The organism is Nostoc sp., from assembly GCF_036917375.1.
In the GTDB taxonomy this organism is placed as follows: Bacteria; Cyanobacteriota; Cyanobacteriia; order Cyanobacteriales; family Nostocaceae; genus Nostoc.
This window is the reverse complement of the sequence record NZ_JBALDN010000024.1, coordinates 57,672-104,598: the sequence shown is the minus strand read 5'-3', so window position 1 is coordinate 104,598 and position 46,927 is coordinate 57,672. Positions and strand designations below refer to the sequence as shown.

Genomic DNA, 46,927 nt, shown 5'->3' with positions numbered 1-46,927 from the left:
CCAATAAGAAATCTTTGAGATGCACCACACGCTCATTTTCATTCTTGGACAATGCTTAATTTACACGACTTTCAGCCTTAACTGAACCGTATTGAGTTATAACCAACAAAACCCATTTGGGGAACATGAGGGTGAATGAGATGGCGGTAAAGATGGATAGTGCCTTCCTCATCAAATACGTGTCTGTGGTACTTCTCTTCTAAAAAGGGGATATCCTGAAGAAACCCTGTGCCAAAGACAACCACATCTGCCTGTATTTGCTCTCTGTTATCCAATTCGACACCACTAGCAAAAAACTTATTGATTTTTGTCTTCACAGCACGAATTTTGCCTGCGCGTACATGTTCAAAAAAGTCTTTAGGGATCAAGCCGATACTACAACCAATCAATTTGTTCATCGGTTGTTTAGGCACCATCCCACAAGCATCAAGGGGAAACTGTAAGCGTAGGATAGTCTCATTTAGCCGCCAGAATGCCCACACCAGTGGCTTACCAAAACTATGCAGCCACTTTTCCCATCCTTGAAGTTTATGATAGGGCATCCAAGTTTCTGCAAACCGAGTCAGGAAAATATACTTGATGTTGAACAAACCGAGAAAGAAATTGGGAATTTTCCACAGCGCTTGACGGAACACAAGGGTACATTCCTTGGCCTTGCTAGCTGCGAGATTCGCTAAATCGGTGGCTGACTTGCCAAAACCGACAACAACCACTCGTTTGCCCTCAATTACAGAGTCGTCATTAAAGTTGTTAGTATGTATTACCTGACCACCGGCGGCAATAAACTCTTCCATTCCCGGCAAGTTAGGAATGTAGGGAATATCATAAGTGCCATTGCACACAATCACAAAGTCGAACTCGTAATTTTGTTTTCCGATCTCCTTACCATTTTCTTGAAAGCTAACACTAACCATCCATCTAGGAGTATTTCCTGATTTGCGCTCCACTTTAGTTACTTTTGCACCGAACTGAATTTTTTCTGTTACACCAAAGTGTTGGGCATAGGATTCAAGGTAAGCGCATACTTGCTCTCCGGAAGGCCATTCTGGATAAGAGGCAGGCATAGGATAGTCTGAGAAAGCATAGGTGTCTCTGGGATTTTGGATCGACAGTCCTGGGTAAGCCCTCGACCTTTCCCACACACCGCCAAGTCCCTGCTGCTTCTCGAACAATGTAACTTCATAACCTTCTTCAAGAAATGTCTTGGCTGAGACTAATCCGCTCACTCCTGCCCCAATCACGCATATTTGTTTCGCTGTCATCTTGGGTTATCCTCAATTATTATCGGACTTACGGAAAAGTAAACGGAGTTAGGGCAATTGATGAATTGCCCCAAGAAGAAAATCACAGTTGTGACTATTGTTTGCGTAAGTCCTATATTAAATTGGCACAGGAATTTGATATGCGCTATCGTTAACTGATGAATTCGGAAAATGATTGTCGCTGAGGTATTCTGACTGTTCTTGAGACTTGATTACATAAGTTAAGTATTCATATTGAGAAGGCAGATTTTTGCTCAGGTAATTGGCTTTTTCCTTAATTGCCTGAAATTTAGCTAGCGCCTTCTCGTCGTCAAGATGCTCCAGCAGAGGTAAACTGCCTTCAGGCTTATGATTGAGTCCAAGTAACATTACCGAATAAGAGTATGTCTCGAAGCCATGAAAATATGGATTGATATTCTTTTTATTTGGTAATCTCCTTCTCCACAACTTTAACTTTTCTTGCAGTTCGGCAGGAACTTTAATTTCTTGCTTAGTTGCTTGCCAAAACTTTGTATCTGCTCGATCGCTGGCAAAGTAATGGAGTACCAAAAAGTCCCGAACGCCATCTAGACAGTTAGCGATCGCTCTATTATAGTTGCGGATCAACTCTTCATTGAACGACTTCCCTGGAAAGTGATTGACTAGCTCTTCGATTCCATGCTGAATAAAAAATATGCCAGTAGATTCTAATGGTTCAACAAAGCCACTGGAAAGCCCTATTGCTACACAGTTTTTCACCCATGAGTTTCTGTTACGTCCAATCCTCATCTGGATATGAGAGGCTTTGCAATTATCAGCAACATTTCCTAGATGCTGGCGAAATTCTCGTTCTGCTTCCTCCGCGGAGATGAAGGCGCTGGAATAAACATACCCTGTACCATCTCTGCCATACAAAGGTATATTCCAGACCCAACCTGATGAGAGAGCAGTTGCAGTTGTGTAAGGGTTGATGCCATTTTTCTGAATATCGCTTGGTATCTGTATAGCGATCGCGCGATCGCACAGTAGCGACTCTGAATAAGAAATGAATGGCTCACCAAGAGCTTTGTTAATCAAAAGACCACGGAAACCAGTACAATCAACGAAAAGGTCTCCACTAATAATGCCATGCTCTTTGGTATTGAGACTATCTATGCTTCCATCCTCAGTTAAATTTACATCTACCACATCATCAACAATTTGTTTCACGCCCCTCTGTATTGAATAATCTTTCAAGAATCTAGCAATTAGATTTGCATCAAAATGGTAGGCGTAAGGATATTGCCCTTCAGCATCAGCAAGTGTTATGAGATTTTTTTCAGAAAAATGTTTCTCTGAGAATAAATGTTCAACTCTGTCATCAAAGATTTTACCGTTAAGATATCTCGGCGACCTTTGACGATCGCACAGCGTCGGTGCCATGAAGCAGGAATAATCAAATGGCTCATTGGAACTCTTAAGTTTTAACCACCATTCAGAGATACTGAATCCATCAATAAAATCAAATCTTTCAAAAGGATGGTAAAAGTGTCTTCTATCTGAATTCCAATCAACAAATTTAATCCCCATCTTATAAGTAGCATTGCATTTTGGCATCCATTCATACTCTTGTAATCCCAGAAAATCAAAAAATGACTTGATGCTACTAAAAGTTGCTTCGCCAACTCCAATTTTTGTAATATTAGAAGACTCTACCAAAGTAATCTGAATATTTTTTTTCAAGGCTTTGCTCAAATAAGCTGCGGTCATCCAACCTGCTGAACCACCACCGACAATTACAACATTTTGTACATGCTGTGACATAGTAAAATTTCTCCTTCCGGCTTTAATTAGGTATTAATTGTCTATTACAAAAAGCTGGTTCGTTAATTTATACAGCTTTTAATAGTTGTTCAACTTTATGGCTTTTGGCATATACTAAAAGACCATTTGTAAATTGGGTAAAAACTGTAAATAAGTTTTCAACTAGTTCAAAAGCTTCTTGTTGGGCTGCTTCTGATAGTTGAATATCTTGTAACAATTGATCTATTCCAGATGAACCTGTGATGTGACCAGTTTCAACATCCAAATGGAAATCTGCAAAATATCGGCATGGCTTTTGGGTAATTGCTTTAAGTTCTTTGCCAATCTCTGCTGCTACAGAAAACATTATATTGCCTGTTGCTTCGGTAACTTCAATGACTATTATTTTTTGAATAGGAGTAGCTTGCAAAGTATATCGATAAAGTTGATAGCTCAACCAGCGAGCATTCTGAGTTTCTTCACTCCAAAGAAATTTCAATGCATCACTAAATTGCAAGGTTTTGTCAAATTCTAGATTCTTCAAATCTTCCAGAAACCACAGCCAATGATGGTCATCTTCATAAGTATGCTTATTAATTAATCTCTGAATTGGATCGTTTGTTGGTTCTACTCGCAAAAAATGCTTATTCAGTTCTCCAAAATTCATAATAAAATGAGCAGCACATGGTGCCCAAGCTAACCTTTGTCTGGGATTTATACTTTTATCTCGCATAAAATAAAACAAGGGCACTTGAGCAAATTCTTGCTTCTTTTGTTCAATCAATGCTAGTACTTGTTGCATTTTTAATTGTGCCGATTTTCAATGTTTAATATTCAAGCAGAAGCAACTTCGCGACTTTTTTTTGGGAAGGATAATCTGCTCAAGCTTCGGTTGTTCAATTTCCAAAATTCTTTTGATAGTCATCAGCTCAAAACCCACTATTTGAATAGCAAATAATGTCTAATTTGTGATATTGCAATACGGTTTAGTTAAGAGTGTGTAGATAATTGGTCTTTGAAGACACGATAAATCCCGCCTCTACATCAGGGTTTTAGGTGTATTGTGTTATATCGTATTGAGGCTAGCGCTAAATTGTAACCAGCTAATTTACTGTTGTTGTTTTAACTTTAACTTCAACATATCTATGTGATAAATGTAGCTTTTACTTAAGTACGCTTGTTAAGAAATGGTCTTATGTGAGCGTTTCCTGCGTTCATAAAAACCAAATCGGCTAGTTAAGCGTTCTACCCTAGCTAAAATTTGAGTATATACTTGGAAAAATTTTTCGACTTGTTATAGTTAAAATAGTATCAATAATTACTTTTCATCCTTAAGTATTTATATAGACTTAGCAGTACGCCCAAATTCTTCTGGCGCATATTGCAGGTGAACTTGGGCACCAGGCCAAGAAAATTTACTAGGAGTCACAGAACGGACTAAGTAATAGAGGGTATAAACTCCTGGTTTGAAGTGGTCGGCGTAGGCGATCGCTCCTTTCAATTCTTTGCACTTAAATTACAATGCGTAGGCGCAGCCCGCCGCAGGTATCGCCATACATTATTCTGTATAGAATTGGAAAGATTTTTAGATTTGTTGTAGCCAAAGATGGCAAAATAGTTATTTACCATCCTCCAGTATTAATGTAGACTCAGCAGTGCGCCCAAATTCTTCTGGCGCATATTGCAAGTGAACTTCAGCACCAGGCCAAGAAAATGTACCAGGAGTAACAGAACGGACTAAGTAATGGAGGCTATAAACTCCTGGCTCCAGGTGGTCGGCATAGGCGATAATGCGATCGCGGTACACATTCTTAAAACCAAGTTCCCAGCTATCGGCTTTTGCTTGTAATGCAGATGTAGCAGTTTGAAAACTCGCATCCACCGCCTCAAAACCTGATGGTAAAGGATCTTTTATCACCAGATGATCCACAGAACGATCGGCGATGATTTCTAAACCAATATCAAACACCTGTCCAGAGGCTAAAGTCAAGGGTTTATCAAAAGCATAAAGACCTGTTTTTTGCAAAACTTTCTCTTTATTTACTTGACTAATTTCTCGTGTTATGCGTAGTCCGTTAAATCTACCTGGTTGATTTCCTTGCAAGCGATAATTGTAAGCAACCAGATAGTGCAAAGTGCCATTACCTGATTTTTGCAGCGTTAAATCATTACGCCCACGAGGTAATTTATTCATGGGCACATTTAGCTGTAAGCTGGGATTTTGGTAGCCATTAAAGCGATTTTCTCCTAACTTATTACCAGCTAATTCCACTGTGGCAACAAAATTAGGTGGTGTGGGTTGCAGTTGACTATAATCTACCAAAGCTGTTAAAGCTTGAGCATTATTATAGTTGGTTTGCCACGTACCATCCCGTCGCAATGCCAGAAGACTTTGGAATAATTTATCTATAACTTCGGGTTTACTGTGTTTGGCAATAAATAAGCGTAAAGCTTGCACTTGCGTCGTAGTAGATGAACTCATCCATCCCCAACTAGTTGGTAAACTCACAACTGCTGTGCGACCAGTTTCATAAATATTCTGTTGCAGCTTATTCGCTAATTGTTGAGATTCATCTTGCCATTCTGGGAATTGAGATAAGTATCGCGCTAGTTTAATTTGAGTTGCTACATCAAAGCTATTGCGCTGTTCATAAATATCTGCGAGGAAAGTATTGCGTTTGTCTCCCAATTCTGCTAAAGAGATTAAAGCATTAAGTTGCAGTTGCCTTTTACAAATTAGTTGTTTGCAAAAGTCGTATTCTCCGGGGTTTGCTAGAACTTTTTGTAAATAAGCTTTCAGACGAGACACTATTGCAGAATCGACTAAATTAGGGAACACCTGACTAGCTTTAGCCAAAGATTCACCCGTATAGGAAGAAACCCAAGGGTCGGATTTTTCTTGTCCGGGGAAAGCAGCAAAACCACCATCAGCTATTTGGAGTTTTTGTAATTTTTCAATTGCTTGACTCGCTTGTTGGCTAGGATTAAATTCTGCAAATGTCTGACCATATTTTTGGGCAATAGTTTGCAAATTAGCAGCAATTATTAATTGACTCGCCGCCGGTTCTGTAAATGGTAAATCATCATCTTCTACAGCCTGTTTTGCTGGTGCTTTAATTTCTGGAATCAAAGTACTCGCCAACTGAATATCTAAACCTCCCGCATCAGGGAAGGTATTTTTATCAACATTTAGGGGAATCTTCACCTGTTTTTCAGTGACACCAGATTCAACGACTTGTTCTGTAATTTCAATTGGCTTAATTTCCAAAGGTACTTCAAAAGCATCTGCGGCTGTACCATTTAGCTGAGTCGTAAAGCGAACTTTACCAGTTCCTACACTATCCGCCAGCATGGGGAAGCGATAAGCGTGAGTTGCAGATTCAGCTTTGGTTTGCAAAGAAGTAGCTGTGGGGTTTTTGTCAGCAAACTTCACCGTACCGCTAAGTTCGCCATTAATTGAGAGATTTCCTGTATTCCCAGTGTTGTTAGTTACAGATAAACCAGCGAGAATGCGATCGCCTGGACGGGCAAACTGTGGCAAGATGGCATTAGTTAGCAGTGGTTTGGTGCTGATAAACGTCGCCTCCCCATTCCCGAAACGCAGATTTCCATCAGTGGCGACAGCCATCACTCGCCATGTAGTTAAGTCATCCGGGAGTTTAAAAGTTATCTGTGCGTTCCCATTTGCATCGGTAAGGACAGAACCGTTGTAGTAAGCTAAAGCTTTAAAATCGGTGCGGGTGCGAGTATTGGCTGCACCAGTTGAGAAACCACCGCCATAACCCCAACCTTTGGGTTTAGCTACATCTTGTGTTTGTAATATGACATCTGGGCGATTATCGCTAAAGCGCGTAGATATTGCCTGTTCTGCATAAACTGTATCTACCAAATCTGGCGGACGATAACCAGAAAGTTGTAACACCGCCTCGTTTACCACCATGACTGTAAACTGTCCTTTGGTGGGGTTTCCTTGATTGTCCTTCAGTTCTAGTTGTACCGTTTCTTCTGCGCCAGGTTCTAATGATGCTTGCACTGGCTTAACTTGCAGTTTTAAATATTTATCTTCTAAATTCACTTTAAAAGGTGCAAAACCAATCTTCACCAAGTTATCTAAACTTCCCGCTTCCACTTGATTGATGGGTTTACCTTGTCTTACTAATACAGCTTCAATGGCTGCATTTGGCAGCATTTCTGGTGTAACTTGAAACTGAATTTGTGGTGCGCCTCCCTGAACTTTGACAATCTCCTGATAAAGAGGTTTATCTTTAATCACAGCAAAGTATAATTCTGCATCTGGATAGGGAGATTGAATTAATACAGTAGCAGTTTCACCAGGTTTAAACTCTTTTTTATCTAATTTAACTTCTAAGACATCATCTTCCTTAGAACCCCAAAATACCGGATTTTCTCCAGTTGCCCAAATTTGTAAATCGGTGGCACTTAACTCGCTTTTAGCATCGCTAAAATTAACTCTAATCCGATATGAAGCGGATTCCGGTGCTGTTAAATTTACCGATTGCGGATTACTTGCAGATGTAATTTCTGCTTGTCCTACTGTTTTATATTCAACTTGATTTTTTGGAGTTCGGCTACCTTCTACCAATTGGGTAACGCTGCTATATTTAATTTGTTGTAATTCCAAACGCACTTGTTGACCTGTGATTGGTTTTCCTGTAGGGTCAGTAACAATTACTTCAACAGGAAAAGCTTTACCAGCATCAGCAATGAAATTACTTTTTAACCCGATGAGGCGATTACTCGGTAAAGCTGTAAAAGTTTTAGAATTCGCTACAGACAGATTAGAAACATCTGCAACTTGAACATCTACTTGGTAAGTCATCGGATATGGTAAATCATTAGCCACATTGACAGTTTGACTACTTTTACCATTAACATCTAGCTGGGCATTAGTTTGCAATACATCAGTAGATATAGTAGGGGTTTCCTCCGGCCATAACCATTGCCTACCAAAAGTAAATCCTTCCCAACCTTTAGGAACAAAATCAGTCTGCTGGCGAGTGATAAAATATTTTGCTTCTCCACCTTCTACAGGCGCGCCAAACAAATAATTGCTTGTAGCATTAATATTAACTTTCTCATCAATGAGAGCAAATTCTTTATCTAAGTTAAGGTCGACTTTAAAGTTTGGTGGCTTAAACTCAGCTACCCGAAATTCTCCAGAAATTTCTTGTCCATTTTTACCTTTCGCCTGGACTGTATAGTAGCCTAAGCGCTGAGTAGTTTTGATTGGCAGTTCCAGAGAAAAACTGCCAAATTCATTTGTAGTTTGCGTACCTAAGCTGGTTTTTTGCCCATCGGGATTTACCAAAGTTAATTGGTAAGCAGCATTTTTATCTTGCTGAATTACACCATTTTGTAAATAGTCTGCAAAACCAGTCAACCAAGCCTTTTCACCTGGTTGATATAACTGTCTATCCGAAAAAAGTATCCCGCGTGATTCTGGCTTTTTATCTTGCCAACCCGCATCAATACCGTAGCCATAAACACCGCTATATTCTTCAGTTCTAGCGAATGCCCAATCTTGATTTTCACGGGCAATTACTAATAACTGTGGTGATTTACTAGAGCTTTCATTGCCAGAATAACATTTTTGCAATCCTTCACCAACAATTCTAAAAATTCCATTTTCATCAGTTTTACCTGTTGCACAAGGTACTGGTTCTGGACGAGATTTTGCTTGTAATTTTGATTGATAAATTTCAACAGCAGCCGCTTGAACTGGCGAACCATCTGTAAGATGATTGACACGAATTAACCCTGACTCAGGAAACCACTGAGTAAATACGCCCAAATTTGTCAATTCAACCATGCCATAAGTCGTAGGTTCGCGCCACAGTTCCTTGCCATTCTCCTGATATTTATTCGTGCGGGCTTGGACTCCATAAGCTAACATCCCCGTAGTAGAATTTATTTTTTCCCGCAGAGGAACAGCAATATCAACTGATTGATTTTTCTTACCCGATACTTTAAAGCTTTGCCAATCAGAAGGTTGTGGCAATAAATCACTACTATTATTAAAATAAACTAAATCTGTCGGTTGAACTACTCGATAAGCGGCTTTATATTTAGATTCTGGCAGATTTCCGGTACTAATATTTAGCTGTAAATCTTTACTTGTAGGGAAAATATTTAAATCTGATGGCACCCAAATATCACCAGCTAAATCTCCAGTATCATATTTAAGGGTGACAGGTTTACCCAAAGTTTGCCCAAACTTATCTTTGATATTTTCGCCAATAGTAATTGTATAAGTCTTGGCAGGTTCTAGCGCATAAGGATTAATTCCAACAATTTTATCTTCATCATTAACTTCCAAAATTCTCGAAATTTCTTTTGGTGCTGGATTAATAGTAATGTTTTCTTTAGCTGAATCTGCTAATAAAACGTTATTAAATTCTAGTTGCGGACTGCCTTTAACAAATCGTCCAAATGTTCCACCTGAATCTGGCTGTCCGTAATAGTTAATTTTCTGAAATGCTAAAGGCGAATAAGTTGCTAACTTACTAGCAAATTCCTTCTCTGTCGCTAGATTGCCATAAGCAGGACGTATTCCTGGAGAAAATACTAAGCGATAACTGGTTGCTTTTTCCAGATTTTGCTGTGGGATGAGATTATAAATCCAATTGCGTGCTGAAGGGTCAAATTTTTCTAAAGGATCTTCTTCATTTTTTAATGGTTTTTCTTCTTTGTTTAATTCAACTTTAAAACCTATACCTTTCTTTTGACCTTCGGGAATTAGCTGTAAATGTTCTTGTACAGAAGCTAAATCCAATTCTACATTAGAAGTAAACTGTAACTTCTGTTGTAAATCAATTGGTTCGATATCAGCCTTCTCGATAGGATTGACACCGGGTAAATTAGTTAACTTAATGGATTCAGTGTTGAAAGTCCAAGGTAAATCTTTGTCTAGGCGATGATTTTTTAAATCGGCTAAACCTGCTTTAAGAGTAACTTGAAACCGTGTCGCTATTGGTAATGCTTTATCAGCTTGGAATCCCACCATACGCGGTGTTAAAAAGCGAAATTGACCGGGTAAAGGCGGCCAAAGTAAAAATTTTTGTAATATTTTTTGCTGTTCTGGACTATCAAGACTTTCAACTGGGATTAAAGCTTCTTTAAAACGGATGCGGATTTGATTGAGGGGTTTTGCATCTCCAATGGGACTTATTTGTTCAATCCATTCTGGTAATTTTGGTGGTGTAAGTGAGGAAACTGCTGGTAGTTGTTCTTTACTTGAGTTGATACCAAAAAAATTACACCCTGCCATCCCTAATATAAATGTAAAGAGAAGGAGAAACTGTATTGTTCTCTTCCGGCTTGAAGGACGCCTAATTTTTTTTAAGGAACTGCCAATAACCTTAAGAATGCGATAGGTTATTTTATGCTGGAAACGCAATAAAACTCTGATAATCATTTTTCTAGTAATTAAAAATAAAAAATTTACGCACTATAGCAAATAAAAACTTGCATTACCTGATGGAGTCGGAAATGCCAAGATTAATAAAGGACGTAAGATAACTAGCTAGTTACTTTTACACAAGCTGCGGATGTAACGTATGTTTATTTACATAGATAACTAATCTAGTGTTATTGTTCCAAAAATGACTACAATTCTTAACTATAAAGAAGTATTTAAATTTCGCAAACATTAATTTACATCTGCTGAGTTAGTAAAAATTAATTATTAAGGATTTGAAATATTTACTGATGTAGATGTAATCGCTGCGTCAAGATTAAGGTGGATTTTCTTGGACAGGGGATTCCCTGATGAAACTAATTTTACGATCGCTACTCAAACTTAAGCACACTAGTAAAGTTATCCTGGCTGTGCTGTTAATCTGTCTGGTGGTACGCTTACTCCCTTATTTTGCGCCCATTCGGGCCGCAGATATTGCCCAAAATCAGTTGGCAATGCAATTTAGCGATCGCAATGGTTTACCATTAGGAACATTGCTCACCCGCGACCAAGAACATACATCAGTAGTACCACTCAATCAGGTTTCGCCCCATTTTATCCATGCAATTTTAGCCGCCGAAGATGGCAGCTTTTACCATCATGGGGCGTTGGATATGAAAGCCGTTATCCGCGCCAGCAAAGAAGCCATCCACGCCAAAAGAATTGTTTCTGGTGCTTCCACAATTACTATGCAGTTAGCGCGAATGTTAGATCCAGTGCCGCGCAGCTTCTCTGGTAAACTAAGTGAGATTTGGCTATCTTGGCGGTTAGCAGCAGGGATGAACAAAGATGAAATTCTGGCTGCATATATCAATCGGCTACCAATGGGCGGGAATATATATGGTGTGGAAGCAGCCGCGCAGACTTATTTTTCCATCCCAGCTAGTGAGTTGAATCTTGCTCAAGCTAGTTTGTTGGCTGCTATTCCCAATAATCCCACATACTTTAATCCTTACGAACATTGGGAACGGCTGAAGCAGCGACAAAAATACATTCTTAATCGAATGGTACAGGAAAAGTATATTAGTGGTGCGATGGCTGCGCCAACGTCTGCGACGAACGCAACTCGAACACATACTGAAAAAGTTGTGTTTCAGTCTCGCCAAGGAGGAATTATCGCTGCACCACACTTTTTATTTTGGTTAGCCAATCAGTTTGATAAGACGAAAACAGAACAAAATTCCCCCATGCGCACGACTATAAATCGCCCTTTGCAGCAGTTTGTCGAAGCACAGGTACAGCAGGTAATTTCTTCCTTAGCCGCTAACAATGTCCATGATGCAGCCGCATTGGTGATTGATAACCACACTGGGGAAGTTTTGGCTTATGTCGGTTCACCTGATTATTTTAATGAAGCCAAACTGGGACGCAATGATGGAGTGCAAGCACTACGTCAACCAGGTTCTACCCTTAAGCCTTTTGTCTATGAATTAGCTTTAGAAAAAGGTTTAATTCGCCCAAATACTATTTTGGCGGATGTACCCGCCCATTATGCCATTCCCGGCGCGAAACTTTACAGCCCCACAGATTACACCGAAAGATTTCTTGGCCCGGTGCGGGTGCGAATCGCTTTAGCAAATTCTTTAAATGTGCCTGCAATAAAGGTGTTAGAAAAAGTTGGTGTGGAAACTTTTTTAGAACGACTGCATCAACTGGGATTTGAACACCTCAATCAAACTCCAGAACATTATGGTTTAGGTTTGACTCTAGGTAGTGGCGAAGTCAGTCTTTGGGAATTAGCCCGTGCTTACCTGACCATAGCACGACAAGGAGATGCTACCCCTCTAGTAAGTACATTTTCCAATTCCCCAATCCAAAATCGTTCGACTGAGCGTTCGCGTAGCGTCTCGGAGAGAAGTCTAAGTTCCAAATCTCAAATCCAAAATCCGACAATTTGGCAATTAATCACCAACATACTCAGTGACAGCTATGCTCGTGCAACAGCATTTGGTGTAGACTCGGTGTTAAATTTACCCTTTCCTGTTGCTGTTAAAACTGGCACTTCTTCCAATTTTCGTGATACTTGGACTGTTGGCTTCACTACAGATTACACCGTCGCTACTTGGGTAGGCAATTTCAACGGCGAACCGATGCGACAAGTTTCAGGTGTGACGGGCGCAGCACCTTTATGGAATCGAATTATGTTACATCTGCACGAACATCAAGAACCAGCAGCTTTTTCATCTCCACAAGGTTTAGTGCAATTACCTGTTTGTGCAATTTCTGGGTTACGACCCACACCAGATTGTACCTCAGTGGTGCAGGAATATTTCTATCCTGAAGATAAAAGTAATTACGAACGCGAGCATCAATTCAATTTGCCACCAGAGTATGATGAATGGTTAGCAAAACAACAGCAATCAAATTTTACTTCTGCCAATTTAAGAATTTTATCTCCACATCATGGTGATTTATTTTTAGTTTATCCTGGTGAAGAAACGCAGCAAAAACTCGAATTTAAGCTAGCGGGAAATAAATCTGCACCAGTGGAGTGGTGGTTAAATGGTGAAAAGTTAGATACAAACTCAGCTAATTCTTTATTTTGGAATTTACGTCCTGGTAAGTGGACTTTGGAAGCGAGAAGCGGGGAAATGAACGACAAAGTAAGCTTTCAGGTGGAGTTAGCTAATATTAAACCTACGCGTCGAGGATTTTCTATTAGTAATAATTGAAATAGCAATGATGGCTCTCTGTCAATGGGGAGCTATTGAACGTGTCTGTTTTATAGGAATCTCAATGACAAACTCTGTACCCTTACCAGGTACAGAAATACACTTAATTTTTCCTTGATGTTTTTCCACTATAATCTCGTAACTAATAGATAATCCTAAGCCAGTACCTTTACCTATAGGTTTAGTAGTAAAGAAAGGGTCAAATAATCTAGTTTGATCTTCTTCAGTTATTCCTAAACCATTATCTTTTATACTAATAATTACGCATTCTTCGTTTTTAACTTGAGTATGGATAATAATAATAGAATTAAGCTGTCTTTCAATATCTCCTTTTAAACACTCTACTTCCCGTTGATGTAAAGCATCAATAGCGTTACTAAGGATATTCATAAATACCTGATTTAACCCTCCTGCATAACATTCAACAAGAGGCAAATTTCCATAATCTTTAATAATTGCAATTTCCTGCTGTTTATGATTTTCTTTGAAACGATACTGTAAAATTAATAAGGTGCTATTAATTCCTTCATGAATATCAACAAATTTCATTTCTGCCTCATCAAGGCGTGAGAAGTTACGCAAAGTTAGTACAATTTCACGAATACGTTCAGTACCAACTGCCATTGATGATAAGATTTTCGGCATATCATCAACAATAAACTCTAAATCTATCTCATTAATTAGAGTAGTTATTTCTGATTTATTACTAGAACAGTGTTGCTGATACAGTTTAATTAAAGTTAGTAATTGCTGACTATATTCTTTAATATGTATCAGATTACCATAAATAAAATTAACTGGATTATTGATTTCATGAGCAACACCAGCAACTAGCTGACCTAATGAAGACATTTTTTCAGTTTGAATAAGTTGTACCTGAGTGTGTTGCAATTCTTGCAGTGTATTCTGTAGCTGAATATTTTTATGTTTTAATTTTGCCGTTCTCTCCGTAACTTGCATTTCCAATTGACAATTAGTCTCTTCTAAAGCGGCTTGAGCAATTCTTTTAGCTTTTAAATATTGCTGTAATAAATGCAATACTAAAAGCCATGCCGGAATCAGCATCGCTAAACTTATAATAGACTCCGAAATTGCCCATAGAATTCTTTGATAATATTCATCAACCTTCTGCTGTAATTCCAGTGAAATATTAGACTTTCTTTTCATCACCCCATCAGCATAAATTTGCTTCTGAGTTTCATATTCGCGGCTGAAAAGTATTTGTTGGGCTGTCTCTTTTAGATTTTTATTAACTAAATCAAAAGATTGATATTCCATTGCGACTAGGCGCTGATTAGCAGCATCAATTTTCTTAGCGTCCTCATTTTTATATGTTTTAGGAGCTAGTTTAATCGATTCTTGAATAGCAATATCAAGTTTAGGTTCAAATTGGCGATATCGTTGTTCCCAAATAGTGTTTCCTGTAGCAGCATTCATGCGGGCTGACATAGTTAGTACTTCATCCAAATAAGCGATCTCATCACTTAATCTTTGGAGCTTAAATTCATTTTTAGTAATACTGTTGAAGTTATAATATGCTTGCAAGTTGAGCCAAACTTGAGGAATGAATAAGAGCAGAGTAAGCAGTACTGTTACAGTAATTAGTTGAGAGGAAGCAAATCTCAGTTTATAAGGTAGATGCATTGTAATACTCTTTTTTTAGATATATTTTAATTAATTTTTGTCGTCATTGATACTTTTGCATAAGTCTAGAGTCATCAATATTGATACCAAAAAAATTTCTCAAAAATCCTATAGTTTCATTTTGGTAAATTTCAAAGTCAATTTCATTTATTTGTTTTATTTTAACCTTTCTGCCATAAATAAACCCTGATTTAAAACTCACAAAGTCTAGCTTGGAAAAATTATAAGGAACTGGATATATAAATTTAGCAAAGAATTGATAGATGAACAAATGTAGCTGATTGGTCTTTAAGTCATTACCCATTGTAAATCCTATGACAAAAGCTTCATCTTGAGAAGAAATCCCTCTATCTAAAAGTATGTGAATATAATCATGATGGAGCAGACTAATTTTTCCAGGTAATGCCATTATGCTATTAGGATTCTCCAGTAACCAAATGACAAAAGGCATTTTCGGCTCACCATGTAACCTAAATACTAATGAATGTGCTTTTTTTAGATTCATTTGAGCGATATCTATTTTAAAATCTTTATCTAAATCAAAAGCCATTTTTTGTATATTTATAATCAAACAACTAGCTTATTAATATTTGTTTTTCTTCTAATTTGTCTATAATTCTCAACAAAATTATTTTGATTTTTATAATTAAGTATATAAAAAACAATTTTACATAAAATTCCAGTATTATCACTGAAGCTTGTGCTAAGAGCAAAAGCATCTAAATGAAGAATCATCGATTGAGATAAATTGCTGTAACTCTGCTGTGAAAAAAGATGTTGCTGCAATAGCTCGATCGCACTTTGTTGATGGACTATTTCTCACAGTCTTGAATTCGATGAATGCCTTGCTCGATACAAGTAACCTCTTGCAAAAAGCACTTTTGCAAGAGGGGGAAAAGGGTAAAGGGACAATACAGAACCTTTTCCCCTTCCCCTTTGCCCTTTTCCCGACTTATGCAAGAAGTCTAAGTAACGAATTAGATACCGGAAAGTGTCAAACTAAATATAAAGTTTATAGAAAAATTCCAAACTCAAACCATGACTCAACAACCAACTGATTTAGATAATAAAGCTGTATTTGAGCAGTTGTGGGAGATTACAAAGGAACTCCGCCAAAAATTAGAGGCTCGTTTTCAGTTACATCCAGACCCTTCTGTAGAAAATTTACAGCAATACAGCAGTCTTGATGGCAATATGAAGGGTTCGCTAACCGCTTTTTCTGGGGAAGAAATTGACTGGCTAGTGCATTCGTGGTTAGGAAACCCGGAAAAATCAAACTTTGGGACAATGCGTCTCACTACTTGGTTGAAGTCCCATATTCAGGTTCCTCATTTGGCTTTTGAGTTTGGTACACTTCCAAATGGAAATATTTTATTTTATATAGATTACATTGCCCGAACTGAGCTTTTAACCGATTTGGCATATCTCGATCGCTACTATGAGCCAGTTAATGAAACATTCTTAAAGTTACAGGAAGATTCGCGGCTCAAGGTATTTACTAGCAAAAGTGCCTATATTCGCCTATTTCAATCGCCCGTTAGTCTTTGCTACACAGGCGTACCTACTTTTGAAACTCTCGAACTAACTCGCACACTTGCACACGAAACACTCGATCGCTGGTTAACTTGGGTAGATGCAGCCGAACCTGTGCCAGAAGATGCACGCACGGCTTTGGCTGCTCGTGATTTAGCGCTCCGCCGTATCAGTGCTGAACGCGATCCAGGTAATAAATTTGCCGCGCAGATATTCGGCTCGGAATTAACAGATAGACTTGTGCGATCGCTCTGGGGTGGCGATCGCATTCTCTAAATTAGTCATTTGTCATTGGTCATTTGTCCTTAGTCCCATACCCTATGCCCACTAATCTCGAATCATTCCGCGCTTTGGCACTGCAAGTTACCTGTCATGCAGTCAACCAAACCAGCGATCGCCACGAAGCGCGATCGCTCATGCAAAACTCCATCAACCGCCTAGCTCAACAAATTGCTGCCAGTATCGCTTTCATTGGCTTTGATTGTCGTTTAATTGTACTGCCAGAATATTTCCTGACTGGTTTCCCAATGGGAGATACTCTAGCAGGATGGGCAGAAAAAGCCTGTATAGAAATGGCTGGTGCTGAGTATGAGGCGCTGGGTAAAATTGCCCAAAAGCATAAAATCTTTTTAGCAGGTAACGCCTACGAAGTTGATCCCAACTTTCCCGGATTGTACTTCCAAACCTGCTTTATTCTTGACCCCTCTGGCTCAATTGTTTTACGATATCGGCGGCTTAATTCCTTATTTGCTCCTACACCCCATGATGTTTGGGATAAATATCTTGACTGCTATGGCTTAGAAGGAGTTTTCCCCGTAGCCAAAACGGAGATCGGTAATTTGGCGGCTTTAGCATCAGAAGAAATTTTGTATCCAGAAGTAGCGCGGTGCTTGGCGATGCGAGGAGCAGAGATTTTTGTCCATTCCACTTCGGAAGTATATAACAAAAACCTCACGCCCAAAGATGCGGCAAAAATCACTCGTGCCGTCGAAAATCTGGCTTATGTAGTTTCAACTAATACCGCAGGCATCGCTAATATTGCTATCCCCATTGCTTCAGCTGATGGTGGCTCTAAAATCATTGACCATCGCGGAATCGTATTAGCAGAAACAGGTGCAGGCGAGAGCATGGCAGCATTTGCAGAGATTGATTTAGCAGCATTACGCCGCGATCGCCGCCGACCGGGGTTAAATAATTTACTTTCCCGCCAGCGATTTGAACTATACGCCGAAAGTTATCGCCAATCACACTTTTACCCCGCTAATACTATGCTGGAAACAGAAGTAGACCGCAAACATTTCCTGCAAACACAGCAAGCCACCATTGAGCGTTTAACCCAATTGGGCATAATTTGAATTTGGGAATGCGGCAGAAGAATTTTAGATTTTGGATTTTGAATTTTGGATTGAAGAAAAAAATCTAAAATCTAAAATCCAAAATTGAATAATTCTCAACTCCTGCCCCCTGCGTCCTGCGTCCTGCATCCTGCCTCCCGTCTCCTCATGACAAAAACAATAGAAGTCCGCAATCCCCGAACTGGCAAATTTGACTACGTAATTATCCCGCCGCCTCCAAGGCTGGTGGTACAGCAATGTAAGCGCACGCGTCGGGCACAAGTTCGCTGGCAAGAGTTGGGCTTAGAGGGGAGAATTGAAGCCTTACAGCAGTGGAAACAGGCGATATTATCTCAACGCGATCGCCTTACAGAAGCTTTGGTAAATGATACAGGAAGATTGTCAACCTCGGTATTAGAAATAGACTCATTCCTCTCTAGCATCGATCGTTGGTGTCGGCTAGCACCGGAATTACTGCAAGAATCGTCAAAAAATACAGCCATTCCGTTTATTGCTTTACAACAAACATCCGTTCCTTATCCTCTAGTCGGGGTAATTAGTCCGTGGAATTTTCCGCTGTTACTGTCTACCATTGATACCATCCCGGCATTATTGGCGGGTTGTGCTGTGATTGTCAAACCCAGTGAAATCGCTCCCCGCTTCGTAGCACCACTCAAAATAGCACTCAACGCCGTTCCCGAATTGCGCGATGTCTTAACTTTTGTGGAAGGAGCAGGCGAAACTGGATCTGTTTTGATTGAAAATGTAGATTTAGTATGCTTTACAGGCAGTGTAGCCACGGGGAGAAAAGTTGCACAGGCGGCTGCAAAACAGTTTATTCCAGCTTTTTTGGAATTAGGAGGAAAAGATCCTGCGATCGTTTTAGAATCAGCCAATTTAGAATTAGCAACCTCAGCAATATTGTGGGGTTCCGTCGTCAACACCGGACAGTCATGCCTCTCAATTGAGCGAATTTACGTTGCAGACTCTATATTTGAAAAGTTTTATCATCAACTAGTAGCCAAAGCACATCGCCTTGAGCTAGCCTACCCCACAGTCGAAAGTGGAGAAATTGGCCCCATCATCGCCGAAAAACAAGCAGCCATTATTAGCGATCATCTCCTAGATGCAGTGGAAAAAGGAGCAGTAATTCACTGCGGTGGTGTAATAGAGGATTTAGGTGGGGGTTGGTGGTGTCGTCCCACAGTGCTTACCCAAGTTAATCATTCCATGAAAGTCATGACCGAAGAGACTTTTGGCCCCATTATGCCAATAATGCCTTTTTCCACAATTGAGGAAGCGGTGTCTTTAGCCAATGATTCAATTTATGGATTAAGTGCTGCTGTATTTGCCTCGGAAACAGAAGCCTTAGAAGTTGCCCATCAAATAGATGCAGGTGCTATTAGTATCAACGATGCTGGACTCACCGCCATCATGCACGAAGGAGAGAAAAACGCCTTTAAATTCTCTGGTTTGGGAGGTTCACGTATGGGTGCGGCGGCGCTGAAACGGTTCATGCGAAAAAAAGCTATTTTGATCAAAACTAACGCTACTAATGACCCTTGGTGGTTTAATAATGAAGTTTGAAGGAGGCAAAAGGCAGGATAGCGCAGCCTAAAGCCTTCTCTACGAGAGGCTGCGCCAACGCTTAGAGCGAGTGCGCGTACTCTTACAGAGAAGCAATACTCAAAGTTAAAAACAAGTGCCATAGTGAAGAAAATAGCTGTAATTCTTGTGTGGTAAGGTATGAGATAGACTTAGAGTCGTACTTGGAGTTTATACGAGATGATTAGTGTGTGAGCATATATTGAGCATTAATAATTAGTAATAATCTATACCTATATTAATAATTATTACTTAAAATATTATATTTGAGCATTAAATGAGCATTTATTTAAGTTTATAAGCTAGGAGTCTTGTAAAATCATGGTTTCAAATATTCGAGAAGGAATGCCCGTGCTTGTCCGTCATGAAGGAGATTGGGTAGGAACTTATACAGTAATTGATACAACAGGAAAAATCCTCGACAAGTATGAATCTCACTTAACTTGTCAATTTCCAGAAAATGGTCCTCATCCCTACTACCAAATCAATCGCTACAAATGGTCTGATGGTAAACGAGAAGAATATGAATTTCCAGGAATCTATAAAGATAATAAACTTTGGTTTGACACCGATCGCATAGACGGAAAAGCCTGGGAAGCCGATGATTCGATTGTTATTTTGTGGTTTAGTTATAAGACAAACCCAGAAATGAGCTTATATGAAATGATTTACATTAGTCCTGACAATAACAATCGTGCCCGTACTTGGCATTGGTTTAAAAACAATCAAATCTTTCAACGCACTCTAATTCAAGAAGAACGGGTAAGATAGTAATTTCTCCCCCTCAAAGAAAAATCTCATTATTCTCCAGTCCGCGCAGGCGGACTTTGTTTGTGTAGCCACGGCTTCCAGTCGTTAAGCTTTCATCTCCAATCTCAACTTAGTAAGGTACACGCATGGCCAAAGGTGACAAAATAAACTTTTCTACACCTAGCGGGTTTCCAGAATTTCTTCCTAGCGAAAAGCGTCTAGAACTATATTTGTTAGATATCATCCGTAAAGTTTTTGAAAGCTATGGATTTACGCCCATTGAAACACCTGCTGTAGAACGTTTAGAAGTACTGCAAGCTAAGGGGAATCAAGGCGATAATATCATTTATGGAATTAATCCTATATTGCCACCAAATCGACAAGCCGAGAGAGATAGATCGGGCGAAACTGGTTCGGAAGCAAGAGCTTTAAAGTTCGATCAAACAGTTCCTTTAGCGGCGTATATTGCCCGTCACCTGAATGAATTAACCTTTCCCTTTGCTCGTTATCAAACCGATGTAGTTTTTCGTGGAGAACGGGCGAAAGATGGGCGTTTTCGTCAGTTCCGCCAATGCGATATTGATGTAGTTGCGCGTCGCGAACTCAGCTTGCTCTATGATGCTCAGATGCCTGCAATTATCACTGAGATATTTGAAGCAATTAATATTGGTGATTTTCTGATTCGCATCAATAACCGAAAAGTTCTTACTGGTTTCTTTAAATCATTGGGAATTGCCGAAAATCAAATAAAATCTTGTATTGGTATTGTTGACACTCTAGAAAAGATTGGTGAAAGTAAAGTCAAACAAGATTTAGAGAAAGAAGGGATTGCAGCCGAACAATCACAAAAAATTATTGAGTTTATTAAAATTGACGGCTCCGTTGATGAAGTCTTAGATAAGCTCAAGCATCTCGCCCAAAATCTGCCAGAAACCGAGCAATTGAGTTTAGGAGTTACCGAATTAGAAACGGTAATTGCTGGAGTGCGTAATCTCGGAGTTGCCGAAAACCGTTTCTGTATTGATTTATCCATTGCCCGTGGTCTTGATTACTATACTGGTACAGTTTACGAAACAACTCTATTAGGACATGAAGCTTTAGGTAGTATTTGTTCTGGCGGGAGATATGAAGAATTAGTCGGGGTATTTTTGGGCGAAAAAATGCCTGGTGTAGGTATTTCTATCGGCTTAACTCGTTTAATTAGTCGTTTATTAAAAGCTGGTATTCTAAATACCTTAGCTGCTACACCAGCCCAAGTGATGGTAGTGAATATGCAAGAAGATTTAATGCCTACTTATTTAAAAGTTTCTCAACATCTGCGTCAGGCGGGAATTAATGTCATAACTAACTTTGAGAAGCGTCCCTTGGGTAAACAATTTCAATTAGCAGACAAACAAGGAATTCAATTCTGTGTAATTATTGGTTCTGAAGAAGCAGCAGCGCAAAAATCCTCGCTGAAAGATTTGAAAACAGGCGAGCAAGTAGAAGTGCTATTAGAAAATTTAGCTGAGGAAATTAAAAAAAGGCTTACCTAAAATTTGACTTATAAAGTCGCGATTGTCTATTGCAATCTGCCTTATACACCCTACTTATTTGGAAATCCTTTATGAGTTTGTCGGATGTCCCTAATCTCTGGGTTCCTTTAGTACTTTTAGGTTTAATTGTTATAGCTGCTGTATTTTTCAGCCGCAGCAACTGATATTTAAACAATTACAGAAACTAAGTACATCTCAACATAAAAGGGGTTCGTAAATATCGAGGTTTGCTGTTGTCACACCCGATACAATCCATTTGCCCCCAGGTGCGGTAGTACGCCTACCTGGAAGTTGGCAAGATTATCAAACACTTAATGAACAACTAGGCGTAGGCGTAGCCCGTCGTAGACATCGCTCCTCTCCTCGTATCAAATATAGAGATGGAGAAATTCTCTTGATGGCACCGCTACCAGAACATGAGCGAAAAGTAAGTGTAATTGCAGATGTAGTCAAAGTTTTGCTCGATCATCTGGGACGAGAATACGAGGCATTTACCCCAATCACAATGGAACTACCACAGGAAAGTGGTATAGAACCAGACTAGTGTTTTTATATTGAAAACTGGGAAGCAATTGCAGGTAAAGATCGGATCAATTGGGGTGTCGATTCATCATCCGATTTGGTAGTGGAGATAGACATTACTAGCTACACCGATGTAAATGACTACCTAATTTATCGAGTACCAGAAGTTTGGGCGTTCAGGAAGAACCAGCTTGTAATTTACAGGTTGCAAGGCGATCGCTACACTGTTGAAACCAGTAGCCGTTATTTCCATAACATCAATGTGTCAGAAATAGTTAAAGAGTGTTTGAAAATTGCCTACGAGCGTAATACTAGCGCTGCTATTCGGGAATTACGGCGGAAATTGGCAAGTGAGAATTAAAGATTTTGATTTTGCGATGCCCTCTCTACGAGACGCTTTACGAACGGTGGGTTACGCCAACACAGAGAATCTTCATCAATGGCAACTACTTTGTACGATAAAGTACAGAGGATTGCGACTGAGTTTCAAGTAAATAGAAAAGGAATGCGTATATGGGAAAAGGGAGATTAGAAGCATTCAGCGATGGGGTGATTGCCATCATTATCACCATCATGGTGCTGGAAATCAAAGTACCGCATGGGTTGGATTTAGCTGCGCTACGCCCACTAATCCCAGTATTTCTGAGCTATGTGTTGAGTTTTATTTATATCGGCATCTACTGGAACAATCATCATCACCTACTACAAGCAGTCCGACACGTTAATGGGCGTATCCTTTGGGCGAATCTGCATCTGCTGTTTTGGTTGTCGCTAATCCCCTTTGTCACTGGTTGGATGGGCGAGAATCACTTTGCTCCCATACCAGTTGCCCTTTATGGTACGGTGTTGTTGTTGAATGCGATCGCTTACTTCATTCTGACTCGCACCCTGATTTCTTATCACGGCAAGGATTCAACTTTAGCGATCGCAGTTGGTGAAGACTTCAAAGGAAAAGTATCAGTAGTTGTCTATGCTGTGGCAATTCCACTTGCCTTTGTGAACTCATGGTTTGCCTGTGCATTGTATGTTTTAGTCGCAATCATGTGGCTGATTCCCGATCGTCGGATTGAGAAGACTCTCACTTCCTAAGCGAATTACAAATTACCTACAAGTGCAATAGCTAAACACAAAAAATATCAAAACGGCAAAACCAGTCGCGGCATAAAACACACTACTAATTCCGCCAAAATCAAAGGCATAACCCATCAACAAAGAAGCTCCAGAGTTATCTATAAAATGTGGTGCATCTCAAAGAGTTATCCCACAGTCCCACAAAATACAAAGTACTGAGATATTCAAAGCAATAGAGACAGCTATCATAATAAAAGCTATAAAACAGGCAATGCTTCCTTTAGAAAGTTGTGGATAATTACCGATCAAAATAGTCAGAATATAAGCTAATCTTGAAGCTTTCAGCATTCTCACCCTTATTGTAATAAATAAAAATATGTTATTTAAACGTTTGTAGTGTCATTTCTAATTAATTATGCCTACCCAGTCAGTTTTGGGTGTGGAAAAAAATTACAAATCAGTCATGAAGCTTCCGCGTTCCTTAACTGCTGTTGAAACTTTTGGCTTTGGTTTGTCTGGCTTACTTTCATGGTTTACCTCTGCACCATTCATAACTTCTGGGCTAGGAATGCAAGCCTTATTTGTGTGGATACCAGCAACCATTATAGGTGTAATGCTGTGCTTTCAGGTGCAAGCGTTAGGCAGGCAATGGCCGGATGTGTCAGGAGGAACACCTAATTACACCAGCAGACTGCTGAAAAATTTTCCGTTTTTAGGACGCTACGCAGCACTAGGATATTTTGTTGGTTGGGTTTCATTTCCCATCAACGGCGTCATTCTTACAGAATTGATCGAAGTTCAGCTGGAACCTTGGGGCATTCATTGTCCAGAGATGGTGATGAAAATTGGTTTCACATTACTTCTATTCAGTATTGCGTTTAGTGGTACGCGCGCTTTAGCGATTCTACATTTATGTTTCATTATTCCAGCAGTAGGATTAGTGCTTCTGTTTTCTGTTCAAGGCATAGGCTGGTTAGCGTTTTCGCCACAAAGTCCTGGTTTATTTCCTGGTAGTTTGCCTAGTTTTTCGGCTATTGAATGGCCAAAGTGGTTTTTCTTTGCTGTTTATGCTGTTTATAGTGTTGAAACAGGTGCGGCGTTTGTAGCGGATAGTCAAAAACCCGATCAAACTTTACGTTTATTATCAGTAGCTGGTTATTCGATTGCTATCATCTCTCTGTGTGGCTCTTGGGTGCTGATACGTTTAGCTAGTAACCCAGAGTTAGAAGGCGATTTGTTTAAGACTTTTGTCGCAGCTTCACCTTTTTGGGGCCAGGCAGCTTCATTAATTGTAACGTTATTGATTTGCTCTAGTTGCCTTCTTGGTGCTGCTATCGGGGTAGCGAATACTCCTCGTATTTTGTACCAACTAGCTTTAGACGGGTATATGTCTCCAGTTTTTACAGTTGTTTCTCGTCAAGGGGTATTGCAACCTAGTTTAATATTTGCTTTTATATTCAGTTTGTTTTATTTACTTTCGGACGATCTTAATAATTTAGTGATAACTATCACTATTAGCTATTTGTTATGTATTATCACATTCCACTTTGGGCTATGGTTGAACCGCGGACAGCCAGGAATACGATGGCCTTGGTTATCCTTGGGCTTTTGTTTTGTGGAGCTAGTAGCTTTATTAGTTGGTGGTTTAGCCTGGAGATGGCAAAATTTAGCTGCTGGGCTACTGTTACCTATGATAGTTTTGGTAGCTGATGCGGCTATCAGGCGAATTCCTTTTGCACCTTTCGATCTGAGATGGTGGGTGCAACGCCGACAGTCCTACAGTACCCAGATTAAAGATTTTGTAGGGTTTCAAGTAGGAATTTTAGTGGCATTAATTTGTAGTACTGCTACTATTACCTGGCTAGTTAAGGAGCAGTTGGAAAAACTTCCTAATGGTGCAGATAATAATCTTTTTTTCACTCTGCTGATGGTAATTTCATTTATGGCAGTAGCGATCGCTTGCTGGACTACTTTACCACAAATTGCATCGATTGCTGAAGCCCGCGAAGTGGCTGAAAGTCGCTTCATTACTGCCTTAGATACTGTGCTAGATACAGTTTTAGTGCTGGATGAAAATGGCGTAATTACTCAAGCTAACTCGGCTGCTGAAACATTGTTAGGGATAGATGTTAATCAGCTGCTTGAGCGTTATCTTGATGATTTTTTTCCGGAATTAGGTGATATACCTGCTTATTGGCAAAGCAGAAGTGAGCAAATCTTACAAAAATCCCCACAAGATAAGCAAATCATTGAAACAACAATTTCACACAAAATCAATCACCAGCGTCAAGAATATATTGTTTTCTTACGGGATATTAGCGATCGCAAGCAAGTAGAAGAAGCATTACGTTATTCTGAAGCAACTTTGCGCCAGCAAGCAGCGGAACTGGAAGAAACTTTACAAGATTTACAGCATACCCAAGGACAGCTAATTCAAACTGAGAAAATGTCTAGTTTAGGTCAACTTGTTGCTGGTGTGGCACACGAAATCAATAATCCCGTTAACTTTATCCACGGGAACCTCACTCACATTGATAACTATACTCAGGATCTAATTAGTTTAATCGAGCTTTATCAAGATGTTTATCCAAATCCAGTACCAGAGATTCAAAATTTGATTGCAGAAATTGAACTTGATTATCTGATAGAAGATATGCCCAAAATCTTTTCTTCTATGAAAGTCGGTACTGAGCGCATCCGTGAAATTGTCCTGACCTTACGCAACTTCTCTCGGCTGGACGAAGCGGAGATGAAACCTGTCAACATTCATGAGGGAATAGATAGCACACTGTTAATTTTGCATAATCGTTTAAAAACAAAACCAGAACATCCTGCGATTGAGATTTACAAAGAGTATGGAGAATTACCAGCCGTAGAATGTTATGCCGGACAATTGAACCAAGTATTTATGAACATTCTTAGTAATGCTATTGATGCGTTAGACAAGTACAACGAAGAAAGAACAGTAGCAGAAATCAAAAACTACCCTAGTATGATTATCATTTGTACTAAAGTAGTAAATTCTGATTGGATAGCTATCTCTATTCAAGATAACGGCCCTGGAATGAGCGAAAGTGTTAAACAGAAGTTATTCGATCCTTTCTTCACTACAAAACCCGTGGGACAAGGCACGGGTTTGGGATTATCTATCAGCTACCAAATTGTAGTGGATAAACACGGTGGCAAGATAGAGTGTATTTCTGAGCCGGGACAAGGGGCAAAGTTTTGCATTCAAATCCCGATAAAACAGGCGTATGTCGCCAATATTAGGTAACACTAGCACTCTTTAATCTAGTTTGCTAAGATAATAACTCTTTTTTACTAGCAATAGAGAAAATCTGAAATCCTTGATTGAAACAACTTTATTTCATTGTTAATTAATGAAATTTATTTTCAATCAGAAGTCCAAAATTCTCATGCAATCAAACTCCCAAAAATCATAACTATTTTTTCTTGCCACGCTCCAAGAGGAATAATCTAAACCTTATACACCACCCATTGAAGCTTCTTGTATTCTACAGGTGAGAACTTCTCTTTGAAGCTGAACAATCCACTTGTTTCCGAGCCACCTAAATTTAAATAGCGGTATCCTGCTTTTTGGAGGAGGCGACAGCATTCCACAATCAAGTACTCTGAAAGGTTAGGAAATTCCTGATGCAGGGTGATACTAGCATAAAGACCCACTGTATCATCACTTATAGGCTCCATCGCAAAGAAAGCCGCAGCCTTACCGCCAATCCGAATCAACCGTGAGAAGTACATTTTGCCGTTGTTGCCCAGTGGGGGGTAATGAATAATGTTGTCATAGTCTGAGGTCTGCGAGATGTGCAACTGCTTGATATCCAAATAGTCAAAGAATTTATTGACGATATCATGTGCCTCAGCAGCATTCTCTTCGCCCAGAAACTCAGAAGTGGTTTGATCTCCAAACTTAGAGCAGAAGTAGCGATAGTTGGTCTTGAGACCACTGCGTTGATGCACCTTTAGCTTTTCCAAAACAGCATTGACATCGAGGATTTGTTCAGCAAAGGTATCATCTTCTTCCATAGCTTGGGCGTGCCAAGGATAATCCTCGATTGGTGAAAAGCCAATGTCCAGAAGGCGATCGCGTTCTTGCATCGTTAACTTTTTCACAAACACAGGAACACCACTTAGCTCTAATAAATGCCGACATAGACGCAGTAAGCTTTCTGCATCAAATTCTCCCATCGGGTTGACAACATGGAAGTGCCAGTTGCCTCCAAGTGAGAAGCGGTTCCCAATACCAATACCAGCTAGCATCCGACCATCAAAATACTTCAGTCCAAGGCGATCGGGCCCAAGTCCATTGGCTGCTTGGCAGACATAATAAAAACTGTTACCGTAAGTCTGCGTTTTGTCTACTAGACGAAAATCTCGAAAAAGCTGGCGATCTTTAGCGCTAATGTAGCTAACTCGACCACCAAATCGTTTGATTGTCCGTTCAGCAAGCAGATTCTTTACTTCTAGTGTGTTGTTTTCTGTGCTTGGAATCTCTGCTTGTTCCCACATACAGAGAAACTGTTTGCGCTGTGCATCAGCAAAGGCAAAATCTTGCACTACTAATATTTGAGCCGGAGAACCCCAAAGAATTGTGGCAACCTTATCGCCGTAGACACAAATAGTAGTGGGGTTAAAGAAATGCTCTGGAATCCAACGATGTTGGGATTTGGAGTCTTTAAGGGTGAAAGCATCACCAAACCGAGTAAGCACCCGCGTTTCAATCCCTCGATCTACTAGTTGACGCCAACGGGAAACAATGTCCTCTGGATCGGACTCCATAAAACGACGCTCATCGACACCACTAAAGTAAACTTCACCTCCTGTATTACCAAGGGTTTGGTGAATATCATCAAGCACAGTCTGTACAACATTATTCCCTTCAAAGGTAGACATTACAGAAGGCTGATTTCGTAGTTTTGCCTGGATAGGTAACACTCCGGTCATAGGTAAAGTTTTCCTTTTTTTAGTTAGTACGTTTCTTGAGTGAATAAATCACCCAACATGGATGCTCCAGTTCACTCACCCAGGTAAAGGGTTCGTTCCCTTGAGCGAGAGGTCGTTGCGCTTGAATGACCTCAAACCCCGCCTGCGCAAACGCAATTCGGTAGTCTCGATCCGTCCAGTAGTAGTCATATAAGACTATCTCTGTTCCCCGAATCGAGACTCGAACTCTTTCTCCTGACTGAAGGCTATAATTCTCTGGAAAATCATTTTGAAACGATAGCCAATCATGGGAGTAATATTCCTCTGAACAAGTCACAACAATGGCCATACCATCATTTTTTAGCAGGCGATCGCATTCCCTAAGTGTTTCTAGCATCTGAGGAATGGAGGAATATTCGAGCAGGACAAAACTTTGAAAAATCAGATTGAAGTAAGCATCTGCAAAAGGCAACGGCAATGCATCAATCAAATAGTATGTTCCGGTTGGATCGAATTGACGAGCTTGGGCTAACATTTCGGCATTGATATCAACACCGATCGCATCCCATCCCAAGGACTTGAGAAACCGAGTCGATCGCCCTGCTCCACACCCAAAATCTAAAGCTAGTAAACCGCAAGCAGGATTTTGAATACGTTGAGGAATATTGGCGAACGCAAGATAATATGTCCCTTCAATTCCTAAGTTGGAATACTGTTCTGAAAATCTTTGGTATGCATGGGTCTGCTCGTGTGCAATTTTAATAACAGACACGAAAATATCTCCAAAATATTTGAAGGTTAGTAAAAGCTAGAAATCTTAAATTTACATTAAGGATAAGTGATTTGTGTAGTTTTTAAGATAACAGACTATAATACAAAAAAGTATTACGAAAAGTTAACTATTATTTATAGTAACTAAAGTTTGATTAAAAATTATTAAGATATGAGTTATTACTACACTTAAATATTAAATAATTAGTGAGCTTTTTGAGATTTTTGAGACTAATATCGTGTCCGGTTAATTATATAAACAGGATTTACGCAAAATATCTCTCACACCCTGATTTTTCCGTGTTCTCTGTGCCTCTGCGGTTCGTTATTTCGTAACTCGTGCGTAAGTCCTAATAAAGATAAGAATGCGAAGTATCTCTTGAGATACTTCGCGTTTATGTGCTAAAAAAACAGCTTAATTACAGCAGTTTGCAAGTTAATGAACTACAGTTTTTAAAGTCAAGAACCAGATATAAAGCAAATTAGGCTGCAACTTTTTCCTCAAATGGTTTAAAGGTTTTTTTGCTAGCACCGCAAATCGGACATTCCCAGTCTTCAGGAATTTCTTCAAAAGGTGTACCAGGTGCAATTCCCGAATCAGGATCGCCAGCAACGGGATCGTAAATCATGCTGCATTGTTTACAAATCCATTTACGAGTTTTAGGTTCTTCACCAGCAACTCTAGTTGCTGCTTGTCCTCCATTTAATACTTCTAAGGCTTCAGCGTAGCGATCGGCGTGGTAATTTTCGATGAATTTTAACAAGCCAAAACGGTGAGCAGCTTCTCGAAATGTGTTGGCATGATCGTTAGATTCTTGAACTTGTTTGAGAAATTCTTCAGCTGCGGGATTGTCGCGATCGCGTTGGGCATCTGCGGCAAACTCTGGATACATTGTGGTATATTCATAAGTCTCGCCTTCAATTGCCAAAGATAAACAGCGAGATACAATTTCCCGCTTTTGTTCATCAGTTAAAGCAGCTGCATCTTCTACCACAAGTTCTGGATGTAGTAACTTAAAATGTGCAAAAGCGTGTTCAGTTTCTTGATCTGCTGTTTCTTTAAAAAGTTTCGCCAAGTCTGTAAACCCAAGTTGACGCGCCACCTCAGCGAAAAACAGATACTTACGATTTGCCATCGATTCACCACCGAAGGCAGCTTCTAAGTTTTGAAGTGTAGTAAAGTTGGACAAATCCATAATTTTTTAATGTCTAATAAGTGATATTTAGTGCAAAAGCACAGACTCTGCAACCGGATAATCAGCCATTATTTGTATAAGTTATAAATGCTTTATACAAACTTTGTCGTTCCATATTTAGCAATCCGTTTTAATCGGAAGCTAGCACGGCTGTGTTCTCCTACTTGGACAATTATAAAACCGAAAAATTGTGCAACTGACAAATTATATTTTTGATTCAGAGGAGAGCTTTTCCTCACGCGATTCCACCGTTGACACGAATATTTTGCCCAGTGATCCACCTAGCTTCGTCGCTAGCAAGAAACGCTACTACATCGGCGATTTCTTGCACATCTCCCAGTTTGCCAAAAGCAGCCATTTGGGCTAAACGATCTATCTGTTCTTGCGTTTTGCCTTCTCGGAATAATTCTGTATCGGTGGGGCCAGGAGAAATAACATTAACTGCGATCGCTTTTGCACCTAATTCTTTAGCTAGTACCCGCGTGATTTGTTCAACAGCACCCTTGGTTCCTACATAAGCACTATAAGTTGGCAGCATCATTGCCGTAGTTGATGAGGAAAAGTTGATAATCCGTCCTCCTTCTGACATGTGTTGCGTGGCTTGTTGGCAAGTAAAATAAGTGCCTTTGACATTAATGGCAAAAATCGCGTCGAAATCTTCTTCTGTTACCTCAGTAATTGGTTTATAGAAGGCAATTCCGGCATTATTGACCAAAATATCGACTTTCCCAAAACGTTCAAGTGTTTGTTCAAATAACCTTTTGATGTCGGGTACTTTGCTAATATCAGCTTGGATAGCGATCGCTTCTACTCCCAACTTTTCAATTTGTGCAACAACTTCTTGTGCTTTGCCTGCATTCCCCGCATAGTTGACGACAATAGATGCGCCGTTACCAGCTAACTTGAGTGCGATCGCTCGTCCAATTCCCCGCGATGCACCAGTGATAATTGCAACCTTCCCTGTCAAAGATGCCATAGATTAATCGAGTTTAATTTTGGTTAACTAAAGTGATTATCTATTGTTAAAGGTACTGTGCCAAGGTTAAATTTAGCGATCGCTGCTAAAACTCCCGACTTCATTCCAGCCAAAATCCCGCCAGTGAATTCAAGTAACTCTCAGGCGGGAGAAATGAAAATACTTTGCATCTTGACGGCATTTTCACAGCAGATTAAGATTTGCTACGGCTTGGCGAATATTGTTGAATATGTTGAGCTAAATCGAATTTCTGAGTATTCATTGAGCTAAACACAATGCCTATGGTAGTAAACTACGCCCTACCGAACTTGACAGAATTTAAGTGCTGATGACACAGGTATTGTCTTGACCATAGTCTACAAACATCTTTTATAAATTGTCTGTCTTCGCTAACCAAAAGCTCATCTGGTTTATCATATCTGCGTAGATTAAATTATTTTAAGAAGGGATTTTCTGAACCTATCTCGGATTAATTCTCAATTGGACATGTTGGCTCAGATAAGAGTGTTCCATTAAATGTATAAGTAGTGCCGTTGGCATTGATACCATTACCACTTATCCTCCGATCTGGAACCAAGTCTCCTCTTACTTGACCGCTAAGTGCGATACTTTCTTCTGAACTTGGATTTGTCACTGCTTGCCAATTTCTCTGATCCCGACCTAGATTTGTACGGCTATAAGTAGCATCTCTTATACCAAAGGGAAGGCTGCTACCATTACCAAAGCGAAGGCTGCTACCATTGGCGTTAAATTCCAAACAAGCAGTAAAATTTTCTCCCTGACTCGATTTAAAATTGACATTGTAGCTTTTGCCCTCCACTCCAGCTTGTACTGGCGCAGCCAACAACATTATTTGTCCAAGTAAACAAGTTAAAACTAAACCAAACTTAGATTGGATGATTTTCACTGACATAATTGTTTGCCTCTGTTATGTAATCAAGTAATTGCTTACTTTTACTCATTGGTGACAGGTTAAGGTCATTAACCTGTCACCAATAAGTAGTGGTGATTAAATTTAGTCAAAATCGAGGTTACAAACGGAAATTTCCAGCCTGTGATGCTTTCGCATAGCGTTTCATAGACAAGACTAGCTACGCCTACGCATATTTAAAAACATCGTTCATCCTTGCCATAAAATTTAGTATAAAGCTTAATGAGATACTCAATAGCATAGATAATTGACAGCGTAATCACTATTGACAAAACTAGTTATATCTTAAAATTTCATCAATGCTTTCTTTATGAGGAGAAAAAATGGAAGTGAGTTCAGAGTGGATTGCATAGATAGACATCTAAAGACCACTTTACAAGTTCTCCAACAAAGAACGATCGCTATAGTAACGCTCTTGGGTGAAGATTGGTAGGAGACAAGATTGAGACTTCTCTCCTGCTCCTCCTTTCTACTTTCCTTAATTAAAATTCTGGAACGATCGCCACACCATCCCTGAGATTGAGCAACCCTGAAATAATAACTTTATCTTCTGGCTGTAATCCTTCAATAACTTGGTAATTATTATCTTTGATCTCGCCTAGCTTTACTCGCCTTTGCCGAGCTACTTGTTGGGATACACCTTGGGGAGATATCTCTGTTTCAACTACATAAACAAAAGTGTCTCCACCTATACGAGTCATTGCTGTTGTGGGAATTAAAACTCCGGGGCGCTGATTCCAGAACACTCTAGTCCTGACCAATTGATCTGCACGTAGCTGGCCGTTTTTGTTGTCAAAAAGTGCTTTAATCAATATCGTTTGTGTTTCATTGCTGGCATTAGGTGCAATAAAAAATATCCTACTTCTACCAAGCTTTTGACCTTGTGTGTTCATCACCTCTACTGGCATACCCTTACGCAATTGGGGCCCTTGTTGTAGTGGTACAGAGATATTCACTTCTAAAGGCCGATTTTGCGTGATATTAACCAATGGTGTAGAAGTATTAACTAAATCACCGACTTTCACAGGGATGTTGCCAACTGTGCCACTAAAAGGAGCGGTAATTTTGTCAGACTGGGGCTGTTGTGTTTGAGTATTTACATTAGATTGCTGCAAGGATTTTTCAGCCTGCAAGATGGTGGCTCGTTGTGCTTGAATTCTGGAATCAATTGCATCGAGACTAGTCTTAGCATTGGCGAGCCGATTAGCAAACTGATTGCTAGTCTGTCGAGACACGGCTCCTTGTTCAGCTAGGCTGACAAACTTATCGTAGTTCTGCTGGTACAATTGCAGATTCGCAACGTAGGATGGTCGTTCTGCTTCTAAAGATTTGAGCGTGGCGCGGGCATTTGCCAGTTGCATTAAAAATACTTGAGGCACAGGATTATTCCTAGCGATCGCTGCCTGTGGTGTAGGATCTACTTGGAGAATTACCGCTCCTTGGACAACTGGATCTCCCGATTTAACAAGTATCTGGGTAACTTGACCCTGAATCCTCGGCTGGAGCGTGACTGAGCGGAGGGATTTTAGACTAGCAATAAAATCTGAACTTTCCTCAATTATGCCGCTTTGTACTGTTGATATTTTGACTCTTACCCCTTGAGGTTGAGCGTTAGCATTTGAAGGTGCTGAATTTTGTGGAGTAAGTAAACGCCATAGAGTTGCTCCGCTTCCTAATAATAGGAGTCCGGCTAAACTTAACCAAAGCCACCGCCGTTTTCCAGAAGGTGGCTCAAATGACGTTTCTGGAGCTTTTTCTCCAAAATCAGTTTGAGGCTCAGGGGATGTCATGGCTTGTGAGGAACTTAAGGAACAAATTAACTCGAATTCAATCAAAATTTCATCTGTCGTTCTTGAAATTACTGATTTAGCATGAGGTTTTGCGGCAAATTATGTGTTACTCCATCCCAATATACAGTTTTGATGATTCTGTCTAAATCTACCGAAAGGTGAATCCGCTCCTTCAATTTCTGACTTCAACTGTATCCTTCAAAAAGTTAGGGATAATTTTATCGGAATCACTTTTATCTACGGCAGATTTCAAGTTCGGGAGGTACGCAAGTTAAGTCTGTTACCCAAGTATCAAGCGTATTTTACTCCTGAACTCTACTGTAAGTATAAATCAATACTAACGGTTCGCATGTTTCAGACATTGAAATACAAACTAGCTAGCACAATCAGCTCGCTGCGTTGAACTCATATTGTATTAAGTAGTAATAATAACTGTTAAATATTGATGCAAAATCGGGTAATTTCTTGAATTTGCTTCGGAAAGTTTCAGATTATGTTTTCAACCATTAATAAATTTCAGGAGCAAATCTAGGTGTTAACTTCAACCTTACTCGCTGCTGCAACCACACCTCTGCAATGGAGTCCTACAGTTGGACTGATTATGATTATTGCTAATATCATTGCCATTGCCTTTGGCAAATCTACCATCAAGTATCCCAACGCAGAACCAAAACTACCCTCAGCCAATTTCTTTGGTAATTTTGGTGTACCAGCCCTTTTAGCAACTACTGCTTTTGGTCATATCTTAGGAGTGGGAGCTATTTTAGGGTTACATAACCTGGGAAGAATCTAAGTTCTTACCCAAGTTAGCCTTTATTTGATGATTCTTTTGTCTCCAGCTTTGAGCCAGAGAGTTCTAACTCTCTGGCTCTTTTATATGAGACACTAAGTAATATCAGTATCTCAATAGCATGACAGATATAACAGATATATCAAAAAGAATTGCCAGCAAAGGCGATAATCCGCTAAGTTTGTCACCTGTCAACTTGCAGTCACAAGAAGACGTAGAACTTGAGCGAAAACTGCGAGAACTCAAGTTTAAACAAGAACTAAGAAAAGATTGGATTTTATTTATTGTCAGGGATGTAGTAATTTTTCCTGCCGCTATCCTTTTTATTTTTGCTGTCAGTGGTTATTCCCTATTTATTCAGATTCATAGGTGATATATAGCAGTTTTCATTTGCATGAAGTACAAAGTTACGGGTTTTGAGGCAGGAGGCAGGAGGCAGGGGGCAGGGGGCAGGAGGTAGAAACTCTTTCCTGCATTTTGTACCTCACTTACTTGCAATCTGCTGTATCTGGCTAGAATTTTTAATCGACCACAGAGGCGCAGGGTACACAGAGAAAAGAGAGATGATAAGTAGGTAGACATAATTAAATACAATAAAAATAAAATAAACTCTTAGTTTGTAGTGAGTGATTTTTCGCTCAGAGCAAGGATTATCAAGATTAAAGTCCTGACTACAAACTTTAATTTATTTATGCCTAAATACTTAGACACAAATAGTTTGGAATTGTTGTAAATTATTTCTCTTATCTCTGTGTTTATTTCACTCTGCGTTCTCTGCGGTTATTTAAAAAATCTTACATCAGTAAACTCGCGTAACTAATTTTACAGACGACGAAGCCAACTCGCTACAAGTAGACTCATCTTTATATCCACACAAATTCTGCTGGATATCAGGATTACCGTAATTGGTGAATCTGTAAAAAAGTAAGTATCTGATGGAAATAATCTAAAAATATGGGGCTTTTAATATTTGCTGTTGCTTTAGTTGCCATTGTTGCTGTAATTATCATTAATGCTTACAACGATTTAGTTAAGTATCGCAACCGTTACAAAAATGCTTATTCTCAAATCGATGTTCAATTACAGCGCCGTTATGATTTAATTCCCAACTTGGTGGAAACAGCCAAAGGGTATATGAAACATGAGCGAGAAACCTTAGAAGCAGTTATTGCCGCCCGAAATTCTGCAATTAATGCTAGCAGTCGCGCCGCGCAAAATCCTGGAGATCCCCAAGTGATGCAACAGTTGGGCAATGCTGAAGGGGCGCTGACGGGTGCGTTAAGTCGGTTGATGGTACTTTCAGAATCTTATCCAGAATTGAAAGCCGATCGCGCCATGACTCAGGTAATGGAAGAATTATCTTCCACTGAAAACCGGATTGCTTTTGCTCGTCAGGCTTTTAATGACGCGGTGACACTTTACAACACCAAGAGCGAATCTTTTCCCAGCAACCTTGTGGCAAATACATTTAACTTTACTGTTGCAGAATTGCTCCCCGAAGCTACTCCAGAAATCAGAAATGCTCCACGCGTATCTTTTTAGGTGTCTATGAATTTCTTTGAACATCAGGATCGGGCACGCCAAAATACGCAACAATTAATCGGGTTATTTTCCCTATCGATCGCAGTCATGATTATGGCAATTTATCTTGCCAGTTTATTTCTGTTTCGCATGGCTCCTCGTGTTTGGTGGCATCCAGGGTTATTTCTCTACGTAGCTGGGATTACAATAATTGCGATCGCAATCGGAAGTCTGTATAAAATTGCCTGTCTCCGTCAAGGCGGAAGCGTCATTGCCCAAGAGTTAGGAGGAAGACTTCTGCTAGCAGAAATAGCCGACGAACAAGGGCGACAACTATTAAATATTGTCGAGGAAATGGCGATCGCTTCTGGTATTTCCGTTCCCCAAGTTTATCTCCTCGATAGAGAAACCAGCATTAATGCCTTTGCTGCCGGATTTACGCCCAATGATGCTGTCATTGGAGTTACCCGTGGAACCTTGGAAAGCTTGAGCCGGGATGAGCTACAAGGAGTCATCGGCCACGAATTCAGTCATATTCTCAATGGAGATATGCGGCTGAATTTGCGTTTAGTGGGACTACTGCATGGGATTTTATTCATTTATTTAACCGGGGAATTGCTCTGGCGCCTTCGCGGTAGCTTCCGTTTAGGAAAGGAAGACAAGGGTTTACCTATCTGGGCGTTTGGTTTGGCACTGATGGCCATTGGCGGTATCGGATTACTTTGCGGACGCTTGATTAAAGCCGCAGTCTCTCGCCAACGCGAATTTCTCGCCGATGCTTCAGCTGTACAGTTCACTCGTAACCCCAACGGACTTACCGGAGTCTTTCAAAAACTCCAACAGATGGATTCACGCTTGATTTCGCCACGTGCAGAAGCCTCTAGCCACATGTTTTTTGGCAATGCCCTCAACCCCTCTTTCTGGGAAGATATTTTTTCTACCCACCCACCTTTAGCAGAACGTATCCGCCGCGTTGGGGGTTTGAACGTCAACAATTTAGCAGCAATGCCATCTCGCAATCAAATGCGTTCCCCTTCCCAAGAATCCCTAACAATGGGCTTTGCTGGTGGTGGCAACACCACACCAGAAAAGGTTGTAAACCAAGTCGGAAGCGTTACACCAGAGCATTTTGCCCATGCTCAAGCGCTGTTATCGCAGTTACCAGAATCCTTGCGTTTGGGTGCGCGGGAGCAACAAAGTGCAATGGCGATCGCTTTTGCGTTAGCGTTAGATACGGAAAATCTCCAAATTCAAGAACGTCAAATTGCTTGGTTACGCGAGGTGCAGCCTGCTGAGTTGGTAGACAAAACCTTGGAACTAAGTAGCGAAATTAGTCAGTTAGATTCCAGAATTCGCTTGCCGCTTGTGGATTTGGCAGTGCCTATATTGCGCCAAAATGCCAAAGAATGCCAAAGGCTATGCAAATGCGTCCACGGTTTAGTTGTAGCCACGGGAAGTTTATCGCTGTGGCATTTTGTATTGCAGTTAATACTGTGGCATCGTCTGCAACCTAGTATAAATCCCACATCTACTACAACCGTAGAATTCACCTCCATCGAACAGATTTGGCCAGATAGTCTATTAATATTGTCCGTAATTGCTCGTGTCGGACATTCCCAACCTGATGCGTCTACTGAAGACATCGCCTATGCTTTTCGTTCTGGAGTTTTTCGACTTCCCAAAGCCGGAGAGCAAGAAAAACCAGAAATGCCATTAAGTTGTAATTTTACCGAACTAAAGAAAAGTATTGAGCGCCTGCGTCTTGCCACTCCCAAACTCAAACAAGCTATTGTTGATGCTTGCGCTCACACGGTACTATTAGATAACAAAGTTACTCCTTCAGAAGCAGATTTACTCAGAGCGATCGCCATGACGCTAGAGTGTCCCATCCCACCATTTTTAAATCCTCAGCCTAGTCTTTCAAAACAAAAACAACCTTCTCCAAAACGAACTTAATGTAAGTTTATTTGGATAATTTGTTTCTTGGAAGTCTGTAATCAAGTTGCAAATCCCATCATTATGAATTATTAATCATACAGCCCAGTAATTCTCGCCTTCAGGTAAAGTCAGGATTTCAACTCCATCTTCAGTTACAGCTAAGGTATGCTCACATTGAGCAGAAAGCTTGCGATCGCGCGTTACCGCAGTCCATTTATCGCTGAGAACTTCGACTTCGTAAGTGCCTTCATTAATCATTGGCTCAATGGTAAAAACCATCCCTGGTCTGAGGCGCTTGCCCTTACCGCGTGTGCCATAGTGGGGAACATCCGGCGCAGTATGGAAAATATTACTGATGCCGTGGCCAACGAAATCTCGCACTACCGAAAAGCCTTGTCCTTCAGCATACTCTTGAATGGCTGCACCAATATCGCCAATGCGAGCCCCAGGTTTAACTTCAGCAATACCTAGACGCAAACACTCTTCTGTCACCTCTACCAGCTTCCTCGTTTTTGGGGAAGGAGAACCAACAAAAAATGTCTTGGATGTATCGCCGTGATAACCTTCAACAATCGGCGTCACATCAATATTAATGATGTCACCTTCTTTCAGGATTTGCTTGGCGTTGGGAATGCCGTGACAAATTACCTCATTTACACTAGTGCAAATCGATTTAGGATAACCCTTATAGCCAAGGGGTGCGCTTTTTGCTCCATGCGCTTGCGTCCAACGTTCGGCTTCATCATTTAGTTCGAGAGTGCTAACCCCTGGTTTCACAAAGGGTTCTAGATGCTGGAGAAGTTTAGCTGCTAAACGCCCAGCTTGACGCATTTTCTCTATTTCTCGTTGGGATAAAATAACAATTAGTTCAGTTTTCATTAACTTTTATCTAAAGTATCTTTCATAAACATAGTTAACCCTGTCTGTGCAGCTCTTTGTGCGGTATCAGCAACCTTTAAGGTATACAAGCTCTCCTCTGGAGTAACGTACAAAGGAGTCCCGTTAAAAAGATGGTCTAACACCATATTCGTGTCTTTGGCGAATAAACCCCGGCGAGGGCCAACCTCTATAGGTGTTGTTTCCCCTGGCTGGACGAATATTCCGGTGTCGCCATCAAAAATTAAACCACCTTTTTCACCGTGAACTTCAAACTTGCGTTCTGATTGCCAAATACTTTCGCCTTTGCCATACACTACTTGGGCTAAAAGTCCACTGTTAAAGGACAGTTCACTAGTGCAGAAACAGGTTTGGTAGTATTCCGGTTCTATTTCCCAATATCGCTGGTGACAGTTAACAGTAAATACTGTACCAAATAAATCGATGAGGCGATGTAGGCGAGACAAGGCACCAATTAAGGGAAAGCCGAACAACTCGTGGTTATAAGTCCATTTGCGGGGTGCAGGATTTTGAGGATTGATGGTGCTGTAGCGAACATAAAACACCTCACCAATTTTGTCTAAGTTTTGCTTCAAAGCTTGATGCAAACCACCCAAAAGTTCCAAATGTTCAACGTGCAGGAGTTTTTGTTGTGTTTTGGCTAAGGCAATCAGTTCCTCGGCTTCAAATACATCTAACGAAAGAGGATACTCTACAATTACATGTTTGCCGTTGGTAAGTGCTGCACGAGCGATCGCACCATGATCTCGATTAATAGTGGAGATCGCTACTAGGTCTATATCTTCACGCTCTACTAGCTCTTGCCAGGTATTCAAGACTTCAATCTGGTAGTCTTTAGCAAAGTTTTCGGTTTTTTCTCTTGTATGACCAACAACCGCGACTATGTGCGATCGCTCATCATGGAGCAATGCCTCAGCCCGAAACTTTGCCGCATACCCAGTACCTACCAAACCTACACGCACTCTTGCTTTTTCCAAAGCTGCTTCTGAATTATACATGATCTTCATTAGTTCTGTTTTCGATCTTCCCACGCTTCTAGTAGTCAGATTCTCTCTTCATGGGGTTCACCAGTCTAGACTCTACAACATTCGTCCTACCCCCTCAAGGAGCGATAAGACTTTATTTGCAGCTAGATAGAATTACGTGTAGTCAAAAAGGAAGACTTCAAAACAAAAGCCCTTTTTCATTCATAATGTCAGAAATTTGTCAATATCATGAACAAATAAATGACAAAATAAAATTACATCTCTATTGTTATAAGGGACTTCCAGAAAATAAATTATCCCATTTTCATAGTGGCAAATTCTTTCTCCTCTGCCTCCTCTGCATACACAACGATGGAATATTTTTTAATTAGAAATCCCGAAGGGCGCATTTAAATCAGATGAGAAAATGAAACAACCCTATTTTTTAAAAGAGTTGGGGAATCTCTTCTACGTAAGTTCTATAAAATAGAGGTAACATTAACCTTACTCATATTTATGTTTTAGGTATATAATTTTTTCTAATCACAACCTGACTAGGGTAGAAAATAGTATAAAGAAAACTTATCGGGATTAAGTAACTAAATTTCATTACTAATCGGGTTCAATTTCCAGTCACATCGTTTAATTTTTCTCGTAGTATCAGAATTGAAGCAAATTTGAACCAACGGCTAATCCCACAGAACAGCCGTGACCTTTGCCTTAAGATAACTTATACTGCCGTTCGCAAAAGAGAGGATTATTCAATGCCAAGTTATAAAGTCACACTAATCAACGAGGCTGAAGGACTGAACGAAACAATTGAAGTTGAAGACGATACCTATATTCTAGATGCTGCTGAAGAAGCTGGTCTTGACTTGCCTTATTCTTGCCGCGCTGGTGCTTGCTCGACCTGTGCAGGTAAACTCACCAAGGGTACTGTCGATCAGAGTGACCAGTCATTCTTAGATGATGAACAAATAGAAAAAGGATATGTACTGACTTGTGTCGCCTATCCAACCTCTGACGTAACAATCGAAACTCATAAAGAAGAAGACCTTTACTAAGAGTTAAGCGACTCAAACATAAACCTCTTGCAAGAGTTACTAATGTTGACAAAATACAAACAGTATATCTAGAGTTAACACCCTTGCAATGCAATGCCGTGTGTCCTCTGAAGGCGACTTTGACAAAAAGTCCAATTTTTTCATGGGCAGGAACACAGTAAATCTTGTGTTCCTGCTTATATTTTTTAAGTATGGAGTTTCCTGTCTATTTTTTGCCTCTTCTTAACTCCCGACTCCTAGCGAAAGATGCAACTTGAATGTTAATAAGCTTAAAGCTTAGTCTCTTTGTTGAGAATTTTAATCTGAGTCCCAGGATAGTAAAATTGGAGAATTTTTGGACTTGACCAACCTAGTTTAGCTAAATTTTGAGCGCCAGTTTGACTCAAGCCGACTCCATGTCCTAATCCACCACCAATAAAAGCGTATCCCCAGAGTTCTGTTTTGCCTTTGTTCAGGGGTTCGATATAAAAAAGCGTACTTATAGGGGCGGCAAAAGCACTACGAACTTCATCTTTGTGCAAAATAAAGGTACTGTGATCGGTTTTAACCGCAAGTTCCAGGATACGTCCACTGTGGCTGCGCTCCACTACTGCCATAGCCTGAATTGTCTTAAATTTGGCATGGGGACTGTTTTTCACTTGTAAAAACTTCTGCAAGTCTTTGATAATATCTTTTAAAGGCGTTTCCTTATGCCAACGAAACATATCCCACTTGCTTTCATTAAATCCTTGTTGCGTATTAATAAATTTCTGGAAATTCTTTTCATCTGCTAAATTCTGCTTAGACAAGTCCCAAAAATTAGTCGGAGCATCCAGTACAGGGCGTAGATAGGGACGATCTTCGCCATTCCAGACATCGCTAAAGGAAGCAGTAACGCCACCAGTGGTAGAAGAATACAGGGCGTCTACGAGTTCATTTTTATAAGTTAGTACTTTACCCTTAGTTGAGGCGATCGCCTGGTCTGTTTTAGCAGCTGCTCCTTTCAGCCCATAATAAACTTGGCAATGAGTATCTGCACACAACTGATAGTTATCTGCGGCAAACCTACGTAAATTTCTCAAGGCATAAGTCCGAGCAAGAATTGCCTGGGCTTCCAGCGCCGCTTTTGGTGCATCTATTCCTATTTCGTAAGGTACAACCCCACGCAAATAAGTTTCTAAAGGTACTTGGTTAACGAGAGTGTATGTCCCATAAGCGTTTGGCTGCAAATTCAGTCGGCCGGCATAAAGACGAGCATTTTCTGGTTTCTCGCTTTTATTTACCCGAATTAAGTTTTTATCAGTGCTAATTTCCAAGTTATTTTGGCTATAGCGATTACCATCCACCACCCAACTCACTCGCGGCACTTGCTTTAAAACTCTAGTATCAAGATATACTTTTTCTTGGGTAGAAGCTTGGATGTTTTGTAATAACAAGCGTCGCAGTAAAGGGGTGCTGTAAACATCTCGTTTTGCCCAGACCTGCCAACGTTCTGGCTGGGCTATTTCCACTTCCATTCCCTGAGAACGCCATTTATTAGCACTGTCTTCCGCAGTTTCAAAAGTGCGGTATGTGCCCAAAACTACTACTTCTTCGACTGCTGACTGGGGTAAAGCTTGCATGACTGTTTCCAGCTTTACAGGATTTTTCGTAAACAGGATTTGCTGCTTATTGCCCACTTGAAATTTTAGCTTTAAGCGATCGCCTTTTATGGGTTCCAGTTGCAGCTTGGCTGTGGCTTCGGCGCCAAATCGCTGCACAATCCCAATTTTCAGTTCTATATCCTGGATGTTGCTCTCAGGCCCTGATGCAGCAGTCAGTCCCAATAAACAAAATGTTGTAAGCACAGCGTGGGGAAAACGCCAAAATGAAAATTTCATGGCTACCTGATAGGGAAGCGATAGCGAGTACTCAAGCGTCTTCTGCCCCTTAATGCGTCGTTGGAGCTGATTTTCCAATTGCTTTGTAGCGCGGTTTTTTTGTCGCATGAATGCTCCAATGATACCATTACCAATTTTGCCCTAAACACTAGTTGCAAAACGAAGTCATAATGACTATGATTTATTTAGAGACAAAAAACAGAACTAGTTGGATAAACTCTTTATGGTTAGAGTCCAAGAAATTCCATTAAATCAGATAAAACGGCCATTGCCCCGTACAAACGATCCAAAAAAAGTACAAGCCTTAATGGAATCGATTGCGGAGATTGGGCAGCAAGAACCTATTGATGTCCTAGAAGTAGATGGACAATATTATGGCTTTTCTGGTTGCCATCGGTATGAAGCTTGCCAGCGTTTAGGCAAAGAAACCGTTTTAGCCAGAGTTCGTAAAGCACCCCGTAGCGTTTTGAAGATGCACTTGGCATAGAGAATGGGAGTGGGGAGATCGGGGGACAAGGGGACAAGGAGAATAATTAATGCCCAATGCCCAATTTCCAATCCCCCATTACATATAACCTAATTAGGAGAAAATTATGTCATCGAAAGTAACAGTCAAAAATGTAAATATCGGCATTGACGAGGCCAGTAGGGCTAAAATTGCCGATGGTCTATCTCACCTGTTAGCTGACACTTATACACTGTATCTAAAAACTCATAACTTCCATTGGAATGTAACGGGGCCGATGTTTCAAACATTGCATTTGATGTTTGAGACCCAGTATACAGAATTAGCCTTAGCAGTTGATTTAATAGCCGAAAGAATTAGAGCGCTTGGCTATCCTGCACCAGGAACCTACAGCGAATATGCCAAACTAAGTTCGATTCCAGAAACTCCCGGAGTTCCTAAAGCTGTGGAGATGATTCGCGAACTTGTGGAAGGACAAGAAGCTGTAGTCAGAACTGCACGGTCTATTTTCCCCGTGATAGAGGAAGTTAACGACGAACCTACCGCCGATTTATTGACTCAACGGATGCAAGTACACGAAAAGACAGCTTGGATGTTGAGAAGTTTACTGGAAGAATAGGAATTAGGGAATAGGGAATGGGGCATTGGGCATTGGGAATAGGGAATAGAGAAAAAACTTAATCGCGAATACCCATACCCGATCCCCAATACCCAGTCCCCAATTACCCAGTAACCAATGCCCAATCCCCAATCCCCAATGCTCCATTCCCAAAAGTTGCAAGATTTAATGCAACAGGTAGGTATTTCTAGTTTTAAAAAGCTGAGTCGCGCTGCTGGTGTCTCAGAGCGTCAACTTTTACGCTTACGCCAAGGAAAGTTAGAGCAGATGCGGGTAGATGTGCTGCTTAAGCTTTCGCCAGTGCTACAGATGCCATTGAATGAATTAATCGCAACTTTTTCAACCGTAGAGTTATTACAAGAGAAAACAGCGCCTACTCAGGAATTGTTACAAGAAATTACAGATTTAAGAAGAGAGTACGATCGCTCGCAGCTGCAATTAGAACAACAGCGAGAAATATTATTACAAGAACTCCAGCAGTCGAGTTTGCAACTGCTGGAGTCTTTATTATTGCAATGGCCAACAGCAGCACAGAAAGCGCAGGAGAATCCCCAGCTAGCAGCAGTCAAAATAGTACCCTTGGTGCAGAAACCTCTGGAAAAGCTGTTACAGGCGTGGGGAGTGGAAGCGATCGCCCCTGTGGGAGCAGAATTACCTTACGATCCCCAACTGCACCAATTGCTGGAGGGAACAGCACAACCTGGAGAAACAGTCAAAGTACGCTACACTGGCTACCTTCAAGGTGAAAAGCTGCTTCACAGAGCCAAAGTGAGTCCTGTTTGAGGGCGCGAGCGATTAATCGCGTCTGTACAGGAGTAACAAATTCATAACTCTTTACTTTTTGTATTATTTGTCGATGAATGACAGATATTGGGAATACTAAAATAGCAGAGGCGATCGCCTTGAGAAAACTTCTTTTAAAGCCTTGGTGTCGGTTCTAGCTTGCTTGGCGCTGTTGAAACCTAAATTTTTGGCTCTAGAGCGGTAGTCCAGAGGTAAATTCTTTCAATTATGTAAGTAATTGGACATAAATAAATGTAGATCCTAGTTACTATCATAAATACTCACGGAGGAAAAGCTGCTGCTAGACCAGGTTTAGCTATACGTAAGTGTAGCTCAGACTGTTTGAATTTTAAATTGCTTAATGACAGCTACGATGGTGAGATTTATTGGAGAATCTCAGTTTTGCAAAAATCTTTGGTAAATAATCTGAAAAGCAGTAACTTCAGCTTGTATATAAGTAAGTATATATTTAAATCGATAAGATGCAAATAAGTCGGCATCAAAAAATCAACATATATGATAGAACATCAAATCAACGAACAGCTTATCAATTGGTCACTATAACATTTTCACAAACCTAAATATACCAGTTGTTTATCATGCGAGCTTACTTAACTGGTTGATTTATAGTTGGTCTATTTATAGTAAAAAAACTATACTTAATTGAGCTAACAATTTTTTTAATTACAAAAAAATAGATTCAAATTTTTATAATTAATCTTTCTCTATCCTGATTAATTATTAATGATTACTCAATCTCTAATCTTAAATTTTATTTTACAAGCATTTTTAAATGTTATATAATAGCGAAATCAGAGTATTATTTACATAAGTCAGAGTGACATAATTATGAGAGAACAAGTAAAAGTTATTAAGCTCAGTGGTAATTTGAATGCCACAACTTCACAAGACTTTCGGCAAAATATCACAGATATTCTAGAAAGTGGTGCGAAAATTGTGTTAGTTGATTTTAAAGATGTAACGTTTATGGATAGTTCGGGTTTGGGAGCTTTAGTATTAGCTTTTAAAACCTTGCGAGCCGCAGATACTAAGCTTGTTCTCTGCTCAATTAATGAACAAGTTAGGATATTATTTGAACTGACGAATATGGATAAAGTCTTTGAAATCTTTCCCAGCCAAGATGCATTTAATCAGGTTTTAGTCTCTAACACGTAATTAATCAAACTTCATTTGCAAAATAGATAAATCATCATCAAAAGCATCTTTGGAGTTCAGAGCTATTAAATAACTGAGCACGCGATCGAGTTGGCTATCAACAGGATCTTGTAAGCTAACCAGTAGCTGAATAAAAGCATCCAAACTCCAAAGTGTGCCGTCTGATTTAGTTATTTCATAAGCGCCATCACTAAAAATATAAAGGGTACTGAATTTTTCAATATTGCAAAACCCATCAACATATTTTGCCTCTGGAAACATGCCAACTGGCATACCAGGGGTTTTTAGGAGTTGAACTTCAGACTTTCTCGGAGATGTGCCGGTTACTAAAACTGCTGGTGGATGACCTGCGCTAGCATAAATTAACTGGCGGTTGATTCGGTTGTAAACTCCGTACCAAATCGTAAAGTACTTGTCATTTTGATAATTCATCTGAAAAGTGTCATTTAAAGCCTTCAATACATCACTAGGTTGATAGTAATCGAGACCTTTGAGCGCACGGGAACGCAGCAGATTCAGCACTGAAACAGAAGGAAGAGTAGCTTTGAGTCCATGTCCGGCAGTATCGAGTAAGTAAATTGCCAGATAGTCATCATCGAGCCAATAGTAATCGAAACAGTCACCGCCGAGTTGTCGTGAGGGAATAAATCGGAAATTTATATTGAAGGGTTCAGTCATAGAAAGAGGTAGGAGCGATCGCACATATTCTGCTGCTTCTGACATTTCTGATTCTAGAAGCAACTTTTGAGCCTGCAAATCTCTACTCAACTGATGCAGGCGTAATCCTGCTCTTACCCGTGCTTGTAATTCATTATGCTCAATAGGTTTAGAGATAAAATCATCAGCACCAGCGTCTAGACCTTTGACGCAATCGGCAACGGAATCTAAGGATGTTAATAAAATAAAGAATGTAGTGAAAAATTTGGGGTCTGTCTTAATCTGGTGGCAAACTTCCAGACCATTCAATCCCGGCATGATCCAATCACAAATAATTAGTGCTGGACGATAAACTAGTGCCTTTTCTATTCCTTCCTCGCCGCTACTGGCAGTAACTACTTCATAACCCTGTTTTTCC

37 protein-coding genes and 1 pseudogene (1 of these 38 running past the window's edge) are annotated in these 46,927 nt (G+C 40.2%); 21 read left to right on the top strand and 17 right to left on the bottom strand.

Translation table 11 applies throughout. The features are described from left to right. Positions 1-77: 77 nt before the first annotated feature. From V7K45_RS06320 to V7K45_RS06300, 5 genes and pseudogenes are all read right to left on the bottom strand, one after another. Positions 78-1,262, bottom strand: coding sequence for a flavin-containing monooxygenase (locus V7K45_RS06320; RefSeq protein WP_335001469.1), 1,185 nt, complete (start codon positions 1,260-1,262; stop codon positions 78-80). Positions 1,263-1,379: 117 nt separating this feature from the next. After that, positions 1,380-3,044 (bottom strand): tryptophan halogenase family protein, encoded by a 1,665-nt coding sequence (locus V7K45_RS06315; protein ID WP_335001467.1) that lies wholly within the window; start codon positions 3,042-3,044, stop codon positions 1,380-1,382. 67 nt (positions 3,045-3,111) lie between these two features. Continuing rightward, a complete protein-coding gene (locus V7K45_RS06310; protein ID WP_335001465.1) occupies positions 3,112-3,825 on the bottom strand; it encodes a hypothetical protein in 714 nt (237 codons plus the stop codon). 537 nt (positions 3,826-4,362) lie between these two features. Further along, positions 4,363-4,512: pseudogene (locus V7K45_RS06305) on the bottom strand (hypothetical protein); the annotation flags it as partial. A 129-nt stretch (positions 4,513-4,641) separates the two neighbouring features. Further along, positions 4,642-10,311 (bottom strand): alpha-2-macroglobulin family protein, encoded by a 5,670-nt coding sequence (locus V7K45_RS06300; protein WP_335001461.1) that lies wholly within the window; start codon positions 10,309-10,311, stop codon positions 4,642-4,644. 500 nt (positions 10,312-10,811) lie between these two features. Here V7K45_RS06300 and pbpC point away from each other — a divergent pair, with 500 nt between their 5' ends. Next, a complete protein-coding gene (gene pbpC, locus V7K45_RS06295) occupies positions 10,812-13,172 on the top strand; it encodes a penicillin-binding protein 1C (RefSeq protein ID WP_335001459.1) in 2,361 nt (786 codons plus the stop codon). 21 nt (positions 13,173-13,193) lie between these two features. On the opposite strand, the gene V7K45_RS06290 is transcribed toward pbpC, so the two are convergent. Both V7K45_RS06290 and V7K45_RS06285 read right to left on the bottom strand, forming a co-directional pair. Further along, complete coding sequence (locus tag V7K45_RS06290) at positions 13,194-14,816, bottom strand: sensor histidine kinase (RefSeq protein ID WP_335001457.1); 1,623 nt, start codon at positions 14,814-14,816, stop codon at positions 13,194-13,196. A 43-nt stretch (positions 14,817-14,859) separates the two neighbouring features. Continuing rightward, a complete protein-coding gene (locus tag V7K45_RS06285; protein ID WP_335001454.1) occupies positions 14,860-15,366 on the bottom strand; it encodes a hypothetical protein in 507 nt (168 codons plus the stop codon). A 214-nt stretch (positions 15,367-15,580) separates the two neighbouring features. Here V7K45_RS06285 and V7K45_RS06280 point away from each other — a divergent pair, with 214 nt between their 5' ends. The 10 genes from V7K45_RS06280 (at position 15,581) to V7K45_RS06235 (ending at position 26,440) form a co-directional block, all read left to right on the top strand. Then, complete coding sequence (locus tag V7K45_RS06280; RefSeq protein WP_335001452.1) at positions 15,581-15,874, top strand: hypothetical protein; 294 nt, start codon at positions 15,581-15,583, stop codon at positions 15,872-15,874. Then, positions 15,855-16,625, top strand: coding sequence for a red chlorophyll catabolite reductase (locus V7K45_RS06275; RefSeq protein WP_335001450.1), 771 nt, complete (start codon positions 15,855-15,857; stop codon positions 16,623-16,625). The genes V7K45_RS06280 and V7K45_RS06275 overlap by 20 nt, the downstream gene beginning before the upstream one ends. A 44-nt stretch (positions 16,626-16,669) precedes the next feature. Then, positions 16,670-17,704 (top strand): nitrilase-related carbon-nitrogen hydrolase, encoded by a 1,035-nt coding sequence (locus tag V7K45_RS06270; protein WP_335001448.1) that lies wholly within the window; start codon positions 16,670-16,672, stop codon positions 17,702-17,704. Positions 17,705-17,851: 147 nt separating this feature from the next. Further along, positions 17,852-19,270 carry an aldehyde dehydrogenase family protein gene (locus V7K45_RS06265; RefSeq protein ID WP_335001446.1) on the top strand — a complete coding sequence of 473 codons (1,419 nt, stop codon included), beginning with the start codon at positions 17,852-17,854 and terminating at the stop codon, positions 19,268-19,270. A gap of 339 nt (positions 19,271-19,609) precedes the next feature. Continuing rightward, complete coding sequence (locus V7K45_RS06260; RefSeq protein WP_335001444.1) at positions 19,610-20,059, top strand: DUF3598 family protein; 450 nt, start codon at positions 19,610-19,612, stop codon at positions 20,057-20,059. Between the two features lie 125 nt (positions 20,060-20,184). Continuing rightward, on the top strand, positions 20,185-21,573 hold the full coding sequence (gene hisS, locus V7K45_RS06255; RefSeq protein ID WP_335001442.1) for a histidine--tRNA ligase: 1,389 nt from the start codon (positions 20,185-20,187) through the stop codon (positions 21,571-21,573). A gap of 256 nt (positions 21,574-21,829) precedes the next feature. After that, the gene (locus tag V7K45_RS06250; RefSeq protein WP_335001440.1) at positions 21,830-22,117 is read left to right on the top strand and encodes a Uma2 family endonuclease; all 288 of its coding nucleotides are present in this window, start codon (positions 21,830-21,832) and stop codon (positions 22,115-22,117) included. 9 nt (positions 22,118-22,126) lie between these two features. Continuing rightward, positions 22,127-22,456, top strand: coding sequence for a hypothetical protein (locus V7K45_RS06245; RefSeq protein WP_335001475.1), 330 nt, complete (start codon positions 22,127-22,129; stop codon positions 22,454-22,456). A 152-nt stretch (positions 22,457-22,608) separates the two neighbouring features. Beyond that, positions 22,609-23,184: a TMEM175 family protein gene (locus V7K45_RS06240; RefSeq protein ID WP_335001438.1), complete on the top strand. Its 576-nt coding sequence runs from the start codon at positions 22,609-22,611 to the stop codon at positions 23,182-23,184. Between the two features lie 397 nt (positions 23,185-23,581). After that, complete coding sequence (locus V7K45_RS06235) at positions 23,582-26,440, top strand: ATP-binding protein (RefSeq protein WP_335001436.1); 2,859 nt, start codon at positions 23,582-23,584, stop codon at positions 26,438-26,440. A 203-nt stretch (positions 26,441-26,643) separates the two neighbouring features. On the opposite strand, the gene V7K45_RS06230 is transcribed toward V7K45_RS06235, so the two are convergent. The 4 genes from V7K45_RS06230 to V7K45_RS06215 form a co-directional block, all read right to left on the bottom strand. Beyond that, positions 26,644-28,131 (bottom strand): hypothetical protein, encoded by a 1,488-nt coding sequence (locus tag V7K45_RS06230; RefSeq protein ID WP_335001433.1) that lies wholly within the window; start codon positions 28,129-28,131, stop codon positions 26,644-26,646. A 19-nt stretch (positions 28,132-28,150) separates the two neighbouring features. Next, positions 28,151-28,882: a class I SAM-dependent methyltransferase gene (locus tag V7K45_RS06225; protein ID WP_335001431.1), complete on the bottom strand. Its 732-nt coding sequence runs from the start codon at positions 28,880-28,882 to the stop codon at positions 28,151-28,153. Positions 28,883-29,363: 481 nt separating this feature from the next. Further along, positions 29,364-30,077: a rubrerythrin family protein gene (locus tag V7K45_RS06220; RefSeq protein WP_335001429.1), complete on the bottom strand. Its 714-nt coding sequence runs from the start codon at positions 30,075-30,077 to the stop codon at positions 29,364-29,366. 235 nt (positions 30,078-30,312) lie between these two features. After that, positions 30,313-31,053 (bottom strand): SDR family oxidoreductase, encoded by a 741-nt coding sequence (locus V7K45_RS06215; RefSeq protein ID WP_335001427.1) that lies wholly within the window; start codon positions 31,051-31,053, stop codon positions 30,313-30,315. Between the two features lie 57 nt (positions 31,054-31,110). Between V7K45_RS06215 and V7K45_RS06210 the strand changes: the two genes are divergently transcribed. Further along, positions 31,111-31,323 carry a hypothetical protein gene (locus tag V7K45_RS06210; RefSeq protein WP_335001425.1) on the top strand — a complete coding sequence of 71 codons (213 nt, stop codon included), beginning with the start codon at positions 31,111-31,113 and terminating at the stop codon, positions 31,321-31,323. Positions 31,324-31,522: 199 nt separating this feature from the next. On the opposite strand, the gene V7K45_RS06205 is transcribed toward V7K45_RS06210, so the two are convergent. Continuing rightward, a complete protein-coding gene (locus V7K45_RS06205; protein ID WP_335001423.1) occupies positions 31,523-31,966 on the bottom strand; it encodes a hypothetical protein in 444 nt (147 codons plus the stop codon). Positions 31,967-32,466: 500 nt separating this feature from the next. Next, positions 32,467-33,774, bottom strand: a complete 1,308-nt coding sequence (locus tag V7K45_RS06200) for an efflux RND transporter periplasmic adaptor subunit (protein WP_335001421.1) — start codon at positions 33,772-33,774, stop codon at positions 32,467-32,469. A 532-nt stretch (positions 33,775-34,306) separates the two neighbouring features. On the opposite strand from V7K45_RS06200, the gene psaK reads away from it, so the two are divergent. From psaK to V7K45_RS06180, 4 genes are all read left to right on the top strand, one after another. After that, positions 34,307-34,567 carry a photosystem I reaction center subunit PsaK gene (psaK, locus tag V7K45_RS06195; protein WP_335001419.1) on the top strand — a complete coding sequence of 87 codons (261 nt, stop codon included), beginning with the start codon at positions 34,307-34,309 and terminating at the stop codon, positions 34,565-34,567. 118 nt (positions 34,568-34,685) lie between these two features. Next, positions 34,686-34,937 (top strand): hypothetical protein, encoded by a 252-nt coding sequence (locus V7K45_RS06190; protein WP_335001417.1) that lies wholly within the window; start codon positions 34,686-34,688, stop codon positions 34,935-34,937. Between the two features lie 581 nt (positions 34,938-35,518). Further along, the gene (locus tag V7K45_RS06185) at positions 35,519-36,106 is read left to right on the top strand and encodes a LemA family protein (protein WP_335001415.1); all 588 of its coding nucleotides are present in this window, start codon (positions 35,519-35,521) and stop codon (positions 36,104-36,106) included. 6 nt (positions 36,107-36,112) lie between these two features. Next, on the top strand, positions 36,113-38,041 hold the full coding sequence (locus V7K45_RS06180) for a M48 family metallopeptidase (RefSeq protein ID WP_335001413.1): 1,929 nt from the start codon (positions 36,113-36,115) through the stop codon (positions 38,039-38,041). Between the two features lie 75 nt (positions 38,042-38,116). On the opposite strand, the gene map is transcribed toward V7K45_RS06180, so the two are convergent. Both map and V7K45_RS06170 read right to left on the bottom strand, forming a co-directional pair. Next, positions 38,117-38,902, bottom strand: coding sequence for a type I methionyl aminopeptidase (map, locus tag V7K45_RS06175; protein ID WP_335001411.1), 786 nt, complete (start codon positions 38,900-38,902; stop codon positions 38,117-38,119). Next, complete coding sequence (locus V7K45_RS06170; protein ID WP_335001473.1) at positions 38,902-39,918, bottom strand: Gfo/Idh/MocA family protein; 1,017 nt, start codon at positions 39,916-39,918, stop codon at positions 38,902-38,904. Before V7K45_RS06170 ends, map begins: the two co-directional genes overlap by 1 nt. Positions 39,919-40,649: 731 nt before the next feature. Here V7K45_RS06170 and V7K45_RS06165 point away from each other — a divergent pair. Further along, entirely contained in the window at positions 40,650-40,949 is a 300-nt protein-coding gene (locus V7K45_RS06165; protein ID WP_335001409.1) for a ferredoxin, read from the top strand. A gap of 269 nt (positions 40,950-41,218) precedes the next feature. On the opposite strand, the gene V7K45_RS06160 is transcribed toward V7K45_RS06165, so the two are convergent. After that, the gene (locus V7K45_RS06160; protein WP_335001407.1) at positions 41,219-42,916 is read right to left on the bottom strand and encodes a SpoIID/LytB domain-containing protein; all 1,698 of its coding nucleotides are present in this window, start codon (positions 42,914-42,916) and stop codon (positions 41,219-41,221) included. A 115-nt stretch (positions 42,917-43,031) separates the two neighbouring features. On the opposite strand from V7K45_RS06160, the gene V7K45_RS06155 reads away from it, so the two are divergent. The 4 genes from V7K45_RS06155 (at position 43,032) to V7K45_RS06140 (ending at position 45,852) form a co-directional block, all read left to right on the top strand. Further along, complete coding sequence (locus tag V7K45_RS06155; protein WP_334839454.1) at positions 43,032-43,295, top strand: sulfiredoxin; 264 nt, start codon at positions 43,032-43,034, stop codon at positions 43,293-43,295. Between the two features lie 106 nt (positions 43,296-43,401). Beyond that, positions 43,402-43,893 (top strand): Dps family protein, encoded by a 492-nt coding sequence (locus tag V7K45_RS06150; protein WP_289799395.1) that lies wholly within the window; start codon positions 43,402-43,404, stop codon positions 43,891-43,893. A 117-nt stretch (positions 43,894-44,010) separates the two neighbouring features. Next, positions 44,011-44,676: a nucleotide exchange factor GrpE gene (gene grpE, locus V7K45_RS06145; protein ID WP_335001405.1), complete on the top strand. Its 666-nt coding sequence runs from the start codon at positions 44,011-44,013 to the stop codon at positions 44,674-44,676. A gap of 849 nt (positions 44,677-45,525) precedes the next feature. Next, positions 45,526-45,852, top strand: a complete 327-nt coding sequence (locus tag V7K45_RS06140; RefSeq protein WP_322668277.1) for an STAS domain-containing protein — start codon at positions 45,526-45,528, stop codon at positions 45,850-45,852. On the opposite strand, the gene V7K45_RS06135 is transcribed toward V7K45_RS06140, so the two are convergent. Then, positions 45,853-46,927, bottom strand: partial view of a PP2C family protein-serine/threonine phosphatase gene (locus V7K45_RS06135; RefSeq protein WP_335001402.1) — the 3' portion only. It continues 62 nt past the right edge of the window; the window shows 1,075 of its 1,137 coding nt (coding positions 63-1,137); its start codon lies off the right edge, out of view — the gene reads right to left on this strand; its stop codon occupies positions 45,853-45,855.

Coding starts and splice junctions, on each gene's coding strand:
- V7K45_RS06320 (WP_335001469.1), bottom strand. CDS start 1,262: ATGACAGCGAAACAAATATGCGTGATTGGGGCAGGAGTGAGCGGATTA.
- V7K45_RS06315 (WP_335001467.1), bottom strand. CDS start 3,044: ATGTCACAGCATGTACAAAATGTTGTAATTGTCGGTGGTGGTTCAGCA.
- V7K45_RS06310 (WP_335001465.1), bottom strand. CDS start 3,825: ATGCAACAAGTACTAGCATTGATTGAACAAAAGAAGCAAGAATTTGCT.
- V7K45_RS06300 (WP_335001461.1), bottom strand. CDS start 10,311: ATGGCAGGGTGTAATTTTTTTGGTATCAACTCAAGTAAAGAACAACTA.
- pbpC (WP_335001459.1), top strand. CDS start 10,812: ATGAAACTAATTTTACGATCGCTACTCAAACTTAAGCACACTAGTAAA.
- V7K45_RS06290 (WP_335001457.1), bottom strand. CDS start 14,816: ATGCATCTACCTTATAAACTGAGATTTGCTTCCTCTCAACTAATTACT.
- V7K45_RS06285 (WP_335001454.1), bottom strand. CDS start 15,366: ATGGCTTTTGATTTAGATAAAGATTTTAAAATAGATATCGCTCAAATG.
- V7K45_RS06275 (WP_335001450.1), top strand. CDS start 15,855: ATGACTCAACAACCAACTGATTTAGATAATAAAGCTGTATTTGAGCAG.
- V7K45_RS06270 (WP_335001448.1), top strand. CDS start 16,670: ATGCCCACTAATCTCGAATCATTCCGCGCTTTGGCACTGCAAGTTACC.
- V7K45_RS06265 (WP_335001446.1), top strand. CDS start 17,852: ATGACAAAAACAATAGAAGTCCGCAATCCCCGAACTGGCAAATTTGAC.
- V7K45_RS06260 (WP_335001444.1), top strand. CDS start 19,610: ATGGTTTCAAATATTCGAGAAGGAATGCCCGTGCTTGTCCGTCATGAA.
- hisS (WP_335001442.1), top strand. CDS start 20,185: ATGGCCAAAGGTGACAAAATAAACTTTTCTACACCTAGCGGGTTTCCA.
- V7K45_RS06240 (WP_335001438.1), top strand. CDS start 22,609: ATGGGAAAAGGGAGATTAGAAGCATTCAGCGATGGGGTGATTGCCATC.
- V7K45_RS06235 (WP_335001436.1), top strand. CDS start 23,582: ATGCCTACCCAGTCAGTTTTGGGTGTGGAAAAAAATTACAAATCAGTC.
- V7K45_RS06230 (WP_335001433.1), bottom strand. CDS start 28,131: ATGACCGGAGTGTTACCTATCCAGGCAAAACTACGAAATCAGCCTTCT.
- V7K45_RS06220 (WP_335001429.1), bottom strand. CDS start 30,077: ATGGATTTGTCCAACTTTACTACACTTCAAAACTTAGAAGCTGCCTTC.
- V7K45_RS06215 (WP_335001427.1), bottom strand. CDS start 31,053: ATGGCATCTTTGACAGGGAAGGTTGCAATTATCACTGGTGCATCGCGG.
- V7K45_RS06205 (WP_335001423.1), bottom strand. CDS start 31,966: ATGTCAGTGAAAATCATCCAATCTAAGTTTGGTTTAGTTTTAACTTGT.
- V7K45_RS06200 (WP_335001421.1), bottom strand. CDS start 33,774: ATGACATCCCCTGAGCCTCAAACTGATTTTGGAGAAAAAGCTCCAGAA.
- V7K45_RS06190 (WP_335001417.1), top strand. CDS start 34,686: ATGACAGATATAACAGATATATCAAAAAGAATTGCCAGCAAAGGCGAT.
- V7K45_RS06185 (WP_335001415.1), top strand. CDS start 35,519: ATGGGGCTTTTAATATTTGCTGTTGCTTTAGTTGCCATTGTTGCTGTA.
- V7K45_RS06180 (WP_335001413.1), top strand. CDS start 36,113: ATGAATTTCTTTGAACATCAGGATCGGGCACGCCAAAATACGCAACAA.
- map (WP_335001411.1), bottom strand. CDS start 38,902: ATGAAAACTGAACTAATTGTTATTTTATCCCAACGAGAAATAGAGAAA.
- V7K45_RS06170 (WP_335001473.1), bottom strand. CDS start 39,918: ATGTATAATTCAGAAGCAGCTTTGGAAAAAGCAAGAGTGCGTGTAGGT.
- V7K45_RS06165 (WP_335001409.1), top strand. CDS start 40,650: ATGCCAAGTTATAAAGTCACACTAATCAACGAGGCTGAAGGACTGAAC.
- V7K45_RS06160 (WP_335001407.1), bottom strand. CDS start 42,916: ATGCGACAAAAAAACCGCGCTACAAAGCAATTGGAAAATCAGCTCCAA.
- V7K45_RS06155 (WP_334839454.1), top strand. CDS start 43,032: ATGGTTAGAGTCCAAGAAATTCCATTAAATCAGATAAAACGGCCATTG.
- V7K45_RS06150 (WP_289799395.1), top strand. CDS start 43,402: ATGTCATCGAAAGTAACAGTCAAAAATGTAAATATCGGCATTGACGAG.
- grpE (WP_335001405.1), top strand. CDS start 44,011: ATGCCCAATCCCCAATCCCCAATGCTCCATTCCCAAAAGTTGCAAGAT.
- V7K45_RS06140 (WP_322668277.1), top strand. CDS start 45,526: ATGAGAGAACAAGTAAAAGTTATTAAGCTCAGTGGTAATTTGAATGCC.